General features: G+C 66.7%; 34 protein-coding genes and 1 pseudogene (1 of these 35 cut by a window edge). 8 read left to right on the forward strand and 27 right to left on the reverse strand.

Annotated features, from left to right (window positions below):
- Together H582_RS0102270 and H582_RS33310 are read left to right on the forward strand one after the other, a co-directional pair.
- Positions 1–38 carry the final stretch of a S8/S53 family peptidase gene (locus H582_RS0102270; protein ID WP_028597201.1) on the forward strand. The gene continues 856 nt to the left of window position 1, outside the view, so the window shows 38 of its 894 coding nt (coding positions 857–894); its start codon lies off the left edge, out of view; the stop codon is at positions 36–38.
- An 88-nt stretch (positions 39–126) separates the two neighbouring features.
- Positions 127–279, forward strand: a pseudogene (locus tag H582_RS33310) (DUF6199 family natural product biosynthesis protein); the annotation flags it as partial.
- Between the two features lie 651 nt (positions 280–930).
- Here H582_RS33310 and H582_RS0102275 read toward each other — a convergent pair.
- The 8 genes from H582_RS0102275 to H582_RS25635 form a co-directional block, all read right to left on the reverse strand.
- The gene (locus H582_RS0102275) at positions 931–4,578 is read right to left on the reverse strand and encodes a hypothetical protein (RefSeq protein ID WP_028597202.1); all 3,648 of its coding nucleotides are present in this window, start codon (positions 4,576–4,578) and stop codon (positions 931–933) included.
- Between the two features lie 30 nt (positions 4,579–4,608).
- On the reverse strand, positions 4,609–6,174 hold the full coding sequence (locus tag H582_RS0102280) for a hypothetical protein (protein ID WP_028597203.1): 1,566 nt from the start codon (positions 6,172–6,174) through the stop codon (positions 4,609–4,611).
- Positions 6,175–6,249: 75 nt separating this feature from the next.
- Positions 6,250–7,323 carry a hypothetical protein gene (locus tag H582_RS0102285; RefSeq protein ID WP_028597204.1) on the reverse strand — a complete coding sequence of 358 codons (1,074 nt, stop codon included), beginning with the start codon at positions 7,321–7,323 and terminating at the stop codon, positions 6,250–6,252.
- A gap of 6 nt (positions 7,324–7,329) precedes the next feature.
- Entirely contained in the window at positions 7,330–7,977 is a 648-nt protein-coding gene (locus H582_RS29700; RefSeq protein WP_052332880.1) for a DUF1906 domain-containing protein, read from the reverse strand.
- Between the two features lie 1,269 nt (positions 7,978–9,246).
- A complete protein-coding gene (locus tag H582_RS29705) occupies positions 9,247–10,119 on the reverse strand; it encodes a response regulator transcription factor (protein WP_028597206.1) in 873 nt (290 codons plus the stop codon).
- Positions 10,116–11,525, reverse strand: coding sequence for an ATP-binding response regulator (locus H582_RS29710; RefSeq protein ID WP_156876686.1), 1,410 nt, complete (start codon positions 11,523–11,525; stop codon positions 10,116–10,118). The genes H582_RS29705 and H582_RS29710 overlap by 4 nt, the downstream gene beginning before the upstream one ends.
- Before the next feature lie 14 nt (positions 11,526–11,539).
- A complete protein-coding gene (locus H582_RS29715) occupies positions 11,540–13,780 on the reverse strand; it encodes a sensor histidine kinase (RefSeq protein WP_052332882.1) in 2,241 nt (746 codons plus the stop codon).
- A complete protein-coding gene (locus H582_RS25635; RefSeq protein ID WP_052332883.1) occupies positions 13,752–14,393 on the reverse strand; it encodes a C40 family peptidase in 642 nt (213 codons plus the stop codon). Before H582_RS25635 ends, H582_RS29715 begins: the two co-directional genes overlap by 29 nt.
- Before the next feature lie 279 nt (positions 14,394–14,672).
- Between H582_RS25635 and H582_RS0102320 the strand changes: the two genes are divergently transcribed.
- The 5 genes from H582_RS0102320 to H582_RS0102340 all read left to right on the forward strand — a co-directional run bounded on the left by H582_RS0102320 (position 14,673) and on the right by H582_RS0102340 (position 19,514).
- Positions 14,673–15,068, forward strand: coding sequence for an SET domain-containing protein (locus H582_RS0102320; protein ID WP_028597207.1), 396 nt, complete (start codon positions 14,673–14,675; stop codon positions 15,066–15,068).
- 305 nt (positions 15,069–15,373) lie between these two features.
- Entirely contained in the window at positions 15,374–15,667 is a 294-nt protein-coding gene (locus tag H582_RS0102325) for an ArsR/SmtB family transcription factor (RefSeq protein ID WP_028597208.1), read from the forward strand.
- Positions 15,664–18,213, forward strand: coding sequence for a DsrE/DsrF/DrsH-like family protein (locus H582_RS0102330; protein WP_028597209.1), 2,550 nt, complete (start codon positions 15,664–15,666; stop codon positions 18,211–18,213). Before H582_RS0102325 ends, H582_RS0102330 begins: the two co-directional genes overlap by 4 nt.
- A gap of 138 nt (positions 18,214–18,351) precedes the next feature.
- Positions 18,352–18,978, forward strand: coding sequence for an Ada metal-binding domain-containing protein (locus tag H582_RS25640; protein WP_052332884.1), 627 nt, complete (start codon positions 18,352–18,354; stop codon positions 18,976–18,978).
- On the forward strand, positions 18,975–19,514 hold the full coding sequence (locus H582_RS0102340) for a methylated-DNA--[protein]-cysteine S-methyltransferase (protein ID WP_028597210.1): 540 nt from the start codon (positions 18,975–18,977) through the stop codon (positions 19,512–19,514). Before H582_RS25640 ends, H582_RS0102340 begins: the two co-directional genes overlap by 4 nt.
- Positions 19,515–20,064: 550 nt before the next feature.
- Here H582_RS0102340 and H582_RS0102345 read toward each other — a convergent pair.
- The 19 genes from H582_RS0102345 to H582_RS0102440 form a co-directional block, all read right to left on the reverse strand.
- Positions 20,065–22,122, reverse strand: a complete 2,058-nt coding sequence (locus H582_RS0102345) for a DUF2339 domain-containing protein (RefSeq protein ID WP_028597211.1) — start codon at positions 22,120–22,122, stop codon at positions 20,065–20,067.
- Positions 22,123–22,647: 525 nt separating this feature from the next.
- Positions 22,648–24,114, reverse strand: coding sequence for a sn-glycerol-1-phosphate dehydrogenase (locus tag H582_RS25645; RefSeq protein WP_043110751.1), 1,467 nt, complete (start codon positions 24,112–24,114; stop codon positions 22,648–22,650).
- A 15-nt stretch (positions 24,115–24,129) separates the two neighbouring features.
- Positions 24,130–25,614 (reverse strand): L-arabinose isomerase, encoded by a 1,485-nt coding sequence (gene araA, locus H582_RS0102355; RefSeq protein ID WP_028597212.1) that lies wholly within the window; start codon positions 25,612–25,614, stop codon positions 24,130–24,132.
- A 16-nt stretch (positions 25,615–25,630) separates the two neighbouring features.
- Complete coding sequence (locus H582_RS0102360) at positions 25,631–27,334, reverse strand: ribulokinase (protein WP_028597213.1); 1,704 nt, start codon at positions 27,332–27,334, stop codon at positions 25,631–25,633.
- A gap of 12 nt (positions 27,335–27,346) precedes the next feature.
- Complete coding sequence (araD, locus tag H582_RS0102365; RefSeq protein WP_028597214.1) at positions 27,347–28,042, reverse strand: L-ribulose-5-phosphate 4-epimerase; 696 nt, start codon at positions 28,040–28,042, stop codon at positions 27,347–27,349.
- Between the two features lie 199 nt (positions 28,043–28,241).
- A complete protein-coding gene (locus H582_RS0102370) occupies positions 28,242–29,669 on the reverse strand; it encodes a family 43 glycosylhydrolase (RefSeq protein WP_028597215.1) in 1,428 nt (475 codons plus the stop codon).
- 207 nt (positions 29,670–29,876) lie between these two features.
- The gene (locus H582_RS0102375) at positions 29,877–30,818 is read right to left on the reverse strand and encodes a glycoside hydrolase family 43 protein (protein WP_043110752.1); all 942 of its coding nucleotides are present in this window, start codon (positions 30,816–30,818) and stop codon (positions 29,877–29,879) included.
- A 205-nt stretch (positions 30,819–31,023) separates the two neighbouring features.
- Positions 31,024–31,848 carry an ABC transporter ATP-binding protein gene (locus H582_RS0102380; RefSeq protein WP_043110753.1) on the reverse strand — a complete coding sequence of 275 codons (825 nt, stop codon included), beginning with the start codon at positions 31,846–31,848 and terminating at the stop codon, positions 31,024–31,026.
- Positions 31,849–31,884: 36 nt separating this feature from the next.
- Positions 31,885–32,931 (reverse strand): FecCD family ABC transporter permease, encoded by a 1,047-nt coding sequence (locus tag H582_RS0102385; RefSeq protein WP_043110754.1) that lies wholly within the window; start codon positions 32,929–32,931, stop codon positions 31,885–31,887.
- Between the two features lie 56 nt (positions 32,932–32,987).
- Entirely contained in the window at positions 32,988–34,049 is a 1,062-nt protein-coding gene (locus H582_RS0102390) for a FecCD family ABC transporter permease (RefSeq protein ID WP_043110755.1), read from the reverse strand.
- Positions 34,046–35,071 (reverse strand): iron-siderophore ABC transporter substrate-binding protein, encoded by a 1,026-nt coding sequence (locus H582_RS0102395; RefSeq protein WP_043110756.1) that lies wholly within the window; start codon positions 35,069–35,071, stop codon positions 34,046–34,048. The genes H582_RS0102390 and H582_RS0102395 overlap by 4 nt, the downstream gene beginning before the upstream one ends.
- A gap of 249 nt (positions 35,072–35,320) precedes the next feature.
- Positions 35,321–36,418 carry a GntR family transcriptional regulator gene (locus H582_RS0102405; protein WP_028597221.1) on the reverse strand — a complete coding sequence of 366 codons (1,098 nt, stop codon included), beginning with the start codon at positions 36,416–36,418 and terminating at the stop codon, positions 35,321–35,323.
- A 241-nt stretch (positions 36,419–36,659) separates the two neighbouring features.
- Entirely contained in the window at positions 36,660–37,055 is a 396-nt protein-coding gene (gene mscL, locus H582_RS0102410) for a large conductance mechanosensitive channel protein MscL (protein WP_028597222.1), read from the reverse strand.
- A 131-nt stretch (positions 37,056–37,186) separates the two neighbouring features.
- On the reverse strand, positions 37,187–37,543 hold the full coding sequence (locus tag H582_RS0102415; protein ID WP_052332885.1) for a DUF3024 domain-containing protein: 357 nt from the start codon (positions 37,541–37,543) through the stop codon (positions 37,187–37,189).
- 4 nt (positions 37,544–37,547) lie between these two features.
- Positions 37,548–37,817: a 30S ribosomal protein S14 gene (gene rpsN, locus H582_RS0102420; RefSeq protein WP_028597224.1), complete on the reverse strand. Its 270-nt coding sequence runs from the start codon at positions 37,815–37,817 to the stop codon at positions 37,548–37,550.
- 43 nt (positions 37,818–37,860) lie between these two features.
- Complete coding sequence (locus H582_RS0102425) at positions 37,861–38,706, reverse strand: AAA family ATPase (protein ID WP_028597225.1); 846 nt, start codon at positions 38,704–38,706, stop codon at positions 37,861–37,863.
- Positions 38,707–38,907: 201 nt separating this feature from the next.
- A complete protein-coding gene (locus H582_RS0102430) occupies positions 38,908–40,365 on the reverse strand; it encodes a glycoside hydrolase family 32 protein (protein ID WP_028597226.1) in 1,458 nt (485 codons plus the stop codon).
- A 50-nt stretch (positions 40,366–40,415) separates the two neighbouring features.
- Entirely contained in the window at positions 40,416–41,414 is a 999-nt protein-coding gene (locus H582_RS0102435) for an aldose 1-epimerase (protein WP_028597227.1), read from the reverse strand.
- A gap of 107 nt (positions 41,415–41,521) precedes the next feature.
- Positions 41,522–44,320 carry a glycoside hydrolase family 2 protein gene (locus H582_RS0102440; protein ID WP_043110757.1) on the reverse strand — a complete coding sequence of 933 codons (2,799 nt, stop codon included), beginning with the start codon at positions 44,318–44,320 and terminating at the stop codon, positions 41,522–41,524.
- 142 nt (positions 44,321–44,462) lie between these two features.
- Here H582_RS0102440 and H582_RS0102445 point away from each other — a divergent pair, with 142 nt between their 5' ends.
- Positions 44,463–45,404, forward strand: a complete 942-nt coding sequence (locus H582_RS0102445) for an ArsR/SmtB family transcription factor (RefSeq protein ID WP_028597229.1) — start codon at positions 44,463–44,465, stop codon at positions 45,402–45,404.
- The last annotated feature ends 247 nt before the right edge of the window (positions 45,405–45,651 follow it).

Here is a 45,651-nt window from a genome sequence, read left to right on the forward strand (position 1 = left end):
ACGACGAAGGAAGCAGCCATTGGCCGCTGTTGTTATGAGCCGTCGAATCCCTTGATCCGCTCCCGGCAAGGCGCCGATGGCTGGAGTCGAATGTTCATTTCGTGAGGGGGATCGGTCGCGACTTGGTTCTATCCGGAAAAAGTATGGCGGATTACGATTGGCTGGACAACGGACGACGGAACCGAGCCATCGGACTCCTACCTCATTTATTTGAAGATTCTGTCGGTCGCCTTTTTGTTCATCGTATTGATGGGATGCCTGGCTTATCTTTTCGACTAATGCACTTGGGTCGGCCGAATCTCCCGTCTCAGCCAGTACGGTAAGGCGCCCCGCCTCCTGCTCCATAACGCCAACGATACTCAGAGACGCTATTTCGCTCAAAACGGCCATTCCGAAATTCTAACGATACTCACAGACGCTATCGGGCCGATTCCGCTGCACATCAACGTATTCCCAACCAATAGCGCTTCTCCGTATCGTTAAATTTCCAATCGCGCTCTTTTCGGGCCAATAGCGACTTGCAGTATCGTTAGCTCCGGCAGCTCCAGCAGTTCCGGCAGTTCTCGCAGCCCGCCAGCGCCGACGGCCTCTGTCAGCACCCGCCAATCCCACCGGCAGCACCGCTAACCCCGCCAGCTCCGGCACTTCCGCCAACCCCGCCAGCCGGCACTTTTGCCCGTTCCGCCGCCAGCGCCTGCAGCCCGCTTTCCGCATCGGGCATCCCCCATCCGACCACCCGTCGGCGGATCTCGCCGCGCTTCCTCTCGCCCCAATCCCGCCCCGCTTTGGCGCTCCCTCCTCCCGGCAGGCCCCCCCTCGCTCCCGAACAAAATAAACCCGAGGCGGATCGCTCCGCCTCAGGTCCATTCCGCTCTATCGGCCTATCCTCTATCGGCCTCTCCCTCTCCTATCCGCCTATCCCGGCTCCCGTCAAAACGCCGGCTGATTGTTTTTCTGAACCGCGATCACGTAGCCGATGTCTACCAGCATCGCGGCGGCCTTTTCCGCCGTGCTGACGCCGAGCAGGATCGTCTTCGTCTCGGGCTCGTCGTCCAGCACCGCGGCCGAGGCCAGCATCGATCCCGTATAGTCGAAGAAATTGTCGACCCACAGCAGCGACTCCGCCGTCTGCATGCCGCGCACGGCAGGATCGTCCGACTTGCGCTCCTCGTCGATCAGGATGCCGAACGCCGCCGTGCGCAGCACGGTGCGGACGCCGGTGCAGACGAGGTCGATCGCGGCATTGGCTTTGGCCAGCTTCTTGAACGCGGCCGACTCCAGGTCGCTGTACGTTTTCGTCAGCGAGGCGAGCGCCGGCACGAGCGCCTTGGCCGACATGAAGGAGGAGATCGCGAGGTTCGTGTCGTCGATCGCCTCCACCGCGTCCCCGCGGGTCGTGCGCCGGCTCATCGCCTCGACTGCCGTGCCGATGCCTTGGACGGCGACGCCGAAAAACATCGCCGGCTTGGACGGCTTGGCGTCGTCGCTCGCCTGCTGGGCCCAGGCGTAGGCGGCGGCACCCGCCTTGAGGAAGGCTCCGATCAGCCCGCCGATCCAGCTGAACCGGTTCAGCGCCGAGAAGCCGGACTGCGCCGTGACGTTGCCGAAGGCGAGCGGCACGATCTCGCCCTTGGCGAGCGGCGCTTCGCCGACGATCAGCTTGTAGGCGATCGTCGCCGGCACGGCGAGCAGCAGCAGCATGCCGTCGATCAGCGAGAAGGAGGCGTCGACATGCGTGCCCGGCGCGACGAGCTCGACGAGCTTTTCCACGAACGGGAACCGGACTCTCGCGAACAAGGCGTCGCGCAGCGCCCCCATCAGCGCGTCCATCAGGTCGAGCGAGCGCAGCACGAGCGCCTGCAGCCCTTCGAGCAGCCCCTCCGCGACGTCGGCCGCCACGGCTGCCGCCGCATCGCGGAACGTCTCCAGCGACAGCGCCGACCGTCCCGGCAGCTTGCCGCTGAACAGCGCCGACAGGTCCGCCTCGACGCGGTCCCAGGTGTCGATCAGCGCCTGCGCCTCGTCGGACACGAGCCCTTCGATGAACGTCTCCACCGCCTGGATCGTTTCCGCCGCCGGATCGGGCCCGTCGACATGCACGATCTCGCCGACCGCGTCGTCGAGCTTGCGGCGCACCCAGCTGACGACGCTGTTGCCGGTAATGGCGTCGATGAATTCCCGCACCGGAGACGCGGCCGCCTCCAGCTTGTCCTGAAGGCTCTCGCCCGGAGCCGGCGGGCTGGGCTGGAACGCCGCTCCCCCCTCCGGCCGCCAGCTGTCGAGCGCCAGCATCGCCGAGCGGAAGCCGCTCTCCACGGTCGGCTTGAGCGCGGAGATCCGGCTGCGCACGTAGCCGAGCGCGTCGTCGACCGCCTCCTTCATCGCGTCGCGGACGATCAGCACGTCCTCCCAGCTGAACAGGAACTTGAGGAACTGCCACACCTTGTCGAGCCCCGTCTCCACCTGCCGCCACAGCCAGCGGAAGAAGCCCGCCGCCTCCTCGAGGCAGCTCAGCACGAAGCGCTTGATCTTGCCGCCGAGCTCGCAGACGAAGTGCAGCGCGTCCTCCGCCTTGTGCAGCACGAACGTCCACGCCTCCTCCGCCCGATGAGCCAGTCCCTCGAAAAAGTCCGCGACCGTATGGCCGAGCTGGACGAAAAAGCTCTCCGCGCTCTCCGCCGCCTGCACGAGGCGTCCGATGACGCTGTCGTCCGCGGCCTGCACGCCGCCGCGGCCGTCGGCGACGATGCCCCAGCGGTAGCCGTCCGGCACGGACGAGGCGGAAAGGTCCGAGCGGTACGGGTCTCCGGCCGCGCTGCGCCGGATCGTCCACGAGCTGCCGCTCGGCCCGGCGGCGAGCTGCGCGCCTTGGCGCAGCGCGCTTGCGACGGCGTCGGCCTGTTCCGCGCCCGAGCCGGAGCGCCAGGCATCCGGCAGCAGCGGCTGCTCGCCGCCGGGCATGGCCACCGTCGCCGAGCGCAGCTCCGCTCCGGTCAGGCTGGCGAACCGCTCCAGCGCGGCCGCCGCCGGCTGCAGGTCGAGATGGCCGTCCAGCCCGGCGACCGTCAGCCGATACGACGGCGGCGCCAGCGACTGGACGCGGCTGTACAGGCTGACGCCCCCGTCCGCGCCGGTGACGGCCTGCGCCGAGACTCCCGGGCCGATGAAGGCCGGGCGGCCGCCGATCAGGATGTTCGTCGGCGCGGACGCCTCGACCTGCACGGCGACGCCCAGGCGCGGCTCGCCGGTCGAAGGCTCGACGACGCGCAGCGTGACGGCGTAGCAGGTGGAGGCGATCATCGCGGCCGGATCCTGCACGCGCAGCTCCGTCTCCTGCCAGCTGCGGCCGTCCGCCGCCTGGGCGATCAGCCCCGCTCCGCCGCCGGCGTACACCGCCAGCACGGACGAGCGCAGGCTGCCGTCGCCCATGGCCGGAGCCATTTCCAGCACGCCGGTCCGCACGAGCAGCGGCGCCAGCCAGCCGCCGCCCGCGTCCTGGGCGGCCGTCAGCAGGCCGCCGTCCTGCAGCAGGCACCAGACGCTCGTCGCCTTGCCGCCTGCGGATGGACGCTCGGCCAGGCACAGATCGGTCACGGCCGGCGCGGCCTCCGGCGGCACGACGACCGCCGGCGCGGCCTGGTCGGCGTTGTCCTGCTCGTCCGCCGTCAGCAGGCTGACGCCGCTGCCGCCGACGTACAGGTCGGTGCCGTCCGCTCCGGTCAGGCCCGTCTCCAGCAGGCGGGCTCCCGCCGGACAAGGCAGCGGCACGACCGGCGGCACGGTCGCCGCATGGCCGGATGCGTCATAGTCGGGGAACGGCCGGAACATGAGCGTGTCGGTGCCGCTGCCGGTGCCGAGCACGTACAGGCCCGAGCCGTAGGTCGGATGCACGCCCGCCTCGAAGTCGTAGATCTCGTCCAGCGTCGTCGCCGGATTGAATACGAGCGCGTCGGCGAAGCCGGTTTTGCCGCCGCTGCGGAGCAGATAGAGCAGATCGCCCGCTCCCCCGTGTCCGGCCAGCACGGCCGTCCAGCTGCCGTCGCCCTCGTCCAGCACGCGGATCGCCTCGACGCGCCGCCCTTCCCTCGTCCCGCCGTCGGTCCAGATCAGCGTCTCCCAGGCGGTGGCGGCGCTGCTCAGGTTAAAGGCCGTCCAGATCCGGCTCGCGCCCGTACCGCCGGCCTCCTCCGTCGCGACCGCCAGCGCGATCCGGTCGTCCTCCGTCCACGCCGCGCCGATCGCCTGCACGCGGGGCGATCCGTCCGCCGTCCGTCCGGGCGTCAGGTCGATCGTCTGCCAGCCGTCGGGCGACTCGAGGTCGCGCCGCGCCAGGAACAGCTCGCCGTCCGTGCCGATGCTGAGCAGCATCGGCAGCACGGCGCCGCCGCGATGATCCGGCAGCGAGACAATCCGCCGCTGGTACCGTCCGACCTCCGCCGGATCGGCGAGCGCCTCCGGTCCGAATACGCGCGCCTGCTCATAGTGGTCGATAATGTCGGAGCTGACGGTGAAGCTCCACTCCTTGCCTGAAGCATCCTTTGCCGAGAACGCCTCCACGCGGGGCTGCTTGTCTGCCATATCCATCCCTCTCCCTTCTAAGGTCGCGCCTCAAGGCGCCTTGTAGATCGCGTCCAGCAGCAGGTCGCCCGTCGCGCCGGAGAACCGGAAGTTCTGGAAGGCGAACACGCCTCCGCCCGGCGGCACGAAGCTGTGCTGCGACAGGTCGAGCTCGAGCTGCGAGAACGCCTGCCGGAGCCCGTCTTCCAGCTCGCCGACGATGTCGCTGGCGGCATGGGTCATGATTTCCAGCAGCGTGCCGCCCGTGATGCCGAGCAGCTTCGGAATTTCCGAGAACGCCTCCTCGACCTTGCCGAAGCCGCTCGCTTCGTTGCGGGTCGTATGGAAGTCGCCGAACGAATAGTCGAACTGCGGATCGAGCCGGAACGCGCTCGTGCCTCCCGGCGTCGAGAGGGCGACGCTGCCCGTGATCGGGGCTTCGCCGGCGGCGTCGAGCTTGGCCGTCTCCATGCCGGCCGGGCCGAGCGTATGCTTGCGATAGACGAAGGAGCAGTAGACGCGGCCGGTGACGTCCATCGAGGCGCTGCCCGGGCGGATCGCCACGTTCAGCTCGAAGCCTTTCGTCAGGTCGATGAAGTGGTCGATGATGTCGCGGCTGCGGTTCGACTGGGTCTCCTCCCGCTGGAAGCGGCGGTTCAAGCCGTCCGCCTGCGGCTGCAGGCCGCCGAGCGCCTTGGCGAACTGGGGCATGAGGTAGTTGTCCACGAACACCTCCTTGCGGATCGCGAGCAGGCCCGAGACGAGCCCCTTCGAGCCGTCCAGCATCGCCGGATCGATCCAGCGGTCCTGGAGCGCGACGCGCGCGCCGTCCTTGTCCGCCGGCAGCGGGCGTCCGGCGAGCGCGCCGAGATAGCTGAGCGTGCTCGCGGCGGGCGCTTCCGGCACCGCATGCACGTCGAACACGAAGTCGGTCAGCGCGAACGTCGGAGGCTGCTGCTGGCCCGCGTTGCGGCGCACGACCGTGCCGAGCAGGAAGTCGTCCGAGTCGCCGGACTGAAGCAGGCCGCCGAGCAGCGACAGCGCCTTCACGCGCGCCGCTTGCGGCACGTCCGGCGGGATGTTGACGTCGTGGTTGTCGGCCATCAGCAGGTTCGCGTTCGTCAGCTCCAGGAACAGGTACTCGATGGAGAACACGTCATCCGGCAAGCCGGCCTGCTGCTTGGCGGAGTCGATCGCGTCCTGCGCCGTCTGGGCGCTGGCCGGGTCGATGGCGCGCAGCGCCTTGAGATCGACCGGCTTTTTGTCCAGATCGGTGAGGAAGGACACGCTCCAGTTGTCGATCGGCGCCTCGGCGGCCTCATCGTTGTCTTCGTCGTAATAGGTGACGGTGCCGCTCAGCAGCGTCAGCGTCACTTTCACCTGCGCCAGCTTGGCGTCCGGCACGTTCAGATCGACGCGCAGCGGGGCCAGCGTCGCCGTCAGGCCGTACGGGGACGGCGTGCCGTCCTTCTTGAGCGGATGCAGCTTCAGCGTCTCGTCGAGCTGGCGCCGTCTTTTCCAGGCTTTCCAGGCGTAGCCGAGCTGGCTGTCGAGGCTCGTCTGGGCGAGCGCCAGGCACAGGTCGAAGTCGGTCAGGGCATTGCGGCTGTCGGTCATCGTTTTTTGCACTCCTTTTCGGATGGGGATCGGTGGAAAGGGGAATGGCGGAAGGGCATGGCGCTGCGGCGCCGTTCAATCGTCCGCCGTCTGCGTGCGGTCGACGGTCTTGCTGGCGAGATAGCCGGCATGGCTGATGCCGAGCACGGCGAGGAAGCCTTGGCCCAGCGTCGGCAGCCGCCCGAGCTCCTCCGCCGGGACGGTGCCGAACAGCTGGAGCAGCAGCGCGCTGTAGGCGGCCGCCCCGACGAGGGTGAAAAAGAACAGCTGCAGCTTGGCCAGGTCGACGTAGCCCGCGGTCTTGAGCTCCTCGCCCTGGAACAGGTCGTTCCACGCCGCATCCTGGAACCGCGGCTTGGCGAGCAGGATGCCGTCGCCGGCCGCCACCTGCTCCGGATCGAGCTTGGCCGCCGCCGCCGGATCCGGCTGCTTGTCCTGCTTCTGCGCATGGATGACGGGCGCGGCGACGAGCGAGGTGACGCTGATGCCCATGAGCGCCCACAGCTGCCAGTCCATGTCGATCTGCAGCGCGGCCGTCGGGTCCGCCAGGCCGTACGCTCGCAGCGAGGCGGCCGTATAGTAGGCGGACAGCAGCAGCACCGTCCAGACGACCGTCTGGAAGCGGGACAGGCTCATGACGTTGCGCTCGTTCACGAGCAGCCCGCGATAGCGGCCGGTCAGCCGCTTGCTGACGAGTCCGCACAGCAGCGCCAGCAGCAGCGCATGTCCGGCCCAGAGCGCCCCCTGGCCGGAGCTGAGCGACTCCTTCAGCTCGGCGAGCCGCTCGGGATCGAGCGCGGGGGCGGGGGCGGCAGCGTCTGCGGACGGATCCGTGCCGGAGCCGAGCCCGTTTGCCGTCGGATTCGCTCCGAAGGCGGCAGCGCTCGTTGCTGCTCGGGGAGGGCCGAGCAGCCGGGCGACGGCGGTTTTGGCTGCCTGCCGGTCCTTCAGCTCGTCGGCCGCCACGGGAGGCCCGTCGGTCCGGCCCCGGTCGAGCTCGGCGATGAGCGTCCGCGTCGGCGCCTTGGTGAGGTTGTACGCGGTCACGAGCGGCGGCAGCAGCGCCAGCGCGAGCACGAGCAGCGCGATCGCCGCCGGCAGCGCGGCGCCGCGAATCGGACGCGGCGGCTTGCGAAGCGTCAGCTCCATCGGCCGCTACCCGGCCGGCACGGCGATGCGGAAGCCGCCGCCGTCGCCGCTCGACTCGTTCGTGTCGACCGATAGGCCGCAGACGGTCGTGCTTTGCAGCTGCCGGATATTCCAGCCGGCGAACGCCTCATGCCCCCGCCAGCCGCGCGACTCCGCCAGCCAGGCGTACGCGACCTGCGGATGCTCGGCGCGGATGCGGCTGCAGCTGTAGCCCGAGCCGTAGATGCCGACCGCGTACGGCTTTCCGCCTTTGCCGGCCGCCTCGGCCCCTTCCGCCTGCACCGACTCGACGACGCCGCGGATATAGTCCCGCACCGGTCCGTTCAGATCCGCCTCGGAGGCGTCGTAGTCGACCGTAAAGTAGATCGGCGTGCCTCCCGGCTGCCCGATCGTCCGGCGGGCGTAGGCCGCCGCGTCGGCGCCGTCTTTTTTGCCGGCCTCGTAGTCGAAGTACGCCGCGCTCGTCGGGAAGCCGTTCTCCCACACCGCGACGATGTAGAGCCCCTCCGCGCTCAGGGCGGCCGCCTCCTCCCTCGTCAAATTCTTCTGCGGCCGATTGCGGTTGTAGTAGCGGCCGACGAACGCATAGCCCGCCTCGTGGATCGCCTTCGCCAGCGAGTGGCAGTTGACCGCCGTGTCGATTCCTTTCGCCATCCTATCCTCTCCTTTCGACTTCCTGTCTCCGTTATACCGGGACGGCGCGTCATTCGGACAGAGACGGGAGTCGCCGTTTTTGTCCGTATATGCGGTGACGGGCGTAATGGAGCCGGGGGGCGGGGGATGACGGACGTCATGGAGCGGGGAGGCCGGAGATGGCGGACGTCATGCAATTCCTCGACTGCCTGCTTCTTTGCCGATGCGTAGATGGACTCTTTGCTTGCTCAACGCCGCTCCGCGGATGGGCCATTCTGCTTGCTGTTATGCCGCTCCGCGGATGGATCATTCTGCTTGTTGTTGCGCCGCTCCGCGGATGGGCCCTCTTTCCGATTCCTGTGAAGCCCAGATTCCTCTGATCTCCCTTTCCGAAGCGGAAGGAATCCGGCCTTCAAGGGAACCGCTCCGCTTCTCCAAGAGGGTCCATCCTCTCCGCTCCAGCTTTTCGCCGCCATCGCCATCATGCTGCGCCTCCTCGTTCCTGAGTAAATCGATTTTTCGAGTTGGCGAGCAGTTGCCCCGCCCGCACGATTGTCTCCAAGGACAGCACAACTCCCAGTTACTCGGTTTTTCCGCGTAATTACGTCCGTTTCGTCCCCGCACACCCGAGCTGCTCGGTTTTTCCGCATAACTCCACCCGCCTGCATCACCTCACACCCGAGTTACTCGGTTTTTCCGCGTAACTCCACCCGCCTGCATCACCTCACACCCGAGCTGCTCGGTTTTCCCGCGTAACTCCACCCGCCTGCATCACCTCACACCCGAGTTACTCGGTTTTTCCGCGCAACTCCACCCACTGCATCCCCTCACACCCGAGTTACTCGGTTTTTCCGCGTAACTCCACCCGCCTGCATCACCTCACACCCGAGTTGCTCGGTTTTTCCGCGCAACTCCCCCCACCTGCCGCCCCGTACAACCGAGTTACTCGGTTTTTCCGCGTAACTCCACCCGCCTGCATCCCTTCACACCCGAGCTGCTCGGTTTTTCCGCGTAACTCCACCCGCCTGCATCCCCGTACACCCGAGTTACTCGGTTTTTCCGCGCAACTCCACCCGCCTGCATCACCTCACACCCGAATTACTCGGTTTTTCCGTGTAACTCCGTTCATGTAACCGACTTGGCTAGTGGGTCTCCTCTGCAACCCGATTTTTTCGGGCTGCAAGCTCGCTCCCCGACTTCCATGCAGTTGAAGCCGACACATGCTGCCTGCGCCGACAAAAAAAGAGGTCCCCCTTCATCCGCAGCGGATGAAGAGGGACCTCTTTGACGTTACAGCTCGATTTCGCGCAGAAGCAGTACGGCCGCCGTGCGGTCGCCGACGCCGAGCTTGCTGTAGATGACGCTGGCATAGTTGCGGATCGTGCCTTCGTTCATGAACATGGCAGCCGCGATCTGCTTGTTGGACAAGCCGCTGCGGATATGGCGCGCCACCTCCAGCTCACGCTCGGTAAACCCCCATGCTGCTCCCGCAGGCGTGCCCGGCAGCCTGCCGACGCCCGTGCGATGGCCGGAGCTCGCGGTGGCGCGCAGTCCTGAACCGGGTCCTCCCGAACGCCATGCTTCTACGGATCGACCCTGGCCTGCTCCCGCTCGACCAGATTCCCGCGGCTGCCCAGCGCCTGCTGCTCCCGCTCGCCAAGATTCCGCTGGCTGTCCAGTGCCTTCACCCGCTCGATATCCTGCGCCTGCGGCTGCAGCTGGCGCCGCCTCCTCCGCGAGCCGACGCAGCTGCGCGGCGACGTTGGAGGCGACGGCGGCCGGCATGACGAGCCGGCCTTTGGCGGCGTCGCGGATCGCGTCGAGCAGCTGCGGGGCGTCCATGTCCTTCAGCAGATAGCCGCATGCGCCCGCCGCGAGCCCGTCCCGGACGTAGCCGTCGTCGAGGAATGTGGACAGCAGCAGCACGACGGTGGGCGAGCCTTCTTCGGCGAGCCTCCGAGCGCACTCGATGCCGCCCATGCGGGGCATCTGGATGTCGAGTAGCAGCACGTCCGGCTCCAGCTCGCGGACCCGCTCCAGCGCCTCCGCTCCGTCCGCCGCCAGACCGACGACTTCCATGTCGGGCTCGAGCCGCACGATCGTCTGCAGGCCGTCGCGCATGAGCGCCTGGTCGTCGGCGATGACGATGCGCAGCGGACTCATGGCGTCCCGCCTCCTGGCGAACGCGGTTCGGAACGATCCGCATGCTCGCTGGCCGCCGCTACGTCGCCCGCTTCTCCTGCCTCGGAGGGAGCCGCCCCATTAGCGAATGCTGTCGCCGCCTCCGCCTCGCGGCTCAACGGCAGCACGGTCCGCAACCTCGCCCCGCTGGCCGTTTCCTCCGCCGACACGGCCGCGGCCGCCTCTCGCGGCAGCGGCAGCGCGGCCCGCAGCTCCGCGCCGCCGCGCGCGGACGCGGCGAGCGTCAGGCTGCCGCCGGCTTCGGCGAGCTGCCCCTGCAGGGCGCGCAGCCCGAAGCCGGGCTCCGCGTCGCCGCTCCAGCGGCCGTCGTTCCAGAGCGACAGCGCGATCCGCCGCCCGCCCTCGGCGGACGGCTCCACCTCCGCCCGGCAGGCGAAGCGCTGCGCTCCGCCATGGCGGATGCCGTTGGTGAGCCCTTCCCGCAAAATATCCCGCAGCAGCCGCGCCTGGTACCAGCTGAGCGGAGGCAAGCCGCCGAAGCTTGCTTCCACCCGGACGCCGCTCGCCCACTCGGCTTCCCGGGCCACCTGCTCCAGCTCCTCGCCCGCCGACCGCCGCACCGAGCTGTCCGCGGCGATCGCGCGCACCGAGCCGCGGATCTCCTCCAGCCCCTTGCGCGCGAGCTGACGGGCGATCTCCACCTTGGCCTCGGCCTCGTCGCCCTCGCCGGCGGCAAGCAGCCGCCGCGCCGCCTCCAGCTGCACGATCGCCGCCGTCATCGTATGGCCGACGCTGTGATGGATCTCGCGGGCGATCCGCCCCCGCTCCTCCAGCACGGCCACCTCGGCCATCGCCTCGTAGGCCGAGCGGATGGACGCCTCCAGCTGCCGGCCGCGCTCCTCCAGCTCCTGCGTGCGGCGGCGGACCGCCTCCTCGAGCCGCGCCTGCGAGCGGGACAGCTCCACGGCCGCGCGATAGGCGCGGATCGAGGCGTAGACGGTGCTGAACAGCTTCGAGCTGGTCAGCTCCGTCTTTTCGCGATAGTCGTTGATGTCATAGCTGCGGATGACGTCCGACTCGGGAGCCTGGCCCGGCTGCCCGGTGCGCAGCACGATGCGCACGAGCGCATTGCCGAGCTCTTCCCGGATCGATCTCGCCAGCCGCAGTCCGGCATCCTCCGTCTCCATGACGACATCCAGCAGCACGACCGCGAAGTCGGCATGCCCGCGCAGCAGCTCCAGCGCTTCCGCCGCGCTGTAGGCGCTGTAAAAAACGAGCGGCCGTCCCTCGAACGTCTCCGGCCCGAGCACGAGCCGGGTGACGCGGTGGATGTCCGGATCGTCGTCGACGATCAGGAACTTCCAGCCGGAGCCGTCTTCGGCCGCCGGCTCCTCCTCCGGCGCGAAGCCGATCTCCTCTTCCTCCATCCTCTGCTCCTCCTTCATGACCGATTCCTTGCCTGCGCCTGCCCGCCGTCCCTCCGTTCGTGCGCCCGCTCCTCGCCCGTCTCCTCCGCCGCCTCGGGCAGCTCCAGCTCGAAGCGCGCGCCGCGTCCGGGCTCGCTCCAGATGCGGACCGCTCCCCCCCAGGTCGTCGCGACGAGGCTGTACACGAGGCTGAGGCCGAGCCCGGTTCCTCCGCGGCCCCGACGCGTCGTCACGAACGGATCGAAGATCCGCGCGGCCAGCTCCGGCTCCATGCCGACGCCGTCGTCCTCGAATTCCACATAGAGCCCCGCCCGCTCCCGCAGCCGCGAGATGGTGATCGCGACGATGCCGGAGCCGCCCTCCGGATACGCATGCGTGACGGAGTTGACGAGCAGGTTGGTCAGGATCTGATAAAAAGCCCCTACATATCCCGTCGTCTCCAGCCCCTCCTCCGCCTCGACCCGCACGTCCAGCCGGACGCCGGATTCCCGCAGCAGAGGGCTGAGGCTGATCAGCACGTCGAGCGCCGCCTGCTTGGCCTCGAACCGCTGGGGCAGCTCGCTCGCCTGGCCGGCGGCGACCTGCTTGAAGCTGCGCACGAGCTGCTCGGTGCGCTGCAGGTTCGACAGCAGGATGGACGCCGACTCCGAGCTTTCGGCCAGGAACCGCTCGAGCTCGGTCCGCTTCATCTGCCCGGAGGCGTACAGCTGCCGCAGCCGCTCGGCGCGCTGGGCGAGATGGCTCGACGCGGTGACGCCGATGCCGATCGGCGTGTTGATCTCATGGGCGACGCCGGCGACGAGACTGCCGAGCGAGGCCATCTTTTCGGCCTGCACGAGCTGCCGCTGCGCCGATTCCAGCCGCTCCATCGCCTCCTGCAGCTCCGCCGTCCGCTCCCGCACCCGCTGCTCCAGCGTCTGGCTCCACTCGTCCTTGAGCCGGTCCATCGCCAGCAGCCGCCGCGCCAGCTGCTCGGCCTCGGCGAACGAGCCGGCGTACTGGCGGGCGAGCAGAACCGACTGGAAGAGAGAGAACGCCAGGAAGCCGAGCGGAGCGAGCGAGGCCGCCCGCGTCAGGTCCGCCATGTAGAAGAAGTCGTGGATGATCGTAGCGGCGAGGACGGCGAAGCCGCAAAGGAACAGCAGCGCCCCCCGCTCGCCCCGGGCGACGGCCACGGCGATCGCGCCGGCCCCGTACGCCATGACGAAGCAGGCGTAAAGCTCCGCCGGCAGCAGCGCATGCTCGTACACCCGCTGCTCCGTCAGCAGGCATAGCAGCGCTCCCAGGCCGCCGACGGCGTCGGAGGCGCGGACGAGCCGGCGTCCGACGAACGCCGGATACAGCTCCCGCAGCATCCGGGTCAGCAGCAGCAGGCCGAGGTAGAAGATGAGGTAGAGCGCTTTGGCGAACCATTGCCAGTCCAGCTCGGGAAAGATCGTATAGACAAGGCGGTCGTTCACCAGCAGCGTCCGCACGGACATGAGCAGCGAGAACGAGCCGACATACAGCGAAGCGAGATGGCGCCGCCGCACGGCGAATACGAGCAGATGGTAAAACGCGATGATGCCGCAGGCTCCGAAGGCGAACCAGGAGACGGCCGCGTCGCGGCGATACGCCGCTTCGAGCTGCGCTTCCGTGCCGATCAGCGGGCTTCGCTGGAAGCCGCTTTTATAGTAGTCGTAGTTGGACAGCTGCAGCACGAGCTCCAGCTCCGGCCCGTCTCCTCTCTCCAGCGGCGCCACCTGCACGATCTGGCGCGGCACCGCCTCCTCCCGCGAGCAGGCGACGACGCCGGCCGACGCGGTCTCGCGGCCGTCCGCCCACAGCCGGTACGAGGTGAACGTATTGCCGAGCTTGACGGCGAGCAGCGGCAGCTCCTCCGGCAAAAGCGCCGTCAGACGCAGCGTCGCGCAGCCCTCCAGCGGATAGGTCCGTCCGTCGATCGGCTGCCTGTTCCAGTAGCCGGGCACGTCCATGTAGCCGGCCGGCTGCGGCGGCGCTCCGGCACCGGCATCCCAGCTGGCGGGCTCCAGCAGCCGGCCGGGGTAGAACTCCCACTGTCCGCGCAGCGCGATCGCCTCGTCGAACGGCTGGCCGGTCAGGTCGATTTTTCCCGCCGTCGCCGCAGGCGCCTGCTCCCCGCCGCTATCCGGCACCAGCAGCGTCCAGGCCGCCGCCCCCCCGATCGTCAGCAGCAGCAGCGCGGCCGGCAGGAGCCGCCATCGCTTACGGCTGGACGGTCGGAATTTCGGCATCCTTCAAATACCTCAGCTCGCGGGCGAGCACAAGCCCGGCGGCGAGCGGCAGGTCCTGGCTCTTGGCCAGCAGCTTGGGCGTATAATAATTCGACGGATGCCCGCGCTCCATCCAGCCGAGGCGCATGTAGGTTTCCGCCACCAGCTCGCTGCAGAAGAACGTCTTTTCATCCGCCTGGCAATCCCAGCTCCCCGCGAGCAGCTCCTCGGCCATCTTCGTCAGGCTCGGGAACGACGCGTCATGCACCTCCTCGACGAACGCCTGGAACTTGTCCAGCGTGTCCGCCGGCCTGTCTCCCTGCAGCTGCCGGAACGCGTACCGCGAATCGTACCGGTCCGCCTCGTCGGTCGCGATGCGCTCGCGCAGCCGCACGAGCATCGGTCCGGTCTTGATGCGATGCTGCTCGACGTCCTCGAGCGTCTCGGTCGTCGTCGACTCCCACAGCAGCGCCTCATCGAAGCCGGGCAGCCTTACGACCATGCCGACATGCGACCATTCCGAGCGGCTGATGATCTCGATCTCCTCCGATTCGAGGAAAATGCCGTGAAAAAACACCAGGTCCCCCGTCTGAAGCGTGCGTTCCCATTCCGTCCAAGCCGATTGCAGAGCCATTGCCATCCCTCTCCCCATCACCCATGTCGCTGCCGTCCGCAGGCGCGCCGCATCGTCAAAAAGCCCGTTCATCCGAGTGCCGCCTCGTGTCGTGTGAGCAGGTGCGGCTGGCGGAAAAACAGGCCGTGCGGACGCGAAGGTCCTCGCGCAGGAAGCGCAATCCAATTTTACCATGAAAGCGCTGCTTCAGGCAGGAGACTAAAGGCATGGTTTGCCGTTTTCGCGGGGGCGGGTTAAACTGAGATATTCATTCCAAAGAAGAGGAAGGTGAGCCGCTCTATGCTGGAAGTGCGCCAATCCCCGAATACGACGGGCGAATTCACCCGAGGCGTCTTCGCGACCCGCGACATCGCCAAAGGAACGCTGTTCCACGAGGCTCCGGTCGTCACATACCCGAACGAGGAGCATGAGCTGATCGAGCAGACGATCCTCGAGGACTACGTGTTCAACTTCGGGGCCAACCACGGCGCGCTCGTGCTGGGATACGGAAGCCTGTTCAACCACTCCTACGAGCCGAACGCGGTGTACGAGCTGAACTTCGAGCAGCTGACCGTCGAGTTCTACGCCTATCGCGACATCGCGGCGGGCGAGGAGATCATGATCAACTACAACGGCGAGCCGGATTGCGACGACCCGCTCTGGTTCACCGAAAACGACGAGCCGGAGGAGAAGTGAGCCGGACGTAAGAGGCGCGGCGCGCATTGAGGCGCGGCGAGTTGAGGCGCGGATAGTTGAGGCGCGGATAGTTGAGGCGCGGATAGTTGAGGCGCGGATAGTTGAGGCGCGACGCGGCGCGAGCGCTGGCGCGGCCAGCCTGCTCCGCTCGGATCGCTCGGCGCGGGCGCGAGCCCAGCCCGATGCAGTCTGGCGCCTGCGGACGCGGCAAGTTTTCCCTTGCCCGCGGCCTCGCTTGCCCTTTCCATCCATATATCGTAATATTAAGTTATAACGATTCTTTTTCCCGAAAGGAAGATCCGCCCATGAACACCGACAGCCGAGCGTTCGAGGAGGCGGCGGAGCTGCTGAAGGCGCTCGCCCATCCCGTGCGGCTCTGCATCGTGAACGGCTTGCTCGCCAAAGGCTCCTGCAACGTCAGCTTCATGCAGGACTGCCTCGGCCTGCCCCAATCGACCGTCTCCCAGCATCTGCAGAAGCTCCGCGCCGCGGGCATCGTGCAGACGTCCCGCAGCGGCCTCGAAGTCCACTATACGATCGCCGACGAGCGCGTGAAGCAGCTCGCCGGCATCCTGCTCAAGGAGGAGACCCCATCATGACCCGCAAAAAAATTCTGATCGTCGGCGGCGTCGCCGGAGGCGCTTCGGCCGCCGCCCGGCTGCGCCGGCTCGACGAGAACGCGCAGATCGTCCTGTTCGAGCGCGACGACCATATTTCCTTTGCCAACTGCGGCCTGCCCTACTACATCGGCGGCTCGATCCAGGACCGCTCCCGCCTGCTCGTCCAGACGCCGGAGGCGATGACCGCCCGCTACCGGCTGGACATCCGCGTCCGCAGCGAGGTCGTCGCCGTCAACGCGGCGGCCCGCACGGTCACCGTGCGCACCCGCGACGGACAGACGTACGAGGAAGCGTATGACGCCCTGCTGCTTTCTCCCGGCGCGAAGCCGATCGTGCCGTCCGTGCCGGGCGCCCGCCTCGGCGCGGTGACGACGCTGCGCAACCTGGCGGACACCGACCGCATCAAGTCGCTCGTCGACCGCCAAGGCACGCGCTCCGTGCTCGTCGTCGGCGGCGGCTTCATCGGCGTCGAGATGGCCGAGAACCTGCGCGAGGCCGGACTTGACGTGACGCTCGTGCAAATCTCCGGCCAAATCCTCGCCCCGTTCGATCCCGAGCTCGCCTCGATGCTCCAAGCCGAGCTGGAGAACGCGGGCGTGCGCGTCCTGCTGCATGAGACGGCCAAGGCTTTCCGCGAGCTCGCCGGAGGCGCCGTCGAGACCGAGCTCGCCGGAGGCGGCCTCGTCCGCTCCGAGCTTGTCGTGCTGGCGGTCGGCGTCGAGCCGGACACCGCTTTCCTTCAGGGCAGCGGCATTGCGCTCGGCGAGCGCGGCCACATCCTTGTCGACGAGTCGATGCGCGCGAGCGCGGAGGGCGTCTACGCCGTCGGCGACGCCGTGCTCGTCCGCGAGCTGGGCAGCGGCCGCCCGTCGGCCGTGCCGCTCGCCGGCCCCGCGAACAAGCAAGGCCGCATCGCCGCCGATGCGATCTGCGGCCTGCCGTCGACGTACAAGGGCGCGCAGGGCACGTCGATCATCAAGGTGTTCGGCTTGACCGGAGCGGCGACCGGCCGCAGCGAAAAGACGCTGCGCGAGCAAGGCGTCCCGTACGAAGCGACGTACGTGCATCCCGCCTCCCACGCCGGCTATTATCCAAATGCCGCGCCGATGGCGCTCAAGCTGCTGTTCGCCCCGGACGGCGCTATCCTCGGCGCGCAGGCGGTCGGAGCGGACGGCGTCGACAAGCGCATCGACTCGATCGCGGCCGTGCTGCGGCTCGGCGGCACCGTCCACGATCTGGCGGAGCTGGAGCTCGCCTATGCGCCGCCTTACTCCTCCGCCAAGGACCCGGTCAACATGGCCGGCTACACGGCGGAAAACATCCTCGCCGGACGGATGCCGGTCTTCCATGCGCCGGAGCTGGCGGAGCGCGACGAGTCCGCGACGCTGCTCGTGGACGTCCGCTCGGTCATGGAGCATGAGGCCGGCCACATTCCGGGCTCGCTGCTGGTGCCGGTCGACGAGCTGCGGGAGCGCCTCGCCGAGCTCGATCCGGGCCGCGAGATCTGGGTGTACTGCCAGGTCGGCATGCGCGGCTACACCGCCTCCCGCATCCTCGCCCAGCACGGCTACCGGACGCGCAACCTGAGCGGCGGCTTCAAGACGTACCGTCTGTTCGAGGCGGCGAAGCGGATGAGCGAAAAAGCCGCGGAAGCAAGCCGCCAAGCTCCGGCTGCGATGCCGATCGCGGCGACGGCGGAAGCTCCGGACAGCCCCGGCGGCAAGGCCGCCGGCGATGATGGCGCTCCGGAGCCGGACGCGACGCTCGACGCCTGCGGCCTCTCCTGCCCCGGCCCGCTCGTCGAGGTCAAGCGGCGCATGGACGCGCTCGAGCCCGGCCAAGTGCTGCGCGTGCAGGCGACCGATCCCGGCTTCGGCGAGGATGTCGGCGCATGGGCCCGCATGTACGGAGCGGAGCTGCTGCAGTCCGGCCGCGCGGCAGGCGGCCGCTTCGAGGCGCTGCTGCGCAAGCGGCCGGCAGCCGGCGCGCAGGCGTCGCCGTCCGCAGCGGCAGGCGCCGCAGCGTCCGCCGCTTCGGCAGCCGCTCCCGCCACGCCCGAGGGCAGCACGCTCGTCGTCTTCAGCGGCGACCTCGACAAGGCGATCGCCTCCTTCATCATCGCCAACGGCGCCGCCTCAAGCGGCAAGAAGGTGACGCTGTTCTTCACCTTCTGGGGGCTCAACATCATCCGCAAGCCGGAGCGCGTACAGGCGGACAAAGGCCTCGTCGGCAAGATGTTCGGCCTGATGATGCCGCGCGGCAGCACGCGGCTCGGCATGTCCCGCATGAACATGGGCGGCCTCGGAGCCAAGATGATCCGCGGCGTCATGAAGGGCAGCGGCATCTCCTCCCTGGAGGAGCTCATCCAGACGGCGCTTGACCAGGGCGTCGAGATCGTCGCCTGCTCGATGTCGATGGACGTCATGGGGCTGAAGCGCGAGGAGCTGATCGACGGCATCAAAGTCGGCGGCGTCGGCTATTACCTCGGCAAGGCGGACCAGTCGGGCATCAATCTGTTCATCTAGCCGAAACCGCATGGGGCGGACAGAAGGGCCTGGAAAAAGGCCGCCTGCCCGCCCCATGCTCCATTCTTGCGGTTTCATCCTCCGATGCGCCCGCAAGCGCCTGAAAAAGGGTATACTGGCGTCATGGAGGTGACTCGCATGAAGCGAACGACCCGCTCCGGCCCGGCCGGAGCCTTGCTTGGCGGCGAGCTCCCGTCGGACGTCGAATGGACGGCCATCACCGGCTGCGACGCGTCGGCGGACGGAGCGTTCTGGTACGCCGTGCGCTCGACCGGCATCTTTTGCCGGCCGTCCTGCCGCTCCCGCGATCCGCGGCGCGACCGCACGCTCGTGTTCCGGACGCCGGAGCAGGCGATGGCCGCCGGCTTCCGATCCTGCAAGCGCTGCGAGCCGGAAAAGGCCGCCAAGCCCGACGAGGCCTGGCTGTCCGAGATGGAGGGACTGATCGCCGAGCGGCTGCGCGCCGGACTGTCCCTCGGCGAGCTGGCGGACGCCGCCTGCCTGTCGCCCTGGCATCTGCATCGCCGCTTCAAGCGGGCGACGGGCTTGACGCCGCAGCAGTACATCCGCCGCGAGCGGATCGCGCGGGCCAAGCGGCTGCTGGACGATACGGAGCTGACCGCGGGGGCCGTCGCCAAGGAATGCGGCATCCCTTCCGCGAGCCGTTTCATCGCTTTGTTTCGCCAGGAAGCGGGCTGCACGCCCGCCGAGTACCGCCGCCGGACAGGCGGAGACCAAGATGTCGAGGGAGGCAAGGCCGAATGAGCGCAGAAGAGAACAGGCTGTACTGGAGCGTGCTGGAAAAGGACGGCTGGCGGCTGCATGCCGCAGCGGATGCGGACGGCTTCGCGTTCTGCGGATCGCAGGACGCGCCGTTCGAGGAGCTGGCCGAGTGGGCGGCGGCCCGCCGGCCAGGCGCGGCGCTGGAGCGGTCGGACCGCGTCCTCCAGCCCTATCTGGATGAGCTCGCCGCTTTGCTGAGCGGAGCGAGCCGCGAGTTCCGGCTGCCGCTGTCGCTTGGCGGCACCGCTTTCCAGCGGACCGTATGGGACGAGCTGCGGCGGATTCCGTACGGCGAGACGCGGACGTACGCCCAGATCGCCGAGGCGATCGGCCGTCCGTCGGCGGCGCGCGCCGTCGGCGCGGCGATCGGGGCGAATCCGGTGCTCATGCCGGTGCCCTGCCATCGCGTCGTCGGCTCCGGCGGCACGCTGACGGGCTACCGAGGCGGGCTGGAGATGAAGCGCCGGCTGCTAGAGCTGGAAAGCTCCGTCCGGCTGCGGCTCTCCGCGGAGCGCTGAGCGAGCTGGATTTCGCTGGCGGCGGCTGCGGCGTGGAGCGAGCCGGCTCACGGCTACGGCGCGGCGTGGAGCGAGCCGGTGAACGTTGGCGGCGCAGCGGCGTCGTGGAGCGAGCCGGTGAACATTGGCGGCGGTGCGGCGACGGCGCGGCAGCGATGAACGAGCCGGCGCCCGTTGGCAGCGCCGCGGCAGAGAGTCGGCGGCGAAGCGTTTGAGGCGGCTTCGCCGCGACATGCCGTCCTCGACAGGCAAAAAGCGTCCAGCCCCATTCCAGGGGCTGGACGCTTTTTTACGAAATAGGACTTCTTCGAGCTGTCCCAGCAGCCGACTGGCGCGGCTCTCCAGTGCCATTTTTACCGCTAAAGAGAGCCGTTCCTCAGCTGCGGGGCTTCCTAACGACAATTTTGCCGCTAAGGAGAGCCATTCATCATCTGCGGGGCTTCTTAACGACAATTTTGCCGTTAAGGAGAGTCCTAGCGCCAATTTCACCGTGAAGGATTCTCCGACTGAACGAAGCCTCCGTCCCTGCGGCTCCGACCGATCCCGCCCGCTACTCCTGCTGCTTGCGGTAGAGCAGCCGCGACGCGAGGATGCCGACGACGCCGAGACCGATGAACAGCACCGCCCGCACGGCCGTCGAGACGCCAGGCAGATCGACGAAGATGACCTTGATCAGCGTCAGGAACAGCAGCACGATGCCGGCGGCTCGCACCTTGGACTTATGCGCCAGCAGGCCGATGGCGAACAGCGCGACCGCATACGCGACCCAGACGGCGGACAGGACGAGCGAGCGGCGGTCCGGATCGAGCGTCTCGGCGAGCACGAGCGTCAGCTGCGTGAGGAACACGAGCACGAGCATCCCCCCGCTCCAGAGCAGCAGCGGTCCGGGACCGCCCGGCAGCTCCTTGTGGCGCAGCGGCCGCAGCAGGAAGTACATGGCCGCCCAAGCGGCGAGCAGCGCGAGCCAGCCGAACGTCTCCTCCGACCATGCCTCGCGGATCGGGGCGTTCAGCACGAGGCCGACGCCGAGGAACAGCGTGGCGGCAGCCGCTGTTTTTTGCATCCAGGAGGACAGCCGGAGGCCTAGATACAGCGATGCGACGCCCTGCGCGAGCAGCACCGGACCGAGGTAGCGGTACGAGGCGGCGTCGAAGGCCAAAAGCACCCAGCCCAGCGTCGAGGCGGCCGCGTAGAGGCGCATCCGGTCCTTGTCCAGAGAACGGAAGCCGAAGGCGGCTCCAGCCAGCAGCAGCGACAGCGCGGCGATCGTCCAGCGGTAGCCGGACGGTCCGGCCAGCTCATGCAGCCAGGCCGCGTTCAGCGCGAACGAAGCGAGCAGCAGCCCTTGCCGCTCCGGCCGCTTGGCGAACTCCGCATCCCGCAGCGACAGTCCGAGCTGCAGCCCATAATGCAGCAGCAGCGCGCCCAGCACGAGCCAGCGCTCGCCAGGTTCGTCCGCGCTGACCCCTCCGAACAGCATCGGCGGCAAAAGCAGCACATACGACAGCACATAGGCGATCCGGAAGCCGAATCGGTAGCTGAGCAGCAGCACCGCGCCAGCAAACGCCGCCTCGTAGCCGATGAACAGCGGCAGGCTCGGAGCGACCGAGTCGACGAGGAACGGCACGAGCGCGCCGGCGACTCCGGCCGCCAGCATGAGCGCCTGCGACCGGTAGCGCAGCGAGCAGCCGACGAACAGCAGCACGACGGCGACGTACAGGGCGAAGGCCGCTGCCGGGCCGATGAAGCCGTACAGCATGTGGGCGGCGAAAAGCGTCAGCACGAGCACTCCGTTCGCGCCGCCAAGCAGCGTCTGCGCCAGCGCTCGCCGATCCTGCTGCATCCAGCGGACGCCCAGCCCGAACATCGCCGCCGAGGCGGCCAGCCCGATCCAGCAGCGGATCGCCGGCGTGATGTAGCCCGCGCTCGCCGCGGCCAAGAAGCCCCACAGCACGCCGATCAGCAGGACGACGATGAAAATCCGCGGCAGCCATATCTGGCCGATCTGGCGCTCCCAATCCACCGGCGGCCGCGGCGAATTCGCTCCCGCTCCGGCTCCGGCCGCCCCTGGCTGGCCCGGCCGCCCTTCGGCGCCCGAATGCGCAGACGCTCCGCTCCAGCCGGCAGCCGGATGCCCTGCCGCCAGCGGCGGCTCTGCCGCGCCTGCGGCCGAGCTCTGGCCGGCCCATGGAGCTCCCGCGAGCGGTCCTTCTTTCGAATGAGCTTCAAGATGGCCAGCCTGCGGAGGAGAAGCGGCCTGATTAGGCCCGGCAAGCGGATGCGCCCCTGTCTGCTGGCTGCTGCCCGGCGGATGCGCCCCTGTCTGCTGGCCGCTGCCCGGCGGATGCGCCCCTGTCTGCTGGCCGCTGCCCGGCGGATGCGCCCCTATCTGCTGGCTGCCTGGCGGAGGCGCCGCCTGCAGGTGGCTTCCTGACGGACGCGCCCCGGAATGCTCCTCTGCCTGCAGCTGGCTGCTTGGCGGTTGCGCCTCTGCCTGCAGCGGCCCCCCGTCCTGAAGCAGCCGCCCGTATCGGTACAGCTGACGCCGGAGCTCCCGCACTTCTTCCTCGAGCCGCGCGACCCGCGCTTCCATCGCTTCCTGATTCATCGACGTCCCCCTTCCGCATCGCATGATCGTCCTATTATGGCAACGCCTTCCATCGCCTGTCAACGCTTTCGACTGGATGCGGCGGCTGTGGATATCATGCCTCATCCTGCCTGTTGCGCGTGGCTCGCAGCCTTTTCGTGAGCCGGCCGATTCCAGCTGCAAAAAAAGAGGCTGTCCCTCGGTCAATGACTCTGACCTCTAGGACAGCCTCCGCAGAAAGCCGTGATGCTTGGGGATTATCCTGCCGCCAAGCGATTCTGGCTCGGCCGCCTCATCGCTGGCTCTGCAGCTTCCAGCCTAAGAGCGTGCTTGCAAACCCGCTCCGAGGCATCGCGTCACGGCCTTTTCGCCTCCTGCTTCGTCACGCGGGCTTGACGTACCCCCTCACGCAGGCTTGACGTACCCTCGTACGCCTCCTGCTTCGTCACGCAGGCTTGACGTACCCCCGTACGCCATCGCCTACGTTCCTTGCAGGGATCGAAATTTTCGGCAATATCGGCTTTCTTCGGAGCATGCAGACACGACTCAGCCGAGCTTGCGAAGCTCCTCGTTGTAAGCGCGGAGCAGCGTGAGCCGGCCCGGGCGCACCCGGTCGGCCTCGAGCAGCGCCCGCTCGACCTGGGCGTCGCTCAGGCCGAGCTCGGCCGGGCTTCCCGGTCCGCCCGCCAGAGCGAGCAGCTCCCGAATCCGCTCGCCGGAAGGCAGCGAGCCGACGATCCGCTCGATCTCGCTCCAGGCCGGACCTGCCGCGGCGGCGACGCGCGACGCCGCCTCCGCCGACACGGGAGGCAGGCTGGCGTACGTTGGAGCAGCCAGCCCGGACTTACGGCTTGGCGGCGATGCCGGCTCAGCCCCTTCGGCCGCTCCCGGCCTCGCCTCTGCATCCACTCCCGCAGCCCGCCCTGTGCCCGCTGCCGCAGCAGCTGCCTCGCCGCTGCCTGCCCCTCCGTCCTTGCCCGAAGCAGCGGCGACGATGGCGCGGTAATAGTCGGCGATGATCGCGCATGCGACGCCCACCTTCGCGCCGTGCAGCAGCGGCCGCGCTCCTGCGCGGTGAAGCTCCATTTCCCAGTAGTGGGACAGATGATGCTCCGCGCCGGACGCCGGATGGGACGCGCCGAGCAGCAGCATCGCGAGGCCCGATTCGATCAGCGCCTCGGCGAGCGTCTCGACGCCGGATGCCGCTCCGCCCTGCTCCGCCTCCGCCTGCACGCTCACAACCGCTCCGCCCTGCTCCGCCTGCGAGCCCCCGGCGGCCTCGCCGCCTCGCAAGCGATCCGCTTGCTCGATGCTTCGCCGCAGCGCGCTGTCGGTCAGCGCCGCCACGCCTGCGCTCCAGCCGCCCTGCGCGCCGCCCGACAGCAGATGCTCGATCCGCCAGTCGGCGAGCGACGTCAGCTTGCCGAGCATGTCGCCGAAGCCGGCGGCGGTCAGCGGAGCCGGCGCGGCCTGCAGCAGCCCGGTCTCGGCGAACACGGCCGCCGGGCCGACGGCCGCGACCGTCGTCTTGACGCCGCGCAGCAGCAGCGGCGCGCCGAGCGAGGTGAAGCCGTCGACCGAAGCCGCGGTCGGCACGCTGACGAACGGAATGCCGAGCGCATAAGCGGCGAAGCGGGTCAGGTCGTGGATCGTGCCCGCTCCGGCCGCGAACAGCACGTCCGCTCCCGCCGGCTTGGCCGCGAGCAGCAGCTCCATGAGCGACGCCTCGTCGGCGACGACGTCCCCGGCGGCATCCGCCGCTATGACGGCGACAAAAGCGTCGATGCCCGCCTGCTCAAGCAGCCGCTGCAGCCGCCGGCCCGCCGCGGCGGCCGTCCGCTCGTCGCAGGCGATCGCCGCCTTGCGCCAGCCTTGGCCCGCGATATAGGCCGGCACCCGCTCCAGCGCGTCCGCCTCGACAAGGATCGGCTCCGGCAGCGGGCATGCCTGCAGCCGCTCCTCCAATCCAAGCGCCTCCGCCTGGCGGCGGAAGCTTTCCCTCAGATCGCTCATGACCGCACCCGCCGCCTAGCGGCCGAGCCGCCAGGCCAGGTCGCTCCAGCGCAGCTCCTGGCGCAGGCGCCCCGGATCGGTGCCGCGGCCGATGACGACCGCCTCGATGCCCGCCATCTCCGCAAAGTCGAGCAGCTGCTCCGTCTTCACGACGTACGAGAAGCCGGTATGATGCGCGCCGCCGGCTGCGATCCAGCCCTCGACCCCGTCCTTGAGCGTCGGCAGCACCTTCCACAGCGCGCGCGCGACCGGCAGCTTCGGCAGCGGCTTGCTGACCTCGACCGCCTCGACCTCGTTCACGACGAGACGGAACCGTCCGCCGAGATCGACGATCGTCGCGTTGAGCGCTTCGCCGGCGCGGCCGTTGAACACCATGCGCGCCGGGTCCTCCTTGCCGCCGATGCCGAGCGGATGCACCTCCAGACGCGGCTTGTCGGCCGCGATCGTCGGGCAGATCTCCAGCATATGCGCGCCGAGCACCAGCTCGTTGCCCGGCTCGAGATGGTAGGTGTAATCTTCCATGAACGAAGTGCCCTCGTTGCCCGCCATCACCTTCATGAGGCGCACGAGCGCGGCCGTCTTCCAGTCGCCTTCGCCCGCGAAGCCGTAGCCGTCCTCCATGAGCCGCTGCACCGCGAGGCCCGGCAGCTGGCGCAGGCCGTGCAGATCCTCGAACGTCGTCGTGAACGCCGTGAAGCCGCCTTCCTCGAGGAAGGAGCGGATCGCCAGCTCCAGCCGCGCCTGGTAGGCGATCGCCTCGCGCTGCTCCGGCCCCGGAGCGACGATTTCATAGCGCTCCGCGTAGAGAGCCATCAGCTCCTCGACCTGCTCCGCCGTCACGGCCTCTACGCGCTGCGCCAGATCGCCGACGCCGTACGTGTTGACCGACCAGCCGAACTTGATCTCCGCCTCGACCTTGTCGCCCTCGGTGACCGCGACCTGGCGCATGTTGTCGCCGAAGCGGACGACCTTGAGCGAGCGGCTCTCGGCCAGCGCCGCCGCCGTGCGCTGCCAGCCGCCGAGCTGGCTCAGCACCGACGCGTCCTGCCAGTGGCCGAACACGACCTTGCGGGGCACGTTCATGCGGGCGGTGATGAAGCCGTGCTCGCGGTCGCCGTGCGCCGACTGGTTCGTATTCATATAGTCCATGTCGATCTCATCCCACGGGATGTCGCGGCTGAACTGCGTCGCCAGATGCAGCAGCGGCTTGGTCAGCGCGCTCAGGCCGCCGATCCACATCTTGCTCGGAGAGAACGTATGCATCCAGGTGATGACGCCCGCGCAGAGCGGGTCCGCGCTTGCGCTGACGAGCGCCTGGCGGATCTCGTCCGGCGTCTTGACGACCGGGCGCAGCGACACCTCGTACGGCAGTCCTCCTTCTTCGTTCATATGGCGGACGATCGCAGCGGCGTTCGCGGCTACCTCCTGCAGCGTCTCGGGACCGTAAAGATGCTGGCTGCCGGTCAGGAACCAAAATTGATAGGCGGGTACAGTGAGCATAATGTCAGCCTCGCTTTCAGTTGGTGGTTGGGGATGCTTCCGCATGAGCCGCCGATTTTGCGGTCTCGCGGATCGACTTGAGCGTCTTCATGACCGGGTTCGCGCCGCGGCCGAAATAGTCGTGCAGCTTGCTGTACTCCTCGTACAGGCGCTCGTAGACGGCTTGATTTTCCGGAATCGGATGATAGCTCTCTTCCTTGACCCGCGCCATCGCGGCGGCGGCTTCGACGATCGTCGCGTAGCCGCCCGCCTCCTCGCCGGCCGCGACCGCGGCGAACATCGCCGCGCCGAGCGCCGGCGTCTGCCGCGAGTCGGCGATGCGGATCTCGCGCCCGGTCACGTCGGCGTAGATCTGCATGAGCAGGCGGTTTTTCTGCGGCAGGCCGCCGCAGGCGTACAGCACGTCGACCGGCACGCCGCTGCCGTGGAAGGCGTCGACGATCTTGCGCGTGCCGTAGGCCGTCGCCTCGAGCAGCGCGCGGTAGATCTCCTCGGGGCGCGTCTGCAGCGAATAGCCGAGCAGCACGCCGGTCAGGTCGGTGTCGACGAGCACGGATCGGTTGCCGTTCCACCAGTCGAGCGCGAGCAGGCCGGATTCGCCCGGACGGGACCTGGACGCCTCCGCCTCGAGCCACTCGTGCACGCCGACGCCCGCGTTTTCCGCCGCCTCGCGCACATAGGCCGGCACGCCCTCGGTCACATACCACTCGAAAATGTCGCCGACCGCCGACTGGCCGGCCTCATACCCGTAGTAGCCCGGGATGATGCCGTCCTCGACGACGCCGCACATGCCCTCCACCTCGCGCTCCTCCGTGCCGAGCAGCATGTGGCAGATCGACGTGCCCATCGCCATGACGAGCTTGCCCGGCGTCACGACGCCGACCGCCGGCACGGCCGCATGGGCGTCGACGTTGCCGACCGCGACCGCGATGCCCGCCCGCAGGCCGGTGCGCTCCGCCATCTCCGGCGTGAGGCCGCCGGCGCGCGTGCCGAGCGGCACGATGTCGCCGCGCAGCTTCGTTTCCGCCAGCCGCTCCAGCCTCGGATCAAGCGCTTTCAGGAAATCCCCGCTCGGATAGCCGTCCTGCTTGTGCCAGATCGACTTGTAGCCCGCCGTGCAGCTGTTGCGCAGCGTCACGCCCGTCAGCTGCGAGATGACCCAGTCGGTCGCCTCCAGGAACAGGTCCGTCTCTTCGTAAATATGCGGAGCCTCGTCGAGGATCTGCCAGATCTTGGCGAACATCCATTCCGAGGAGATCTTGCCGCCGTAGCGGGCCAGCCAGCGCTCTCCGCGCTCGGCCGCGATCTCGTTGAGCCGGTTCGCCTCGTCCTGCGCGGCGTGATGCTTCCACAGCTTGACCCAGCTGTGCGGGTCCGCGCTATGCGCCGGCAGCAGGCAGAGCGGCGTGCCGCTCTCGTCGACCGGCAGCATCGTGCAGGCCGTGAAGTCGATGCCGATGCCGATCACCTCGGCCGGATCGATGCCGGACTGCCGCAGCACCTCCGGGATCGAGCGCTCGAGCACGGCGATGTAGTCGCCGGGATGCTGCAGCGCCCAGTCGTCCTCCAGCAGCTGGCCCGTTCCGGGCAGCTTGCGGTCGATCACATGATGCGGATAGGGCGTCACATGATCCGCGATCTCCGCCCCGTTCGCCAGATTCACTAGCACGGCGCGTCCGGACTGCGTGCCGTAATCGACGCCGATTGCATACTTGGCCATCCTGATCTCCTCCTAGGTCGTGGTCTGTCCGTAATAAGCGCCCGCGCCGTGCTTGCGCAGGTAATGCCGGTCGAGCAGGCTGGCCGCCATCGGCTGCGCCTCGGGGCGGAGCTGGAACGTATGGTACGCCATCTTGGCGACCTCCTCCAGCACGACCGCGTTGTGCACCGCCTTGGCCGGCGTCTTGCCCCACACGAACGGCGCGTGGGCGTGGACGAGCACGCCCGGGATGTCGTCCGGCTCGCGCCGTGCGAACGTCTCCACGATCACGCGGCCCGTCTCCTCCTCATAAGCGCCTGCGATCTCCTCATCGAGCATCGGACGCGTGCACGGGATCTCTCCGTAGAAATAATCCGCGTGCGTCGTGCCGAGCGCCGGAATCGGACGTCCAGCCTGCGCCCACGAGGTCGCCCACGGCGAATGCGTATGGACGATGCCGCCGATGCCGGGAAACGCCTCGTACAATACCAGATGGGTCGCCGTATCCGAGGACGGCTTCCACTTGCCCTCCACGACGGCCCCCTTGCGGTCGACGACGACCATGTCCTCGGCCAGCATGTCGCTGTAGGCGATTCCGCTCGGCTTGATGACGACAAGTCCGGTCTCCCGGTCGATGCCGCTTACGTTGCCCCATGTAAACGTGACCAGCCCGTGGCGCGGCAAGTCGAGGTTTGCTTCCAGCACCTCTTGCTTCAGCTGCTCCAGCATGCCTGCATGCTCCCTTCGCATGAATATGCCCTTAGTATAAACTTGTATGTACATGTTGGGAAGATCTTTTTTATTGCTGCATAGTGGTATGTACAAGAAAGGACGGCTTTCGCCGTCCTTTCTTGTCGCCGGGAGCCTCGTTCCGAGCGCGAGGCTCCCGGCCGACGCTTCGATATTGGCCTACGGTTACGGGTAACGGTTAAGTGCCGAAAACCTTGACCTCCCACAGCTGCGGCGTATACCAGTTGCCGGGATTGTTCCACAAAACGGCGTCGACCATGTTGATGCGGACGTAGCGGGCTGTCGCCGTCAGCGAGTCCGAAGTGAAGCCGTACGTCGTATTCCCCGTCCGGTCCAGAGCGACGGTCCAGTTGACGTTGTCGCTGCTCGTCTCGATCTTGTACTTGTAGAACGCTTCGGAGCCTTTGTACATGTACCATGAAATCTGCACGTTCTTGATGCTTTTGACCGCGCCGAGATCGACTTGCCACCAGTGCGGCCACGTCACTCCCGTCGCCACCCAGCCCGTCTGGTAATTGCCGTCATTGGCGCGGCTCGCCGGATAGGCGGCCTGCGCGGTCTGCGCGGTCGCCGGCTTGCCTTGAGAGAGCAGCGTCCCGTTGTTGACTCCGGCGACGAAGCCCGTGTCCGCGTCCACCTGGATCTGATCCGAGTACGTCAGCGAGGCGCTCGTCCCGTTCAGCACGAGCGGCAGCCAGACGTATCTGGAATCGCCAAGCGCGCTCGGATTCCAGCGGTCGCCGACATAGATCGCGTTGGAGCCGCTGGAGCCCTGGATCGTGAAGATGAAGGCCGGCTGGGTGTAGAACGTGGACGGATCGCCGATCGGCTGCAAGGCCGACCAAGGCCCGTTCAGGCTCGTCGCGGTGGAGTACATCGCCTGGTTCGGGTACCAGCCCGTCGCGCCCGACGTGATGAGGTAGTAGAGCGAGCCTTTTTTGACGATGGCCGGAGCCTCGCGATGATCGCCTTCATAGATCATGTTCATCTCTTGCGCGATGCCCAGATAATCCGGCGTCAGCTTGTACAGGCGCAGGTTGTAGTTGTTGTCGGAGGAGGAGAACAGATAGGCTTGTCCATCCGTGTCCTTGAAAATCGTCATGTCGCGCGATTCCTTGCTGTTGGGCCGGAAGCTGCCATGGTAGGTGAACGGTCCTATCGGGGAAGAGGAGGAAGCGACCGCGACGCGAGCCAGCGTGTAGCCGTTGCCGTCCTCGTAGTGGGCCCACAGCACGTACTTATTCGTCGCCTCGTTATAGATGACTTTGGGACGCTCGATCTTGGCGGACGCCAGCTCCGGGCTGGATGCCGTCGTCAGGGCGTAGCTGCGCCATGTCCAGTTTTTCAGGTTCGTGGAGGAGTACACCGTGACGGCCTTGAAGTTCGCGCTGTTGTGGATCTTGTCCTCTCCATACCAGTAGTAGGTCGAGCCGACCTGCAGGATGGAGCCGGCATGGGCTTGGAACGAGGCATTGTTCACATCCTTCCACGGCGTGCCGTTCGCGATCGTCTGGACCGCGGCGCTCGCTTCTTTCGGCGACTGCAGCGTCAGGCATGGGGCGATCAAGGCGAGCAGCAAAATGAGCTTGAGCCAGCTTTTCATCATTCTCCCTCTTTCTTCACGTCAATTTGGAAGCGCTTCCTTCTATAGATATACCAGTCCCTTCCGAGGCGCGAAAGTGAAAAAAGGCCATTTGTATGGACAAACGGCCGTTAGGGGCAGTGAACAATTCTCAACAATATGCAAAAATGCCAAATCGTACAGGAGGGCTGCTGCAGCGCGATGCGGAGCGCCCCCCCGTCGCCACGACATTCAGCCGCCGAAGCGGGCTTTGATCCGATCGTATTCCTCGGTCGAGATCGGAAGCACCGTGCCGTGCTTGAATCCGTACGGAAAGCTGAACAGCTCGTCGGAACGGATGAACCTTCCGCTTGCGAGCGATTCGGCGACAAACGGCACATAGCCTTGTCCTTCGCCCTGCACGCCGTAGAAATCCAGCATCAGGCACCATCTGCCATCCGGCAGGCGGAAAGCGGTCGGAGCCTCGTAGACGCCCTGCTCGAGCTTGGCCATCTCTGCGTCGAAGGCTTCGACGCGGACATAATCGTCTCCGGCGACCGCTGTTCCCTTCTCCAGCACGATCGCGGCCGGATTGGCCTCGCTTTTCAAGAACCGATAAAAGCTCCCGTCCTCCACGTAGATCGCCGAGTCGATGATGCCGCTGTCTTCCTTGCGGCACAGCAATTCGGGCTGGCTGAACTGCTCGAAGTCGCGCGTGCGGGAATAGTAGATCGCTTTCGGCCCGTAACCGTTGGACGCGTGCGAGGACGACCAGTGGACGATATAGTCGCCGCTCCGCTCGTCATGGACGATGTCCGGCGCCCACAGGCAGCCGAACGAGTCGTCGCCAAGCGGAATCAGTCGCTGCTCGGACCAGTGGATCAGGTCGCTCGACTTCCACAGGGAGAGGCATTTGCTTCCGTCGATGCCGATGTTGCCCCAGTCGCCCTTGTACTTGCCGTGGAAGCTGTTCGCGAGGCTGAGATCCGTCGCCAGGATGCAGAAGCCGCCTTCGCGGGTACGGACGATCGTATGGTCGCGGACGCCCTTTTCTCCGAGCACGCTTTCGAGCACCGGCCTGCCGCCGTTCACCTGCTCCCAGCGGAACCCGTCCTTGCTGAGGCCGAAGTACACCTGTTCTCCGTCCGGCGTTTCCTTTTCCTTGAAATGAACGAACAAATAAGCCTCCGTCATGTCCGGCTCCCCCTTCATCATGCGCATCCGCTGCGAAATCGATTCCAGAACTGGAATCCGAGCGCTCCATCCATCTTGTACGATGCCGCGTTCATGCGTCAACTTCCGGCAAAGAAAAAAACAGCCCCTTCTCGCAAAAGAAGAGGCTGTCTCGCAGTTGGATGCGGCTCATGGCGCGGCCGCTGCGGCGGGCGCTGCTCGGACGTCACCTGCCGAGCGGGACGACAAGCGGCGTATGCGATACCGGATCGTCGATGATTCTGCACTCCAGGCCAAAGACGTCTTCGACCAGCCTCTCCGTCATGATCTCGCTCGGATTCCCTTGCGCGACGACTTGGCCATCCTTCATCGCGATGAGGTGAGTCGCATATCGCGCCGCATGGTTCAGGTCATGCAGGACGGCGACGATCGTGCGGCCTTGCTCGTTCAGGTCCTTGAACAGCTCGAGCAGGTCGATTTGATGGGCGATGTCCAAATAGGTCGTCGGCTCGTCGAGCAGCAGCAGCGGCGTCTGCTGCGCGATCGCCATGGCGACCCAGACGCGCTGGCGCTGGCCGCCGGAGAGCTCGTCGACGAAGCGCTGCGCAAGCTCGCTCGTATCGGTCAGCCGCATCGCGTCGACGACCGCTTCTTCGTCCTCGTCGGTCCATTGCCGGATGAAGCTTTGATGCGGGTAGCGTCCGTGCGCGACCAGATTGGCCACCGTGATGCCGTCCGGCGCGGTCGACGATTGCGGCAGCAGGCCGAGCTTGCGCGCCGCTTGCTTGGACTTGTAGGCGGAGATGTCTTTGCCGTCCAGCAGGACCTGCCCGGCGGCAGGCTTGATGAGCTTGGCCAGCGTCCGCAGCAGCGTCGATTTTCCGCATGCGTTCGGTCCGACGATGACCGTATAGGAGCCGTCCGGTATGGTCACGGAAAGGTTCTGCGAGATGATGCGGTCGTCATAGCGGATCGTAATGTCTTCCGTCCAAAGCCTCGACGCCGGCTCGGAGCTGCTCGCTTGCCGGCTGCCATCCACGGATCTTGTCATGTCAGGGTTCCGTTCCTTTCCAGGCCGATGGGTCGGCTACAAGGCCGACCGCGCTTGCCTGAACAATATGCCTACGAGGTATAAGCCGCCTATCGTCAGCGTGACGACTCCGACCGGAAGCAGGACGCCCGGCACAAGCCGCTGCGCGGCCAGATCCGCGCTCAGCAGGATGAACGCCCCCATCGCCGCCGCCGGAGCGAAGCTATGCAGCGATTTAGTCAGACGCAGCGCGATTTGAGGCGCCGCAAGGGCGATGAAGCTGACCGGCCCCATGACAGCCGTCGGAGCGGCGGTCAGGACGACAGCCAGCAGGATGAGGACGAGGCGCGAGCGCTCCACGCGGACGCCGCGGGCTTTGGCCGCGTCCTCGCCAAGCTCCATCGCCTGCAGCGGACGGATCATGGCCATAGCCGCCAGCAGCAGCGCGGCGACGACGATCAGGCTTCCAGCGGACTGGGCCCAGCTGATGCCGTTAAGCGAGCCTGCGCCCCAGGCCGCGGCCGTGAGCGCGACCTCTGCCTTGCTGCGCAGCAGCAGCATTGAATTCAAGCTGCTCAGAATCGTGGAGATGGCGACGCCGACGATGATCAGCCGGAAGCCCTGCGTCCCTTTGCGGAATGCCAAGGAATAAATGAGGACGGCCGTCGCCAGGCCGCCGATCAGCGCGCCCGCCGCGATTCCTGCAAACGACGTGGAGCCGACGATGAGCATGGCGACAAGAGCACCCGTATACGAGCCGGAAGTAAACCCGATGATGTCCGGCGATCCGAGCGGGTTCCGCGTCAACGACTGGAAAATAGCGCCGCTGACGGCCAGCCCGGCGCCGAAGACGATCGCCGCCAGCACGCGCGGCAGCCTCCACTCGACGACGATCGTCCGTGCCATTTTGGTTCCTTCCCCGTTCAACGCGGCCCAAACTTCCGCCACGCTGAGCCGCAAGGAGCCCATCATCAGTCCGGCGACCGCCAGCGCCAAGGTCATGGAGACGAGCACGGCCGTCACGGCCAGGCTCCTCGCATCGATCCGAAGCTGGATCCCCTTTTTGATTCGTATGTACCGCCTGCCGAACGGAACGGGAGTCATTGCAGCCACTCCTCCACCTTTTAGAAAATAGCGTTTGCTTCCAAACTTCGTTCCATTCAAGACAGCTTGCTGGCGGCGCGGCGACGGACAAGGAGGATCAGGATCGGCGCGCCGATGAAGCCCATGATGATGCCTACGGGCACCTCGCTCGGCAGAAGCACGATTCTTCCGATCATGTCGGCGATCAATAGCAGCAGCGGAGCGACGGCGAGCGAGTAGATGAATATCCAGGGCTGGCTCGGTCCGACGAACCAGCGGATGCAATGGGGGACCATGAGGCCGAGAAAGCCGATCGGGCCGGCGATCGCCGTCGCTCCGCCGGCAAGCAGCGTGACGGCGACCAGGCCGATGCCGCGGATCAGGATGACGTTGACGCCCAGCGAGGCTGCCCGGTCTTCGCCGAAGGCAATCGCGTTCAAGGCGGGAGCGAGGGCCAACGCCAGCCCGGCGCCGACCAGCAGGATCGGCAGCACGGGCCAGATGTCGGCCAGGCTCGCCCGGGCGAGCGAACCGACGGTCCAGTTCAGCATGCGCTCGAACTCCTTGCTGTTCAAAAGCGTCATGGAGGTCGTAAATCCGCTCAAGACCGCTCCGATCGCGACCCCCGCCAGCGTCAGCTGGACGGGCGTCGGAGAGCTTTTGCCCGCGCCTCCGCCGATGAAATACACGAGGACCGTCGCCGCGAACGCGCCGGCAAGCGCGAAGCCCACATATCCCGTCACCGTGCCGATCGAAAAGACGCCGACCCCCACAGCAACAGCAAAGGCTGCCCCTGCACTCACGCCAAGAATGCCGGGGTCAGCCAATGGATTTCGGGTCAAAGCCTGGATGAGCGCTCCCGCGAGTCCAAACGCAGGACCGACCGCGAGCGCGAGCAGCGTGCGCGGCAGCCGGGAGTCCAGAATGACCCGATGCTCATACGTGTCGCTGCTGGAAAGCAGCGCCTGGAAAACCGTCTCGATGGAAAGCCGCTTCGCTCCGATCATCAAGCTAAGGCACACGGCAGCCGCAAGCAGGAGGAGCGCGATGATGAACCCCGTTATCCTTTTGGATCGCAAGGACCCGACAGGTCGAGTTCGAGCCTGATCATGCTTGGGCTGCTTGGCCAACGTTCTCACGCTCCGGTTTTAGCGATGGCTTGAATCTGCTTCGGCAAATTCTCGATCGTCCACAGCAGGGACGGAATCGTGCCGGTAGAGAAGGCATTGGATGTGTTCTCATCCAGAATGATGGCTCGGCCGTCTACGACGGAAGGAATTTTCTGGAACAGCTTGTTGTCCGTAATTTCCTTTGGATCGACCCAGATCGGCATGACGACCGTCACGTCCGCATCCAGCAGGTCGAGCTGCTCGTCCGAAACCTTCACATAGAAGTTTCCGTCGGCCTTTTGCTCGACCTCGGCCTTGTTCTTGAATCCGAGCCGTTCCATGAAGTCGACCCGAGCATCGCCCTTGACGTAAGCGCCGAACCCGTCGGAGGAATAAGCTCCGACGACAATGGACTTGCCGGCGAATTCCGGATAGGCCGCAGCCGCTTTTGCAAAGGCGTCGTCGACTTGCTTGAGCAGCGCCGCGCCTTCTTCTTCCTTGCCCAGCGCTTTGGCGATCATGTCGACCTGCTCGCTCGCGGACGTCAAATAGTTGTCTCCGTCTGCCGGAACGCCGACCGTCGTCGCGATCTCGGACAGGCGCTTGTAGCGCTCTTCGTCGCCGGAGGACTTCACGTCCAGAATCAGATCGGGCTCGAGCGCGGCGATCTTCTCGTAGTCAAGCTCCATCGTGCCGAGGATCGTCGGAGCTTCCGCATAGGCTCCCTCCAGCCATGGGCCGACTCCGTCTCCGCCGAAGGCGAGCCAATCGCTTGCGCCGACCGGCTGCACGCCAAGGCTGAGCGCCGTCTCCGCATCGCCCCAGCCGAGCGCGACGACGCGCTTCGGCTCTTCGGTGATCGTCACCTGGCCGAATTTGGTGTCGATGCTGGCGTTGAACGATTCCGTCGCGGCAGGCGACGGACTTGGATTGGCATTGGTCGAATTGGAGCTGTCCGCTCCGTTATTGTTGGCTCCCGAGCAGCCCATCAGACCGATGACGATTGCCGTGGCGAGCGAAACGCCGCCGAGCCGTTTAGTCAAGTTGAACATGAATATCCCCTTTTCTTGTCTATGCGATTGAGAATCATTATCGTCAAGGATATTCAATTTACTTTCCTTTGTCAAGCAAGGACGAGGGGATAAATGAGGCGAAAATGGGGATGAAATTTATGGGAATAATCGAAAGTATATTGTTTTTCGTATTATTGATGCTGCAACTCGATTTATTTTTTGGTTCACGCCTCTGCAAAACGATGCGAATAAAAAAATAAATCGAGCCGCGCAGCAAAAAGCAATGGATTAGCCGTTCCACGGAGCCGTCGAGCCGCGCTCGATCAGCTCCGGGGCATAAATGAGCTGCTCCTGGGGCGGAGCCGGCTGGCCGTCGGCCAGGTCGAGCAGCAGCCGCGCGGCTCGCGCCCCGAGCTCGGACTTCGGATGCGACAGCGTCGTCAGCTTGACCGAGCCGGCGAGCGCGAGCTGCGAGTCGTCGAAGCCGACGACCGACAGCTCGTCCGGAACGGACAGGCCGAGGCCGCTCGCAAGGTCGACGAGCTGCACGGCGAGCTCGTCGTTGTAGCAGACGAGCGCCGTCGGGCGCTCGCCCTGCGGCAGCTCCAGCAGCCGCTTCGCGGCGGCCGCAGGCTTGCTCGCCTTGTCCTCAGAGGCATAGAGCACGAGCCGGTCCGGCTCCGGCGTCAGGCCATGCTCGCGGCAGGCGCGCAGCATGCCCTGCAGGCGCCGCGTTCCTTGCATGTCGTCGGTCTTGAACAGGCCGGCCAGACGCGTGTGGCCGAGCCGGAGCAGATGGGCGGCGGCGGCGTAGCCGCCGGCCTCGTCGTCCACCTTGACGCAGGGGCAGTCCAGATCCGGGTAGCGCTCGTTGATCATGACGAGCGGGATGCCGTCGAGCTGGAGCCGCACGTACAGATCCAGGTTCGTGTTGCCCTGGGCGCTGCGGGTCGGCTCGACGATCAGCCCCTTGACCGGATGGGCGAGCATCCGCTCGAGCCCTTGGCGCTCCGCCTGCTTGCTGTTGTCCGTGCTCGACAGTAGCAGCCCGCAGCCGCGGCTCCTCAGCTCGGCCTCCGCTCCCCGTACGATATGCGGGAAGATATAGTCCGAGATGTACGTCGTAATCATGCCGACGGCCGTGCCGCCGCCCGCTCCCGGACGAGCCGACGGGCTCGCGAACGTGCCTTTGCCGTGCACGCGGTAGAGCAGCCCTTCGCTGACCAGCTCGCCGATCGTCTGGCGCACCGTCTGGCGGCTCAGCCCGAACTGGGCCGCCAGCTCGTTCTCGGACGGCAGCTGCTCGTCCGCCCGGTATTTTTCCGCTCGCAGCCAGCCTTCGATCTGCTGCTTCAGCAAGCGGTATTTCGGTTGTCTGTCTTCCATGCCTGCACCCCGTCCATCAAGCTACCGACCAGTATACCACATGCAAGCTTGTACGGACATGTCGGAGACGGAAGGGCGGGGATGGGGTTGGGGCGGACACGCGTGGACGGAAGCGCCTCGCTGCAAGGCCGAGGCTGGTCAGAGCCGGGGCGACAGGGCCGCGACGCGCCAAAAAACCGCTCCTCGCGCGCAGGAGCGGTTTTCGGGCCAAGCTATCAGGCTGGGACTGGGGCAAGTGCGCCTAAGGGCGGTTCGCCTGCTCCTTGAGCAGGTCGCGGATCTCGATGAGCAGCTTCTCCTCGCCGGTCAGCACGATCTCCTTCTCGGCCGGTCCTTCCTCCACCTTCTCCTTGCGCTTGAGCTTGCCGAGCAGGCGGATGAACAGGAAGATCGAGAACGAGACGATGAAGAAGTCGATGATCGACTGCAGGAACAGGCCGTACGTCAGCACCGTATCTCCGACGGTGACTTCTAGCCCCGAGACGTTGATGCCGCCGAGCACGATGCCGAGCAGCGGCGTGACGATGTCGGCGACGAGCGAGCTGACCATCTTGCCGAAGGCGGCTCCGATGATGACGGCGATCGCCAGCTCCATGATGTTGCCCTTCATGGCGAACGCCTTGAAGTCTTTCCACATGGGGTTGTCCACTCCTTTTCAATTGTCCTGGTTGAGGATCTCTTCCAAGTATACCTTTTCCAGGCCGATGAGAAAGAGTCTTTTCGATCCTGCCTGCGGCGGATGGCAGCCGGGCCGTGCGCCAGCAGGCGCTAGTCGGCGAGCGACGCCCAGAACAGGCCGTCCGGATCGTGCTCCACCTGCTCCAGCTGACGCTCGAAGTCGGCATCCGGCGAAATATGCGGCACTCGGCTCCACGCCTTGCCGGACCGGTCCAGCCGCTGGACCTCCCAGAGCTGCCCGTCATGCCGGAAGCGAGCGATCGGACGCGCTTCCCACTGCGGCTTGCTGCCGCGCATGGCGGGCCGCCATTCCAGCAGCGTCAAGCAGTCCTCGTCCCACTCGCTCGACAGGCGCACCTGGTCGCGCAGCGGACGCGGCACCTTGAGCTCGGCGTAGCCCTCCATGATGCGGCTGATCCGGAATCTCGTGAACGGATCGATCGCCACGGGACTACCAGCTCGCTTTTTTGACGCCGGGAATCTGGCCCTTGTAAGCCAGCTCGCGGAACGCGATCCGCGATACCTTGAACTTGCGCAAATAGGCATGCGGGCGGCCGGTCATCTCGCAGCGGCTATGCAGCCTCGTCGGCGAGGAGTCGCGCGGCAGCTTGGCGAGCGCCTCGTAATTTCCTTCCGCTTTGAGCTGGCGCCGCCGCTCCGCATACTTCTCGACGAGCGCCTTGCGTTTCTGTTCTTTGACGACTTTGGACTTCTTGGCCATGTTGCCTCTCTCCTTTTAAATGAGAATCTTCAAGCAGGAATCCTCACAGCGCCAGAGCGCTTGCGCCCGGCGCCTCCTCCAGGTCCGGCGTCCGCCTCGGCTGGTACTCCTCGCCCGCCTCCCGCACAAGCGCGGCCGTGAGCGGCCCGTCGGCCAGAATCGCCTTGCGCTTGGCCTTCAGCATGATCTGCTCGATGTCGGCGAAGCTGCAGCCGCGCAGCCAATCGGATGCCTTTGCCGTCAAGGCGGGCTCGGCCGGGAAGTCGCCGATCAGCAGCCCGACGAACCGCAGCCGCGCCGGCTCGTCGGGGTGGGCGTAGCTCAGCTTCGTATCGAAGCGCCGCCAGATGGCGGCATCGAGATCGCCGTCGAGATTCGTCGCCGCCATGAACACGCTGCCCTCCTCGAACTCGTCGAGGCATTGCAGCAGCGTATTGACGACGCGCGTCATCTCCTTCACCTCGTCGTTGTTCTCCCGCGTGCGCGCCACGGCGTCGAACTCGTCGAGGAACAGCACGCAGGGCTGGGAGCGGGCGTAGTCGAACAGCCGCCGGATGTTGCTCGCCGTCTCGCCCAGATGGCTGTGGATGATGGAATCGAGCCGTACGAGCAGCAGCGGCACCTCGAGCCGGGCGGCGATCGCAAAGGCCGTCAGCGTCTTTCCCGTGCCCGGCGGGCCGTACAGCAGCAGCTTGTTCGGAATCGGAACGTCATGCTCCGCGAATTTGTCCTTCAGGCTCAGAATGCGGAGGAACTCCTCGACGATGCGGCGGTTGTCCTCCTGGTAGACGATGCGCCTCGTCCTGCGGGCGCATTCCTTCGGGCTGTACACCGTCGCCGTATCGGTTCCTTTGGAGCGCGGCAGGCGGTAGGCCGACGACTTGCTCATGAGTCTAATTCTCCTTCGGATCTAAACGTAATAATTACTATTATAGGCGGGCGAGCGGTTTTGTCAAACCGCTCTTTCCGGCCGTCTCCATTCCAACAGCAAAAAGGCCGCCTCAGCGGCAGCCTTTTTCCAGCCGAACGTCTCGGTTCCCGGACGTCCGCGGCGCTTTTTTCGTTTCACGAGCTTTTCGTCCGCCGCTCCTCAGCCCCGGCCAGGCAGCTCCAGCGCAAACACGCGCAGAGACGGCAGCTGCAGCTCCGGGTCCTCGGAGCTCAGCGAGAAGCCGTCGGAGCCGGGAGACGGATAGATCAGGTCGGTCAGCACCGCCTGTCCACCGCAAGCGAACACCTCGACCGATGTACGGTCCACCCAGATGTCGAGCTCGATCCGGCCGTCGGCCGGTTCCGCCGCGACCGCATGCCGTCCGGCGAACTGCGGGTGGAAGCCGCTCCGGCCGGAGCGGGTCCGATCGACGTACAGCTGTCCAAGCTTCGCGTCGAAGCCGATTTCGGTCGTTTCCGCGGCGCCCTTGCGCACCTCCAGGACAAAGGAGGACTGCGCCGGCAGCACGGCCCGGATGAGGCAGATGTCCAGCCTCAGAGCGGCCAGCGCCTCGGCGGCTGCCGCGAGCGGAGCATCCGCAAGCTCCAGCAGCGGGACGAGCGCGCGCTCCAGCTCTCTCGCCGGACGCTGCACGAGCGTGTCGCCGCTCGGCGTCGAGGCGAGCGCCAGCTCCCTCGGCAGCGTCATCGCGCCGCGAAAGCCCTCCGTCGGCGTCAGGTTGGCGTATTTCCAATTGCTCATCCAGCCGATCAGCAGCCGCCGCCCGTCCTCCTTCGGCACGTCCGACCAGGTTACGCCCGCATAGTTGTCGCGCCCTCCGTCCAGCCAGCGGACAGCCTGCGAGGCCGCGTCGGGGACGAAGGAGGCGCCGTCGAAGAAGCCGGTGAAGTACTGCGTGCGCGAGCCTTCCTCCACAGCGGGAGCATCGCCGATGCTGACGAGCAGCACCCATCTGGAGCGGGCCGGATCGCCGTCGACCGCGAGCTCGAACAGGTCCGGGCATTCCCAGACCCCGTCATGGGAGCCGATGCCGTCGCCGAACTCGCTGCCGAACGTCCACTCCTTCAGGTCAGGCGAGGCATAGAAGCAGACGGTGTCGCCGCAAGCGACCGCCATCACCCAGCGCGACGTCGGCTCATGCCACAGAACCTTCGGATCGCGGAAGTCGATGTAGTCGTCGTGCTTCAGCACCGGATTGCCGGCGTATTTCGTCCATGTCCTGCCTCTGTCCTTGCTGTAGGCCAGGCTCTGCGTCTGCAGCGCCGGCTGTCCCTCGCGCTCGAGGTGATGGGTGAAGATCGCGACCAGCCCCGGCTCGCCGCCGAAAAAGCCGGTCGTGTCGTTCCAGTCGACGACCGCGCTGCCGGAGAAGATCATGCCGTGCTCGTCGGGGAAGAGCGCGATGTCCAGCTCCTCCCACTCCGTCAGGTCGCGGCTGACCGCATGGCCCCAGTACATCGGTCCATGCGTCATGCCATGGGGATGGTGCTGGAAGAAAAGATGATACTCGCCTTCGAAATAAACCATTCCGTTGGGGTCGTTCAGCCAGTTCTCCTTGGCCGAGAAATGGAGCTTGCCCCGATCATGCGCGGACATGTCGCCTCTCTCCTCTATTGCCGATTGGCTTGCCCTGCCCGGAGCGGACGCTAGCGGGCGGCCTTCACATACAGCCGGGCGCGCTCCTCCCAGATCTCGCCGGGCTCCAGGCGGAACAGGCCGATCTCCTCCGCCGGCAGCGGCGACTTGGGCGCGTTCACGAGGTTGACCTGCGGCTCGGGACAGAAGAAGCCCTCCGTCGCGAAGTTGTTCCAGATCATCCACTGCTTGTAGGACGTGCCGACGTCGTAGACGAGCGTCAAGCCCGCCTTGGCGTCGGTCAGCTCCATCCGGTTGCGGCCCTGCTGCGGCACGGCCGTGTAGTGGTTGTCCATCGCCGCGTAGAACGGATAGACGCCCTCGCCCTTGAGCTGCTCCTCCTCGGGGCTGAGCGGCTGATGGCGCGAGGTCGGCAGCATGCGGCCGTCCAGCTCCCAGCGCTCGCCGATCGTCAGCTTGACCTTGCAGTCGGATGCCGCGCTGCCGGGATGGAACGGCGCCCGCACCGCGGTATGGAACGCGAGCAGGCAAGGCAGCGCGCCGTCGCCCTCGTTGACGACCTGAACCTGCTGGGCGAGGCCGAGCTCGCCCAGCTCGTATTTCAGCCGGATCGTATAGCGGAACGGGAAGCTCGCATAGCTCGGATGGCTCTCGTCGACGCGGATGGACGTGACGACGTAGCTGCCGCTCGCCGTCGTGCCGAACTCCTCGATCTCCCAAGGCATGTTGTAGACGAAGCCATGCAGATGGTTGCCCGTTTCCGGCTCGTTGACCGGCAGCTGGAGCGTGCGGCCCTCCCACGGAAAAGCTCCGTCCTCGTAGCGGTTCGGCGGGAACAGCACGGGGATGCCGTGGATCATCGGGCGCGCCTTGAACGCCTCCATCTCGTCCTCGGCCGGCTCATGCAGGAAGCGGCTGCCCGTCTCCGCGTCGCGGAAGGCGATCAGGTTGCCGCCGATTTCCGGCAGCAGCGCCGCTTCATACTTGCCCGACCGCAGCCAGACCGCCTTTTCGCCCTGGCATGTACCCTCGTATGCTTCATGCTTCATGTCTCAGGCTCCTCCTCATGACTCGCGTGTCCTTCTCCACCTTACCTTACCGCATGGCGAAAAGTCCGTCCATAGGACGGACTCCCCCCTCTGCCGCGCCTGCCGGTTCAGCGGCAGATCGCCTCGATCGCCACCGGGTAGCGGCCGGCGTCGCGGCCGTACAGCGACAGGCCGCCTTCGGAGGCGCGCAGCTCCAGCCGCAGGCTGCGGCTTGCGTCGAGCTTCGCCGCGATCCGCGCCGGCACCTGGGCCCGGCACAGCCAGCCGTAGGAGCCGGCTTCGCTCAGCCGGCTGTCCGCCTCCTGGTAGTGCCAGGAGAGGATGCCGCGCGCGTCGGCCGGATCGTCCGGCAGGACGAAGGTCGCGATCCGCTCGCCTTCGACAAGGACGTCGACCTGCGACGCATGCTTCTCCTCGCCCGTCATGAAGTGCGTGTTGGCGTTGTTCTGCGCATCGGCCCTGTCGCCGTGCATGAAGTTGACGTTCGCGGCCTGGCTCTGTCCCTCCACATGATGCGCGAGCAGGCGCTTGGCGCTGGCTTCGAAGCGGATCTCCACCTCCGACAGCAGCGGCAGCCGCTCCGCGTCCGGCAGCGCGATGTCGTAGGCGAACGAGCCGGCAAGCCCGCCGCTGAGCTTGCGGCCGCCGATCGCGGTCCATGCCGTCTCGAACGAGCGCTCCGCCGTCTCGGCGACGGGCACGGATGCGGCGAGCGGCCGGGGGCCGGCTCCTCTGACGTCGAACGTCGTGAAGTTGCGGCTGACGACCTCGCCCTTCTCGTCGACGAGGCGCAGGCCGAGGACCGCCACCGCGTCCTCGTCCGGCATCGTCACGCGCAGCGGCTGCAGCTCGGCGACGCCGTAGCCGTCCCACCCCAGCTCGACCTCTCCGCTCTCGCGGATCGTCCTCGCTCCGTCGCGGTCATGCGCCAGCTCCCACCGCAGCGTCAGCTTCCGCCCGTGGAAGGCATCGCTGTAGCTGGAGCGGAGCAGCTTCACCTCGGCCTCGGAGCCTGCATCCACCGTCCGGCAGGGAGGCTCGTCGACGACGATGAAGTCGGCCGCGTGCAGGTCGCGCAGGCTCATGCCCGGCATGACGCCGTCATAGCCGAAGTCCTTGGCCGTGCCGTCCAGGCGGTAATAGCCGTTGAATTCGTTCGTCACGTCGCGGAACTCGGTGAAGACGAAGCCGCATAGCTTGTCGTGGCGGCGGAACTCGTTGAGCATATAGCGGTAATGCCAGGCCAGGTCGCTGTCCCCCGCTCCGCCCTCGATGCCCCAGACGTTGCCGCACTCGCTGTTCATGAGCGGGGCGTCCGTCTGCTTGTTGCCGCCCACATAGTTGAGCTCGGAGCCGGGATGCGTGCCCGAGACGACATGCTCGACATGCTCGCGCAGCTTGCCGTACCCGTTGATATAGAAATGCCACGTATTGAGGTCGGTCTCGACATGGTCCCAGTTGCACGGCGAGTTGTCCTCGACAAGACGGGTCGGGTCCAGCTCCTTGGCCCAGCGGTAGCAGCGGCGCACCCACTCCTGGGTTTCCGGGAGGTACAGCTGCTGCTGGCCCGCGTCCCCCGTCGTCGACACCGCGCCTGCATCCGTCTTCAGTCCCCAGGTCTCGTTGAACATGACCCACGAGAAGATCGACGGATGGTTCCAGTCGCGCTCGATCGTCTCCCGCGCCTCGCTCTCGTACGCGGCGCGCGCCCGCTCGTCCGGATTGCCCCAGAAGCAAGGCATGTCTTCCATGACGAGAATGCCGAGCTTGTCGGCCCAGTACAGCTTGCGCGGCTCCTCCGGCTTGATGTGGATGCGCACGAAGTTGAGGCCGAGCCTCTTCATCAAATAGATCTCCTCGCGCATCTCTTCGTCGGACGGGTACGTGAAGTAGCCCGTCCGGTGGTAGGACTGGTCGAGCGTGCCGTTCAGGTAGATCGGCTTGCCGTTCAGCGTGACCCACTTATAGCCGCGCTCGCCGAACGCCTCGGCGCCGATCTCGCGGATGCCGAAATACGTGCCGATGCGGTCCTCGCCCGCCACGCTGGTCAGCGTCAGCCCGCCTTCGTACAGATGCGGAGCGTCCGGGCTCCACAGCCGCGGCTCCGTGACCGAGAAGCGGACCCGCGCCTCGTTCGCGCCGGCGCCCAGCTGCAGCTGCTCGCTGGCGGACGCGTCCGGTCCGAAGTCCAGCTGCAGCAGCGCCTCTCCCGCCTGCGCGGCCTCGATGCGCAGCACGGCTTCGACCGAGCCGTCGATCGCCGTCTCGAACTTGGCGCTCCGCACGAACGTCAGCGGCCGGCCCTCCAGCCAGACCGGCTGCCAGATGCCGCGGATCTCGCCGTAGCCTTGCTTGCCGCGCGCCTGCCAGGCTCCGTCGAGGTCCTCGGCGCGCACGACGATCTCATTGTCCGCCTCCGCCCGCCAGGCAGCCGTCACGTCGAGGTCGAACGAGCCGTACCCGCCTCGGTGGGAGCCGGCATGGACACCGTTCACCCAGACGTCGCACTCGTAGTCGACGGCGCCGAAGCGCAGGAATACGAGCGAGCCGGCGGCGGCAGGACTCCAGCGGACGGCGCGGCGGTACCAGCCGACGCCTTTCTCGTCGCGGCCCCAGCCCGACAGCGGGCTCGCCCACGAGAACGGCACGGTGATGCGGGCGTCGAAGTCCGCGTCCTCCGGCAGCTTGCGGGGGGAGGACGCGGCGGATTCGGATTCGGCGGCGGCTTGGCCGGAGGCTGCCGGAGCAGCGGTCGGAGCAGCGGTCGGAGCAGCGGTCGGAGCAGCGGCCGCCTCGAAGCGGAAGTCCCATTCGCCGTTCAGATTCAGCCAGTCCCGTCGCTCCCAATCGGGGCGGGGATGCTCGGGGCGAGGCTGTTCAAGCTTCGTTTCGGTTAGGGATGGCACGTTCGGACACACACCTTTCCAGCAGGAATTGCCCTCATCATAGCGCATACATAATGATTTCGCAATATGTATTTTTATTTTACAATATTGAGGATTCCGGCTAGACTAGAAGCATCCCAATTTCGCCAAAGGACGGGCTGACATGAACGAACCGAAACAAGAGCTGATCCGCTATCCCGCCTCCCGTCTGCTGGACGTCGCCAAGGCGCTGTCGAGCGACATCCGCCTGCGGATTCTGGAGGCGCTCGGCGAGCGCCCGATGAGCGTCAGCCAGCTGGCCGAGGCGCTCGGAGCGGCTCAGCCGACCATCTCGATCAACGTGCAGGCGCTCGAGCAGGCCGAGCTGGTCTCCTGCCGCCAGGGCAGCGGGCGCGAGAAGATCTGCACGGCGAGCTGCCGCTCCGTGCTGCTGGAGCTTCCGCTGCGCTCCGGCGACGCGCTTCGCCGCGTGGAGGAGATCCGCATGCCGATCGGCCTCTATTCCCGCTGCGACATCCAGGCCCCATGCGGCATGGCCTCTCGGGAAGGAGCCGGACTCGGGTCGCCGGACGACCCGCGCGTCTTTTATATGCCGGAGCGCGCCGAGGCCGCCATCCTCTGGTTCTCCGGCAGCGGCAGCCTGGAGTACGAATTCGCCAATCCGATGCCGCCCGGAGCGGAGCTCGACGAGCTCGTCCTGACGGCCGAGCTCTGCTCCGAGGCGCCCGGCTTCCGCGACGACTGGCCGTCCGACATCACGATGCTCGTCGACGGCCTGCCGGTCGGCACCTGGACGAGTCCCGGCGACTTCGGCGACCGCAAGGGACGCTTCACGCCGGAGCGCTGGCGCGGCAATACCGAGTATGGCCGGCTGACGGAGTGGAAGGTGACCCGGGACGGCTCGTTCCTGAACGGCGAGCGCTGCTCGGAGCTGTCGCTCGGCGACCTGACGCTTGCGTTCAACGAGCCGATCCGCATCAGGCTGGCCGTCGCCGCCGATGCGGCGAACGCTCGCGGCCTCAATCTGTTCGGCACGGGCTTCGGCGACTACGCGCAGGATCTCGTGCTGAGCTTTGTGCGCCGCGTCAGGCCGGACGAGGGCTGACGCTCAGGTCGGGTCTTGCCGGGCAAGGAGAAGGGGCAGGGTCAAGGTCCAAAATGGACCTTGACCCTGCCCCTTTGAGTTGGGCGGGACGGCCGCCCGGCCGGTTTTCGCGGATCCAAGGCAGGTTTGTGCCTTGGTTCCGGCCGCCTGGCCGGTTTTCGATGATCCAAGGCAGGTTTATGCCTTGGTTCCGGCCGCCCGGCCGGTTTTCGCAAATCCAAGGCAGGTTTATGCCTTGGTTCCGGCC

This window comes from Paenibacillus pasadenensis DSM 19293 (genome assembly GCF_000422485.1).
GTDB classification, from domain to species: domain Bacteria; phylum Bacillota; class Bacilli; order Paenibacillales; family Paenibacillaceae; genus Paenibacillus_O; species Paenibacillus_O pasadenensis.

What these genes read in the sequence shown, in the direction of transcription:
- H582_RS0102275 (WP_028597202.1), bottom strand. Translation starts at nt 4,578, where the DNA reads ATGGCAGACAAGCAGCCCCGCGTGGAGGCGTTCTCGGCAAAGGATGCT.
- H582_RS0102280 (WP_028597203.1), bottom strand. Translation starts at nt 6,174, where the DNA reads ATGACCGACAGCCGCAATGCCCTGACCGACTTCGACCTGTGCCTGGCG.
- H582_RS0102285 (WP_028597204.1), bottom strand. Translation starts at nt 7,323, where the DNA reads ATGGAGCTGACGCTTCGCAAGCCGCCGCGTCCGATTCGCGGCGCCGCG.
- H582_RS29700 (WP_052332880.1), bottom strand. Translation starts at nt 7,977, where the DNA reads ATGGCGAAAGGAATCGACACGGCGGTCAACTGCCACTCGCTGGCGAAG.
- H582_RS29705 (WP_028597206.1), bottom strand. Translation starts at nt 10,119, where the DNA reads ATGAGTCCGCTGCGCATCGTCATCGCCGACGACCAGGCGCTCATGCGC.
- H582_RS29710 (WP_156876686.1), bottom strand. Translation starts at nt 11,525, where the DNA reads ATGGAGGAAGAGGAGATCGGCTTCGCGCCGGAGGAGGAGCCGGCGGCC.
- H582_RS29715 (WP_052332882.1), bottom strand. Translation starts at nt 13,780, where the DNA reads ATGCCGAAATTCCGACCGTCCAGCCGTAAGCGATGGCGGCTCCTGCCG.
- H582_RS25635 (WP_052332883.1), bottom strand. Translation starts at nt 14,393, where the DNA reads ATGGCTCTGCAATCGGCTTGGACGGAATGGGAACGCACGCTTCAGACG.
- H582_RS0102320 (WP_028597207.1), top strand. Translation starts at nt 14,673, where the DNA reads ATGCTGGAAGTGCGCCAATCCCCGAATACGACGGGCGAATTCACCCGA.
- H582_RS0102325 (WP_028597208.1), top strand. Translation starts at nt 15,374, where the DNA reads ATGAACACCGACAGCCGAGCGTTCGAGGAGGCGGCGGAGCTGCTGAAG.
- H582_RS0102330 (WP_028597209.1), top strand. Translation starts at nt 15,664, where the DNA reads ATGACCCGCAAAAAAATTCTGATCGTCGGCGGCGTCGCCGGAGGCGCT.
- H582_RS25640 (WP_052332884.1), top strand. Translation starts at nt 18,352, where the DNA reads ATGAAGCGAACGACCCGCTCCGGCCCGGCCGGAGCCTTGCTTGGCGGC.
- H582_RS0102340 (WP_028597210.1), top strand. Translation starts at nt 18,975, where the DNA reads ATGAGCGCAGAAGAGAACAGGCTGTACTGGAGCGTGCTGGAAAAGGAC.
- H582_RS0102345 (WP_028597211.1), bottom strand. Translation starts at nt 22,122, where the DNA reads ATGAATCAGGAAGCGATGGAAGCGCGGGTCGCGCGGCTCGAGGAAGAA.
- H582_RS25645 (WP_043110751.1), bottom strand. Translation starts at nt 24,114, where the DNA reads ATGAGCGATCTGAGGGAAAGCTTCCGCCGCCAGGCGGAGGCGCTTGGA.
- araA (WP_028597212.1), bottom strand. Translation starts at nt 25,614, where the DNA reads ATGCTCACTGTACCCGCCTATCAATTTTGGTTCCTGACCGGCAGCCAG.
- H582_RS0102360 (WP_028597213.1), bottom strand. Translation starts at nt 27,334, where the DNA reads ATGGCCAAGTATGCAATCGGCGTCGATTACGGCACGCAGTCCGGACGC.
- araD (WP_028597214.1), bottom strand. Translation starts at nt 28,042, where the DNA reads ATGCTGGAGCAGCTGAAGCAAGAGGTGCTGGAAGCAAACCTCGACTTG.
- H582_RS0102370 (WP_028597215.1), bottom strand. Translation starts at nt 29,669, where the DNA reads ATGATGAAAAGCTGGCTCAAGCTCATTTTGCTGCTCGCCTTGATCGCC.
- H582_RS0102375 (WP_043110752.1), bottom strand. Translation starts at nt 30,818, where the DNA reads ATGACGGAGGCTTATTTGTTCGTTCATTTCAAGGAAAAGGAAACGCCG.
- H582_RS0102380 (WP_043110753.1), bottom strand. Translation starts at nt 31,848, where the DNA reads ATGACAAGATCCGTGGATGGCAGCCGGCAAGCGAGCAGCTCCGAGCCG.
- H582_RS0102385 (WP_043110754.1), bottom strand. Translation starts at nt 32,931, where the DNA reads ATGACTCCCGTTCCGTTCGGCAGGCGGTACATACGAATCAAAAAGGGG.
- H582_RS0102395 (WP_043110756.1), bottom strand. Translation starts at nt 35,071, where the DNA reads ATGTTCAACTTGACTAAACGGCTCGGCGGCGTTTCGCTCGCCACGGCA.
- H582_RS0102405 (WP_028597221.1), bottom strand. Translation starts at nt 36,418, where the DNA reads ATGGAAGACAGACAACCGAAATACCGCTTGCTGAAGCAGCAGATCGAA.
- mscL (WP_028597222.1), bottom strand. Translation starts at nt 37,055, where the DNA reads ATGTGGAAAGACTTCAAGGCGTTCGCCATGAAGGGCAACATCATGGAG.
- rpsN (WP_028597224.1), bottom strand. Translation starts at nt 37,817, where the DNA reads ATGGCCAAGAAGTCCAAAGTCGTCAAAGAACAGAAACGCAAGGCGCTC.
- H582_RS0102425 (WP_028597225.1), bottom strand. Translation starts at nt 38,706, where the DNA reads ATGAGCAAGTCGTCGGCCTACCGCCTGCCGCGCTCCAAAGGAACCGAT.
- H582_RS0102430 (WP_028597226.1), bottom strand. Translation starts at nt 40,365, where the DNA reads ATGTCCGCGCATGATCGGGGCAAGCTCCATTTCTCGGCCAAGGAGAAC.
- H582_RS0102435 (WP_028597227.1), bottom strand. Translation starts at nt 41,414, where the DNA reads ATGAAGCATGAAGCATACGAGGGTACATGCCAGGGCGAAAAGGCGGTC.
- H582_RS0102445 (WP_028597229.1), top strand. Translation starts at nt 44,463, where the DNA reads ATGAACGAACCGAAACAAGAGCTGATCCGCTATCCCGCCTCCCGTCTG.